The sequence below is a fragment of the Streptomyces sp. NPDC054863 genome (assembly GCF_053610825.1).
Genome location: NZ_JBSGZD010000037.1, coordinates 1 through 42,004, shown reverse-complemented (window position 1 = coordinate 42,004; position 42,004 = coordinate 1). Strand labels below are relative to the sequence as shown.

General features: G+C 71.7%; 44 protein-coding genes and 2 pseudogenes. 31 read left to right on the top strand and 15 right to left on the bottom strand.

From position 1 onward, the window contains the following. The 4 genes and pseudogenes from ACWGIG_RS10470 to ACWGIG_RS10455 all read left to right on the top strand — a co-directional run. Nucleotides 1-324 (top strand): annotated as a pseudogene (locus ACWGIG_RS10470) (hypothetical protein); the annotation flags it as partial. Nucleotides 325-333: 9 nt separating this feature from the next. Beyond that, nucleotides 334-1,008 carry an amino acid ABC transporter permease gene (locus ACWGIG_RS10465; protein ID WP_453321132.1) on the top strand — a complete coding sequence of 225 codons (675 nt, stop codon included), beginning with the start codon at nt 334-336 and terminating at the stop codon, nt 1,006-1,008. Between the two features lie 28 nt (nt 1,009-1,036). After that, nucleotides 1,037-1,882: an amino acid ABC transporter permease gene (locus tag ACWGIG_RS10460; protein ID WP_453321131.1), complete on the top strand. Its 846-nt coding sequence runs from the start codon at nt 1,037-1,039 to the stop codon at nt 1,880-1,882. A 100-nt stretch (nt 1,883-1,982) separates the two neighbouring features. Further along, complete coding sequence (locus ACWGIG_RS10455; RefSeq protein WP_453321130.1) at nt 1,983-2,693, top strand: lysophospholipid acyltransferase family protein; 711 nt, start codon at nt 1,983-1,985, stop codon at nt 2,691-2,693. Nucleotides 2,694-2,878: 185 nt separating this feature from the next. Here ACWGIG_RS10455 and ACWGIG_RS10450 read toward each other — a convergent pair whose 3' ends face one another. The 8 genes from ACWGIG_RS10450 to ACWGIG_RS10415 all read right to left on the bottom strand — a co-directional run bounded on the left by ACWGIG_RS10450 (nt 2,879) and on the right by ACWGIG_RS10415 (nt 9,957). After that, the gene (locus tag ACWGIG_RS10450; protein ID WP_453321129.1) at nt 2,879-4,504 is read right to left on the bottom strand and encodes an alpha/beta hydrolase; all 1,626 of its coding nucleotides are present in this window, start codon (nt 4,502-4,504) and stop codon (nt 2,879-2,881) included. Between the two features lie 175 nt (nt 4,505-4,679). Next, nucleotides 4,680-5,453 (bottom strand): urease accessory protein UreD, encoded by a 774-nt coding sequence (locus ACWGIG_RS10445; RefSeq protein WP_453321128.1) that lies wholly within the window; start codon nt 5,451-5,453, stop codon nt 4,680-4,682. After that, nucleotides 5,450-6,142, bottom strand: a complete 693-nt coding sequence (gene ureG, locus ACWGIG_RS10440) for an urease accessory protein UreG (protein WP_453321127.1) — start codon at nt 6,140-6,142, stop codon at nt 5,450-5,452. Before ureG ends, ACWGIG_RS10445 begins: the two co-directional genes overlap by 4 nt. Before the next feature lie 117 nt (nt 6,143-6,259). After that, on the bottom strand, nt 6,260-6,901 hold the full coding sequence (locus ACWGIG_RS10435; RefSeq protein WP_453321138.1) for an urease accessory protein UreF: 642 nt from the start codon (nt 6,899-6,901) through the stop codon (nt 6,260-6,262). A 193-nt stretch (nt 6,902-7,094) separates the two neighbouring features. Beyond that, nucleotides 7,095-8,861, bottom strand: coding sequence for an urease subunit alpha (locus tag ACWGIG_RS10430; RefSeq protein WP_453321137.1), 1,767 nt, complete (start codon nt 8,859-8,861; stop codon nt 7,095-7,097). After that, a complete protein-coding gene (locus ACWGIG_RS10425) occupies nt 8,854-9,165 on the bottom strand; it encodes an urease subunit beta (protein ID WP_453321136.1) in 312 nt (103 codons plus the stop codon). Before ACWGIG_RS10425 ends, ACWGIG_RS10430 begins: the two co-directional genes overlap by 8 nt. A gap of 32 nt (nt 9,166-9,197) precedes the next feature. Then, nucleotides 9,198-9,500, bottom strand: a complete 303-nt coding sequence (locus ACWGIG_RS10420) for an urease subunit gamma (protein WP_453321135.1) — start codon at nt 9,498-9,500, stop codon at nt 9,198-9,200. Between the two features lie 145 nt (nt 9,501-9,645). Beyond that, nucleotides 9,646-9,957 carry a type II toxin-antitoxin system Phd/YefM family antitoxin gene (locus ACWGIG_RS10415; RefSeq protein WP_453321126.1) on the bottom strand — a complete coding sequence of 104 codons (312 nt, stop codon included), beginning with the start codon at nt 9,955-9,957 and terminating at the stop codon, nt 9,646-9,648. Nucleotides 9,958-10,081: 124 nt separating this feature from the next. Here ACWGIG_RS10415 and ACWGIG_RS10410 point away from each other — a divergent pair, with 124 nt between their 5' ends. From ACWGIG_RS10410 to ACWGIG_RS10400, 3 genes are all read left to right on the top strand, one after another. Further along, complete coding sequence (locus ACWGIG_RS10410; protein ID WP_453321125.1) at nt 10,082-10,714, top strand: ATP-dependent Clp protease proteolytic subunit; 633 nt, start codon at nt 10,082-10,084, stop codon at nt 10,712-10,714. 8 nt (nt 10,715-10,722) lie between these two features. Next, entirely contained in the window at nt 10,723-11,031 is a 309-nt protein-coding gene (locus ACWGIG_RS10405) for a hypothetical protein (RefSeq protein WP_453321124.1), read from the top strand. Between the two features lie 363 nt (nt 11,032-11,394). Continuing rightward, nucleotides 11,395-11,874, top strand: coding sequence for a C40 family peptidase (locus tag ACWGIG_RS10400; RefSeq protein ID WP_453321123.1), 480 nt, complete (start codon nt 11,395-11,397; stop codon nt 11,872-11,874). A 78-nt stretch (nt 11,875-11,952) separates the two neighbouring features. Here the strand turns inward: ACWGIG_RS10400 and ACWGIG_RS10395 are convergent, their stop codons facing one another. Continuing rightward, nucleotides 11,953-12,384: an ATP-binding protein gene (locus tag ACWGIG_RS10395; protein ID WP_453321122.1), complete on the bottom strand. Its 432-nt coding sequence runs from the start codon at nt 12,382-12,384 to the stop codon at nt 11,953-11,955. Between the two features lie 239 nt (nt 12,385-12,623). On the opposite strand from ACWGIG_RS10395, the gene ACWGIG_RS10390 reads away from it, so the two are divergent. After that, nucleotides 12,624-13,472, top strand: a complete 849-nt coding sequence (locus ACWGIG_RS10390; RefSeq protein WP_453321121.1) for a helix-turn-helix domain-containing protein — start codon at nt 12,624-12,626, stop codon at nt 13,470-13,472. Nucleotides 13,473-13,523: 51 nt separating this feature from the next. After that, complete coding sequence (locus tag ACWGIG_RS10385; RefSeq protein WP_362415813.1) at nt 13,524-13,748, top strand: DUF397 domain-containing protein; 225 nt, start codon at nt 13,524-13,526, stop codon at nt 13,746-13,748. A gap of 30 nt (nt 13,749-13,778) precedes the next feature. Here ACWGIG_RS10385 and ACWGIG_RS10380 read toward each other — a convergent pair whose 3' ends face one another. Next, the gene (locus ACWGIG_RS10380; RefSeq protein ID WP_453321120.1) at nt 13,779-14,936 is read right to left on the bottom strand and encodes an 8-amino-7-oxononanoate synthase; all 1,158 of its coding nucleotides are present in this window, start codon (nt 14,934-14,936) and stop codon (nt 13,779-13,781) included. A 158-nt stretch (nt 14,937-15,094) separates the two neighbouring features. Between ACWGIG_RS10380 and bioB the strand changes: the two genes are divergently transcribed. The 14 genes from bioB (at nt 15,095) to ACWGIG_RS10310 (ending at nt 28,851) form a co-directional block, all read left to right on the top strand. Beyond that, on the top strand, nt 15,095-16,258 hold the full coding sequence (bioB, locus tag ACWGIG_RS10375; protein WP_453321119.1) for a biotin synthase BioB: 1,164 nt from the start codon (nt 15,095-15,097) through the stop codon (nt 16,256-16,258). Then, the gene (locus tag ACWGIG_RS10370) at nt 16,251-17,543 is read left to right on the top strand and encodes an adenosylmethionine--8-amino-7-oxononanoate transaminase (protein ID WP_453321118.1); all 1,293 of its coding nucleotides are present in this window, start codon (nt 16,251-16,253) and stop codon (nt 17,541-17,543) included. Before bioB ends, ACWGIG_RS10370 begins: the two co-directional genes overlap by 8 nt. A gap of 190 nt (nt 17,544-17,733) precedes the next feature. Beyond that, a complete protein-coding gene (gene bioD / locus ACWGIG_RS10365) occupies nt 17,734-18,474 on the top strand; it encodes a dethiobiotin synthase (RefSeq protein WP_453321117.1) in 741 nt (246 codons plus the stop codon). Between the two features lie 5 nt (nt 18,475-18,479). Next, nucleotides 18,480-18,827, top strand: a complete 348-nt coding sequence (locus ACWGIG_RS10360; RefSeq protein ID WP_453321116.1) for a VOC family protein — start codon at nt 18,480-18,482, stop codon at nt 18,825-18,827. Nucleotides 18,828-18,893: 66 nt separating this feature from the next. Further along, a complete protein-coding gene (locus tag ACWGIG_RS10355; RefSeq protein WP_453321115.1) occupies nt 18,894-19,577 on the top strand; it encodes a class I SAM-dependent methyltransferase in 684 nt (227 codons plus the stop codon). Between the two features lie 300 nt (nt 19,578-19,877). Next, nucleotides 19,878-20,657 (top strand): ABC transporter ATP-binding protein, encoded by a 780-nt coding sequence (locus tag ACWGIG_RS10350; protein ID WP_453321114.1) that lies wholly within the window; start codon nt 19,878-19,880, stop codon nt 20,655-20,657. A 61-nt stretch (nt 20,658-20,718) separates the two neighbouring features. Further along, the gene (locus ACWGIG_RS10345) at nt 20,719-21,600 is read left to right on the top strand and encodes an LLM class F420-dependent oxidoreductase (RefSeq protein WP_453321113.1); all 882 of its coding nucleotides are present in this window, start codon (nt 20,719-20,721) and stop codon (nt 21,598-21,600) included. 57 nt (nt 21,601-21,657) lie between these two features. After that, nucleotides 21,658-22,092, top strand: a complete 435-nt coding sequence (locus tag ACWGIG_RS10340) for a GNAT family N-acetyltransferase (RefSeq protein WP_453321112.1) — start codon at nt 21,658-21,660, stop codon at nt 22,090-22,092. A 185-nt stretch (nt 22,093-22,277) separates the two neighbouring features. Continuing rightward, nucleotides 22,278-23,624 carry a hemolysin family protein gene (locus ACWGIG_RS10335; protein ID WP_453321111.1) on the top strand — a complete coding sequence of 449 codons (1,347 nt, stop codon included), beginning with the start codon at nt 22,278-22,280 and terminating at the stop codon, nt 23,622-23,624. After that, nucleotides 23,621-24,640 (top strand): hemolysin family protein, encoded by a 1,020-nt coding sequence (locus tag ACWGIG_RS10330; RefSeq protein WP_453321110.1) that lies wholly within the window; start codon nt 23,621-23,623, stop codon nt 24,638-24,640. Before ACWGIG_RS10335 ends, ACWGIG_RS10330 begins: the two co-directional genes overlap by 4 nt. A gap of 104 nt (nt 24,641-24,744) precedes the next feature. Further along, the gene (locus tag ACWGIG_RS10325; RefSeq protein ID WP_453321109.1) at nt 24,745-25,524 is read left to right on the top strand and encodes an SGNH/GDSL hydrolase family protein; all 780 of its coding nucleotides are present in this window, start codon (nt 24,745-24,747) and stop codon (nt 25,522-25,524) included. A gap of 59 nt (nt 25,525-25,583) precedes the next feature. After that, a complete protein-coding gene (gene purB / locus ACWGIG_RS10320; RefSeq protein WP_453321108.1) occupies nt 25,584-27,017 on the top strand; it encodes an adenylosuccinate lyase in 1,434 nt (477 codons plus the stop codon). Nucleotides 27,018-27,033: 16 nt separating this feature from the next. Beyond that, the gene (mug, locus tag ACWGIG_RS10315; protein ID WP_453321134.1) at nt 27,034-27,582 is read left to right on the top strand and encodes a G/U mismatch-specific DNA glycosylase; all 549 of its coding nucleotides are present in this window, start codon (nt 27,034-27,036) and stop codon (nt 27,580-27,582) included. Nucleotides 27,583-27,684: 102 nt separating this feature from the next. Further along, the gene (locus tag ACWGIG_RS10310; protein ID WP_453321133.1) at nt 27,685-28,851 is read left to right on the top strand and encodes an ROK family protein; all 1,167 of its coding nucleotides are present in this window, start codon (nt 27,685-27,687) and stop codon (nt 28,849-28,851) included. A 9-nt stretch (nt 28,852-28,860) separates the two neighbouring features. Here ACWGIG_RS10310 and ACWGIG_RS10305 read toward each other — a convergent pair whose 3' ends face one another. Next, nucleotides 28,861-29,634 carry a GntR family transcriptional regulator gene (locus ACWGIG_RS10305; RefSeq protein ID WP_453321107.1) on the bottom strand — a complete coding sequence of 258 codons (774 nt, stop codon included), beginning with the start codon at nt 29,632-29,634 and terminating at the stop codon, nt 28,861-28,863. A gap of 198 nt (nt 29,635-29,832) precedes the next feature. Further along, the gene (locus ACWGIG_RS10300; RefSeq protein ID WP_453321106.1) at nt 29,833-30,735 is read right to left on the bottom strand and encodes an RNA polymerase sigma-70 factor; all 903 of its coding nucleotides are present in this window, start codon (nt 30,733-30,735) and stop codon (nt 29,833-29,835) included. 177 nt (nt 30,736-30,912) lie between these two features. Here ACWGIG_RS10300 and ACWGIG_RS10295 point away from each other — a divergent pair, with 177 nt between their 5' ends. The 4 genes from ACWGIG_RS10295 to ACWGIG_RS10280 all read left to right on the top strand — a co-directional run bounded on the left by ACWGIG_RS10295 (nt 30,913) and on the right by ACWGIG_RS10280 (nt 34,192). After that, a complete protein-coding gene (locus ACWGIG_RS10295) occupies nt 30,913-31,743 on the top strand; it encodes an alpha/beta fold hydrolase (RefSeq protein ID WP_453321105.1) in 831 nt (276 codons plus the stop codon). A 114-nt stretch (nt 31,744-31,857) separates the two neighbouring features. Further along, entirely contained in the window at nt 31,858-32,277 is a 420-nt protein-coding gene (locus ACWGIG_RS10290; RefSeq protein WP_453321104.1) for a hypothetical protein, read from the top strand. Next, complete coding sequence (locus tag ACWGIG_RS10285; protein WP_453321103.1) at nt 32,274-32,606, top strand: winged helix-turn-helix domain-containing protein; 333 nt, start codon at nt 32,274-32,276, stop codon at nt 32,604-32,606. The genes ACWGIG_RS10290 and ACWGIG_RS10285 overlap by 4 nt, the downstream gene beginning before the upstream one ends. 143 nt (nt 32,607-32,749) lie before the next feature. Further along, nucleotides 32,750-34,192 carry a GNAT family N-acetyltransferase gene (locus ACWGIG_RS10280; protein WP_453321102.1) on the top strand — a complete coding sequence of 481 codons (1,443 nt, stop codon included), beginning with the start codon at nt 32,750-32,752 and terminating at the stop codon, nt 34,190-34,192. A 129-nt stretch (nt 34,193-34,321) separates the two neighbouring features. Here the strand turns inward: ACWGIG_RS10280 and ACWGIG_RS10275 are convergent. Beyond that, nucleotides 34,322-35,471 (bottom strand): annotated as a pseudogene (locus ACWGIG_RS10275) (trans-sulfuration enzyme family protein); the annotation flags it as partial. Between the two features lie 60 nt (nt 35,472-35,531). Between ACWGIG_RS10275 and ACWGIG_RS10270 the strand changes: the two are divergent. From ACWGIG_RS10270 to ACWGIG_RS10260, 3 genes are all read left to right on the top strand, one after another. Continuing rightward, nucleotides 35,532-36,074, top strand: a complete 543-nt coding sequence (locus ACWGIG_RS10270; RefSeq protein ID WP_453321101.1) for an Lrp/AsnC family transcriptional regulator — start codon at nt 35,532-35,534, stop codon at nt 36,072-36,074. A 32-nt stretch (nt 36,075-36,106) separates the two neighbouring features. Next, the gene (locus ACWGIG_RS10265) at nt 36,107-37,789 is read left to right on the top strand and encodes a DUF885 domain-containing protein (protein ID WP_453321100.1); all 1,683 of its coding nucleotides are present in this window, start codon (nt 36,107-36,109) and stop codon (nt 37,787-37,789) included. A gap of 68 nt (nt 37,790-37,857) precedes the next feature. After that, nucleotides 37,858-38,754 carry an ATP-grasp domain-containing protein gene (locus ACWGIG_RS10260; protein ID WP_453321099.1) on the top strand — a complete coding sequence of 299 codons (897 nt, stop codon included), beginning with the start codon at nt 37,858-37,860 and terminating at the stop codon, nt 38,752-38,754. A 19-nt stretch (nt 38,755-38,773) separates the two neighbouring features. Here ACWGIG_RS10260 and ACWGIG_RS10255 read toward each other — a convergent pair whose 3' ends face one another. After that, complete coding sequence (locus tag ACWGIG_RS10255; protein ID WP_453321098.1) at nt 38,774-39,292, bottom strand: rhodanese-like domain-containing protein; 519 nt, start codon at nt 39,290-39,292, stop codon at nt 38,774-38,776. Nucleotides 39,293-39,385: 93 nt separating this feature from the next. Here ACWGIG_RS10255 and ACWGIG_RS10250 point away from each other — a divergent pair, with 93 nt between their 5' ends. Next, complete coding sequence (locus ACWGIG_RS10250; RefSeq protein ID WP_453321097.1) at nt 39,386-39,832, top strand: Lrp/AsnC family transcriptional regulator; 447 nt, start codon at nt 39,386-39,388, stop codon at nt 39,830-39,832. 82 nt (nt 39,833-39,914) lie between these two features. On the opposite strand, the gene ACWGIG_RS10245 is transcribed toward ACWGIG_RS10250, so the two are convergent. Beyond that, nucleotides 39,915-42,004 (bottom strand): SbcC/MukB-like Walker B domain-containing protein (locus ACWGIG_RS10245; RefSeq protein WP_453321096.1); only part of this gene is annotated, 2,090 nt, incomplete at its 5' end.

Here is a 42,004-nt window from a genome sequence, read left to right as displayed (position 1 = left end):
GGCCTGGAGAACAAGGCCGTCGACGCCTTGACCAACGACGACTCGATCCTGGCCGGATTCGCGGGCCAGGAGCAGCACCGGGGTAAATTCCGGCTCGCCGGGCTCAGGCTGAGCGACGAACGCTACGGCGTGGGGATCGCCAAGGAGGACGTCGCGCTGCGCCGCGACGTCAACCGGGCGCTCGCCGCGATGGTGTCCGACGGCTCGTGGAAGAAGGCCGTGCGCGCCCACTTCGGTCCCGGCGGTTACGTCCCCGAGAAGGCACCGAAGATCGACGAGACCGGCGATCCGGGTGATGCGGGCGGGACCGGCGGATCGGGCTGAGGTCGCGGCGTGTCCGGGTTCCTCGACCCGCAGCGCTACGACGTGCTGGGCGCGTTCGCGGTGACGGTGCGGCTCGCGCTCTGGTCCGCGGCCGGGGCGCTCGTCTGGGGCACGGTGCTGGCGGCCCTGCGGGTCAGTCCCGTACCGGTGATGCGGCTGTTCGCCGCCGGGTACGTGACGGTCGTCCGCAACACGCCCCTGACCGTCATCGTCGTGGCCGCCTCGCTGGGCCTCCACCAGACGCTGGGCGTGGCTCTGGGCGGGGCGACGGCCAAGGAGTCGGGTTTCCGGCTCGCCGTGCTCGCGCTCGCGGCGTACACGGCGACGTTCGTCTGCGAGTCGTTGCGCTCGGGCATCAACAGCGTGGACGCCGGACAGACCGAGGCCGCCCGCGCGCTCGGACTGAGCCTTCCGCAGGTCCTGGTGTGCGTGGTGTTCCCGCAGGCGTTCCGCAGTGTGGTGGTCCCGCTGGCCACCGTGCTGATGTCGCTGACCAAGAACACCACGGTGGCCGCCGCGATCGGAGTGGCCGAGGCCGCACTCCTCATGAAGGAGATGATCGAGAACGAGGCCGACGTGATGTTCGCCGTCTTCGGCGTCTTCGCCCTGGGATTCGTCTGCCTCACCCTGCCCGTGGGCCTGCTGCTGAACCTGGTGGGCCGACGGGTGGCGGTACGGCGATGAACGGGTCGCGGTCGCGGGAGGCGGGGCCGTGAGCGGGCTGCCGCCGCTGTACGACTCCCCCGGTCCGCGGGCCCGTCGTCGGCATGCGTGGTTCGCCGTCGCCTTCGTGCTCGTCCTGGTCCTGGGGCTGGCGTGGGTGACGTACAAGATGGCCGGGCGCCATCAGCTCGACGCCGACAAGTGGAGCCCCTTCGTCACGGACGTACGGGTGTGGACCCAGTTCCTGCTGCCTGGCCTGCGCACCACCGCCGAGGCTTCCGCGCTGGCCATGTCCCTGAGCCTGCCCCTGGGCGCGCTCCTCGCCGTGGCCCGGCTCTCCTCCCGCGGCTGGCTGCGCCGCACGACGGGTTCCCTGACCGACCTCCTGCGGGCCGTCCCGGTTCTGCTGCTGATGCTGCTGGCCAACGAGGCGTACGCGCGCTTCAGCGACGTCTCCCCCGACACCCGCCCCTTCTACGCGGTGGTCACCGGGCTCGTCCTCTTCAACGCAGCCGTCCTCGCCGAGATCGTCCGGGCGGGAATCCTCGCGCTGCCCTCGGGGCAGGCGGACGCCGCCAGAGCGGTCGGTATGCGCGAGTACCAGGTCATGGCCCTGGTGCTGCTCCCCCAGGCGGTCACCGCGATGCTGCCGGCCCTGGCGAGCCAGCTGGTGGTCGTGGTCAAGGACACCGCGCTGGGCAGCGAGATGCTCGGCTTCGGCGAACTGCTGCACCAGGCGAGGCTGATCGCCGCCAACTACGGGGCCAACACCATCGCCTGCCTGACCGTGGTCGCCGCCCTCTTCATCGCGCTCAACTCCCTCCTGACCACTCTGGCCGCCCGCACCGAGCGCTTCCTCCGCACCCGGCCCTCCCGCCACGACCGGGCGTACTGACGCGGGACGGGCCCTGCCCCTACACTGAGCGCCCCCGAATCAAGCCCTGACCAGCACAGGACAGCTCACGAGGCGGTCCGTCACCCTAGGGAGCAACCGGGTGTTCTACTACGTGCTCAAACACGTCGTCCTCGGACCGCTGTTGAGACTGCTGTTCCGGCCCCGGATCGAAGGGCTGCGGCACATTCCCGCGGACGGGGCGGCGATCGTCGCGGGCAATCACCTGTCGTTCTCGGACCACTTCCTGATGCCCGCCGTACTGAAGCGGAGGATCACCTTCCTTGCCAAGGCGGAGTACTTCACCGGGCCCGGCCTGAAGGGGCGGCTGACGGCCGCGTTCTTCCGCAGTGCGGGGCAGATTCCGGTGGACAGGTCGGGCAAGGAGGCCGGGAAGGCGGCCGTGCGGGAGGGGCTCGGGGTGCTCGCGAAGGACGAGTTGCTGGGGATCTACCCGGAGGGGACGCGGTCGCACGACGGGCGGCTGTACAAGGGGAAGGTCGGGGTCGCGGTGATGGCGATCAGGGCGGGGGCGCCTGTGGTGCCGTGCGCGATGGTCGGGACGTTCGAGATCCAGCCGCCGGGGCGGAAGATCCCGAAGGTCAAGCGGGTGACGATCCGGTTCGGGGAGCCGCTGGACTTCTCACGGTTCGCGGGCATGGAGAACGAGAAGGCGGCGCTGCGGGCCGTCACCGACGAGATCATGTACGCGATCCTGAACCTGTCCGGCCAGGAGTACGTCGACCGGTACGCGGCCGACGTGAAGGCCGAACAGGCCGCGCAGGGACGGAAGTTCCCCCGCCTTCGGCACTGAGCGAGCTCGCGGTACCGAGCGAGTCCGCGGCACCGAGCAAGCCCGCGGCATCAAACAGGCCATCGGCACCGAGCAGACCCTCGGCACCGGGCACGGGGACGCCGTGCAGGAGGACACCGTGCAGGGGACGGCCGGTGGGAGAGCACCGGCCGCCCCCGGTTCGGGCGGCTTTCGCCGGTCCGGAGTTAGGGCTTGGGCGTGGCGTGCGGGGCGCACGTCACGTCACTGCTGTCCAGCTTGCCACTGAGCAGGTAGGCCTCCACCCTGCCGTTGAGGCACGGGTTCTCCAGGTTGGTGATGCCGTGCGAGCCCGCGTCGCGCTCGGTGATCAGGCGCGAGCCCTTGAAGCGCTTGTGCAGTTCGACCGCACCGGCGTACGGCGTGGCCGCGTCCCGGGTGGACTGGGCGATCAGCACCGGCGGCAGACCCTTGCCGGTCCTCACCTCCGTGGCGTGCTGCTGCGGGGCTCCCCAAGTGGCGCAGGGAAGGTTCATCCAGGCGTTGGACCAGGTGAGGAACGGGTACTTCTCGTGCAGCCGGGTGTTGTCCCGGTTCCACTTGTTCCAGCTGGTCGGCCACTTGGCGTCCGCGCACTCGACCGCCGTGTAGACCGCGTTGGAGTTCTCCGAGGCGATGTTCCCCGCGGTGTCCTCCGGGTGCGGACCGGCCTTCGCCACGAGGGTCGCCGTGTCACCCGCGAGGTACTTGCTCCAGACCGAGGCGACCGGCGCCCAGGAGGAGTCGTAGTACGGCGCACCCTGGAAGTAGATGATCAGTTCCTGCGGGCCGACGAGTCCGCCGATGGGGTTCTTCTTGGCCGTGGCACGCAGCTTCTCCCACTGCTGCCGGACCTTCTCGACGGTGTCGCCGATGTGGTAGGTCGCGTCGTTCTTGGCGACCCACGCCATCCAGTCGTTCCAGCGGGTCTCGAAGGCAATGTCCTGGTCGAGGTTGACCTCGTACCAGATCTTCTTCGTGGACGGGTTCACGACGCTGTCGAGGACCATCCGGCGCACGTGCGTCGGGAAGAGCGTGCCGTAGACGGCGCCCAGGTAGGTGCCGTACGAGACGCCCAGGAAGTTGAGCTTCTTGTCACCGAGCGCGGCCCTGATGACGTCCAGGTCGCGTGCCGTGTTGGGGGTGGTCATGTGCGGCAGCATCCAGCCGCTGCGCTCCTTGCAGCCGGCCGCGTACTCGGCGGCGAGCTTGCGCTGGGCGCGCTTGTCGGCCTCGCTGTCGGGCACCGGGTCGGCCTTCGGCGCCTTGATGTACTCCTGCGGGTCGACGCAGGAGATGGGGGTCGACTTGCCGACTCCCCGCGGGTCGAAGCCCACCAGGTCGTACGCCTTGGCGGCGCCCGCCCAGATCGTGTTCTTGGTGACGACCCGGCGCGGGAACTTGAGGCCGGAGCCGCCCGGCCCGCCCGGGTTGTAGACCAGGGAGCCCTGTCGGTCCTCCTTGGAGCCGGTGTTGGCGATCTTGTCGACGGCGATCTGGATCTGTCTGCCGTACGGCTTCTTGTAGTCCAGCGGGACCGTGACGTAGCCACACTTGATGGGCTTCTCCAGCCCCCAGTCGGCCGGGCAGTCCTTCCAGGCGATGCCGTGCCTGGCTGCCCGGTCGGCCGCCACCTTCACGCCGTGGGCTTCCGAACTCCGGCCGTACTGGCTGCTGCTGGAGTCCTGCTGCTGCCCTTGTGCAGACTTTCCCTGTACGTCATCGGCGGTCGCGGCCGGTGCGGCCATCGCGCCCGCTATGAGCGTGCCCGCGAGCAGTGTGCCGGCCGAGCCGAGCACTGCGGTGCGTCGCAAGTGGACCTCCCCCTGTGAGTTTCCTCTAGTCCCCGGAAACGGGTGTGGGCGGCATCCTTCCGCCCGGAGGGATGCCGCGACCAGACCGTACTGGTGTTTCTTTGCCGAACCAATAACCGGTGCGAGATGTCCCGCTCAGCGGTACTGCGCCTGCTCGGCGCGGACTCGGCGCATTTCACGTGCTCCGGACGGCGGACGCGCGGGCGACCGCCGGTGACTCCAGCACGCCGTCCAGGATCAGGCGCAGTTGCCTGGCGTCCGGCGCCACCGCCGTCACGAGTACGGCGGGTCCGGCGAGAGGCGTCAGCACCGCGGTCCCGCCGAGCAGCCGGGGCTGCGGGTCAGGATGCGCCAACTGCTCGTCCACCACCAGGAGTTGACCGGCCGCCCGGTGGCCCCCGAGGACCGCGCCGCCGTCCCAGCCGCCCGGTGCGCCCGGACCGTAGGCGAGCTCCTGGTCGAAGAGCGGGCGTCCGCCGCGGTGGACCGTGAGGCGGGTGACGAGGGTGCCGGTGGACTCGCCGTGGCGGCCCAGCACCTGCTCCTCGCGGAGCACCAGGCGGGCGCTGGGGGCGAGTGCGACCCGGGTGGTCATCCGCAGGTCGCTGCCGCACGCGGAGATCAGCTGCTCCGGCAGCCAGCGCAGCTCCGCTTCCTGACCCACCGTCAGCCGGACGTCGTAGTGGGCGGTTTCGAGGGTGCGTCCGGGCAGGGCGACGGTGGCGGCAGCCGCGTCGACGGTCAGCCGGGCACCGTCCAGGACCTCCGCCTCGACGGCGAGACGGTCGCCGCCGAGCGGTGCGCTCATGGCGCCGACGACGGTGACCCTGCTGCTGCCGGGTCCTTCCGCGGATCTCGTACGGCGCAGGGCGAGCGGCCCGTCGCTCTCCAGGACCGGAAGCCGGCCGCCGGGAGCGGCGACGATCCGGGCGGTGGCACGCAGGCTCATGCGGTACGGGCGGGCCCGGTCCAGCCGGCGAGCTGGGCGCGCACCCAGTCCGCGATCGGCCCGACACCCTCGCCCGAGGTCAACGACGTGAAGACGACGGGGAGTTCACCGCGCTGCTCCTTCGCGTCGCGGGCCATCCGCCCCAGGTCGGAGCCGACGTACGGCGCGAGGTCCGTCTTGTTGACGACGAGGAGGTCCGCGGTGGTGACGCCGGGCCCACCCTTGCGGGGGATGTCGTCGCCGCCCGCCACGTCGATGACGAATACCTGCGCGTCGACGAGGCCCTTGGAGAAGGTGGCGGTGAGGTTGTCGCCGCCGGACTCGACGAGGATCAGATCGAGCGGGCCGACCGCGTCCTCCAGGTCCTCCACGGCTTCGAGGTTCGCGGAGATGTCGTCGCGGATCGCGGTGTGCGGGCAGGCGCCGGTCTCGACGGCCTGGATGCGCTCGGGCGGCAACACCGCGTTGCGCAACAGGAATTCGGCGTCCTCGCGGGTGTAGATGTCGTTGGTGACGACGGCGAGGGAGAAGGTGTCGCGCAGCTCGCGGCAGAGCGCGGCGACGGTCGCGGTCTTGCCGGACCCGACGGGCCCGCCGAGCCCGATGCGCAGGGCGCGCCGGGTTCCGTCGGGGCGGTGGGCGTCGGCGCTGACGGCGGTGGCGGAGGAGTGGTCGTGGTCGAGGTGCATGGTCCGGCTCCTTGATTCTTGCGTTCCCGCGTTTTCCTGCGAGTGCTGCGTTTCCTGCTGGTGCTGCGGGTGCTGCGTTTCGTACGGGAACTGCGGGTGCTGCGTTTCGTACGGGTGTTACGACGCGAAGAGGCGTACGGGCCAGGCCGCGTGTGCCTCCGCCGTGATGTCGAGCAGAGGGGCGGAGGCGGCGGGCAGGGCGTCGATGCCCTCGTACGCCGCCAGCGCCGCGCGCTCGGCGACCAGGTCCAGCTCGGGGGCGAGCCGCGCAAGTACGCCCGTGGCTTCGAACGGGTCCAGGCTCAGCAGCCGTACGACCGCGGTGGCGGCCCCGCTGACGCTCTCGTACGCGGCACAGTGCGCGGCGTCCTCGGGCCCGAGCCCGGCGGAGCGGGCCGCGAGGCCGAGGACGACGGGCTGGTGCACTCCGCGCGGCCGGGCGGCGGCGAGCGCGTCCAGCTCGGGACAGGGCCAGGTGGCGCGGGCGGCCCGCATCATCTGCCGGCCGAGCTTGCGGGCGGTGGCACGCAGGGCGGGTGAAGGGGTCCTGGCGTCGGCGGCCCCGTCGAGGTCGAGCGGGTCGAGCCCGAGCGCGGCTGCCGCGGCCAGGGCTGCGGTGGTGAGCCCCGCGGTGTGCAGCCTCCCGCGGCAGAACGCGGCGAGGTCCCGGTGGTCCCGGATCCGTCCCGCCTTCACCGCGGCCTCCGCCCCGCCGGAGTGCGCGTGTCCCCCGGCGGGGAACCGCCCGTCGGCAAGCACGAGAAGAGCGGCACGGGCCCCGGGAGCGGGCCTGCGGGGAGCTGGGGCGGGCGCGGAGTCGCCGTCCCGTACGACCTGCGCGTGCGACTCTGCGGCCACCGGGGCAGCCGTGGGCGGGGGTACGGCCGGGTCGGGGGCCGTTCGTGTCGAAGGAGGCGTGCGTACAGCCGTTCGGTCCATGTCGCGGCGCCCCTCAGAAGAGGAAGTAGCGCTGGGCCATGGGCAGTTCGGCCGCCGGGGCCGGGTCCACCGGGTCGCCGTCGATGGTCACCGTGAAGGTGTCCGCGTCGACCTCGACGCGCGGCATCGCGTCGTTCTCCCGCATGTCCGCCTTGGTGACCCCCCGGGTGCTGGTGATCGGCACGAAGGACTTGCCGACGCCGAAGCGCTCACCCATCCGCTCCGCGAGGCCGTCCTCGATCGCCGCCTCGGCGACGAAGTTGAAGGAGTTCGCGGCCGGGGCTCGCCCGATCGCGCCGAACATCGGCCGGGGCAGGACCGGTTGCGGAGTGGGGATCGACGCGTTGGCGTCGCCCATCTGCGCGTAGGCGATCTGGCCGCCCTTGAGCACGAGCAGCGGTTTGACGCCGAAGAAGGCGGGCTCCCAGAGGACGAGGTCGGCCAGCTTGCCGGTCTCGACCGAGCCGATCTCGTGGGCGAGCCCCTGGGCGACGGCCGGGTTGATCGTGTACTTGGCGACATAGCGACGTGCCCGGTGGTTGTCCGCGCGCCCGTCGCCCGGCAGGGAGCCGCGCCGCTTCTTCATCACGTGGGCGGTCTGCCAGGTCCGCAGGATCACCTCGCCGACCCGGCCCATCGCCTGCGAGTCCGAGGAGATGATCGAGATCGCGCCGAGGTCGTGCAGGATGTCCTCGGCCGCGATGGTGGAGGGCCTGATGCGGGATTCCGCGAACGCCAGGTCCTCCGGCACCGCCGGGTTGAGGTGGTGGCAGACCATCAGCATGTCGAGGTGTTCGTCGAGCGTGTTGAGGGTGTGCGGCCGGGTGGGGTTGGTCGAGCTGGGCAGGACGTACGGCTCGGAGACGACCGTGATGATGTCCGGCGCGTGTCCGCCGCCCGCACCCTCGGTGTGGTACGCGTGGATGGTGCGGCCCGCGATGGCGGCGAGGGTGTCGCCGACGAACCCGGCCTCGTTCAACGTGTCGGTGTGGATGGCCAGTTGGGCGCCCGTCTCGTCGCAGACGCTCAGGCAGGCGTCGATGACGGCGGGGGTCGCGCCCCAGTCCTCGTGGATCTTGAAACCGAGTGCGCCGCCCCGGAGCTGGGCGTGCATGGCCTCGCGGGACATGGTGTTGCCCTTGCCGAGCAGTCCGATGTTCACCGGATAGTGCTCCAGCGCGGCGAACATCCGGGACAGGTGCCAGCCACCGGGCGTCACCGTGGTCGCCTTGGAACCCTCGGCGGGTCCGGTGCCGCCACCGACGAGGGTGGTGATGCCACAGGACAGCGCCGACTCGACGACGGTCGGCGAGATGAAGTGGACGTGCGCGTCGATGGCCCCGGCGGTGACGATCCGGCCGTTGCCCGCGATGATCTCGGTCTCGGGGCCGATGACGAGGTCGGGGTGGACGCCGTCCATGGTGTCCGGATTCCCTGCTTTGCCGATGCCGGTGATGCGGCCGTCGCGGATGCCCAGGTCTGCCTTGACGATGCCCCAGTGGTCGAGGACGACGACACCGGTGACGACCGTGTCCGGGGCGCCTTCGGCACGGGTCGTACGGGCCTGGCCCATGGATTCGCGGATGACCTTGCCGCCGCCGAACACCGCCTCGTCGCCCGCGAGTCCCGGCCCGCCGGAGCGGTCCTCCTCGATCTCGACGAGCAGATCGGTGTCGGCGAGCCGGATGCGGTCGCCGGTGGTGGGGCCGAACAGGTCGGCGTACACCGCGCGGGCGATCCCGGGATGCGCGGAGCCCTCCGTGCGTACGGACTCAGACATCGAGGGCACCGCCAATCTCCCCGCGCAGTCCTGCGACGATGCGCCGGCCGCCGATGGGGACGAGTGCGACGTCGACGGGGATGCCGGGCTCGAAGCGCACGGCCGTACCGGCGGCGATGTTCAGCCGCAGGCCGCGGGCGGCGGTGCGGTCGAAGTCGAGGCCCGGGTTGGCCTCGGCGAAGTGGTAGTGGGAGCCGACCTGGACGGGCCGGTCGGCGGCGTTGAGGACGGTGAGGCGGGTGACGGGGCGGCCCTCGTTGAGGAGGACGGGCCCGTCCGCGTACAGGATCTCGCCGGGGACCATCGGCGTGCGGTCCCCGGGCGCCGGCAGCGCCGTCACTGGATGGGCTCGTGCACGGTGACGAGCTTGGTGCCGTCCGGGAAGGTCGCCTCGACCTGTACGTCGTGGATCATCTCGGGGATGCCGTCCATGACCTCGTCGCGGTGCAGCACCTTGCGGCCCGAGGACATGAGCTGGGCGACGGTGTGGCCGTCGCGCGCGCCTTCGAGGATGTGCGAGGTGATGAGGGCGACCGACTCGGGGTGATTGAGCCTCACCCCGCGCGCCCTGCGCTTCTCGGCCACGTCGGCGGCCACATGGATGAGCAGTCGTTCCTGCTCGTGCGGGGTCAGCTGCACTTGGTCCACACCTCACAGTCCTCGCGCCGGGCCGCCCGGCCCGGCTGTCGCGGTCACCACGACGGACATAGGTGTATCACCCACCTAGCAAAGCGGATGCAAAGGCCTCACCAGGACTCTTCCGTCAGGCACCGTCACAACGAGGCTAGTTGCGCGGAGTTTCGGTCGCGTTAACTCCGTCGTCGCCGTGCCCACCCCGGTATTCGGCGGCGATGCCGAACCGCCGGCGTTCGCCCGGAGCGGACGTCAGGGAGCCGATCGACGAGACCGAACTGATCACCTGCTCCTCGGCCTGCTCCGGCTCGCTCTCCAGTCGCTCCAGGTCAGCGGCGGAGACCAGTGCGACGAGCGGCTTCCCGTGACGCGTCACGACCACCCGCTCCCCGCCGTACACGACGCGGTTGATCAGGTCGGCGAGCTCTGCGCGGGCTTGCGTCACCGGAATCTCGTAGGTCATGCTCACCATCGTACTGAACGTACGTCCTGTACATTTTTTACAGAGGTGGCAGCCCTCCGCTGCCGCGGCAAGAGCAGTCCAGACCAGGCCGAGCCAGGCCGGTCACGGCCAGAGGGAGCGCGCCATGATCCAGCCGTCCGCCCGTTACGTCCTGCCCTCGTTCACCGAACGCACCTCCACGGGGACCCGCACCCTCGATCCGTACTCGAAGCTGCTCGGCGAGCGGATCGTCTTCCTCGGAACCCCCGTCGACGACGCGTCGGCGAACGACATCGCGGCACAGTTCATGTACCTGGAGCACGACGCCCCCGACCGGGACATCTCGCTCTACATCAACTCCCCCGGCGGCTCGTACACCGCGATGTCGGCGATCTACGACACCCTCCAGTTCGTGACCTGCGACGTGGAGACGATCTGCCTCGGCCAGGCCCTGGACGCCGCAGCGGTGCTCCTCGCGGCCGGCAGCCCCGGCAAGCGGCTCGCACTGCCGGGCGCCCGGATCGCGCTCAGCCAGCCCGCCCTGGACGAGCCCGCCCAGGGGCAGCCCTCCGACCTGGAGATCCAGGCGCAGGAGCTGGTGCGGCTGCGCTCGATGACGGCGGGGATGCTGGCCCGGCACACGGGCAGGACCGCCGAGCAGGTCGAGTCCGACTTCGACCGCACGCGGATCCTCGACGCCGAGGACGCCCGTGCGTACGGACTGGTGGACCGGATCGTCGAGACCCGCCGCGCCGGCCTGTCCCCCGCCCCCCGGTAGGCGGGCGGATGCTGCCGCCGGAGCTGCCGCCGCTGCCCGCGCTGACGCGGGCCGAATGCGACTTCCTGGACAGCTATCTGGAAGTCCTCGACTCACTGGGACGGATCAACCCGTCCCGCAGTACGGACACTTACGGCGCCCTGCGCGCCGCACAGGCGCTCGTCGGCCGGGCGACGGCACTGCGCGACGCACTCACCCTGATGTACGAGCGGGGCGAGACCGGTATCCACCCGGCCACGCTCGGGCGGGCGCTGCGCGTACTGGACGGGGAGCGGCGGGCCGGACGTCTCACCGTGCCGCCGGAGCAGGCGAGTTGATCATCGGGAGCCACCCCCGGACGGGCACACCCGCACCAGGACGCATCCCCCGTTCGGCCCAGTCACGTCTACCCCGTCCGCACTGATCGAGTTGCGCAGTTCGTCCGGAGCACGATCGGAATGATCTGTTCCGGTGCTGGTGCGGGCCTCCTCGCGACCCGACACCGATGATCGGATCAGCCCTTGTCCACCCGAACGGGTCAGTGGTGAGGAGCCTCACAAACACCCCTTCCCGCTCGGAAACCAGGCGTTCACCGGGTCAAGATCCGGGGGACGACAAGCCCCCGCCGTCGTGGCGGGGCGGTCCTGACCGGCGCCGTACCTCAGGCGCCGCCGGGACGTCTGGTCGACGAAGGGTTGCGCATGACCGCGCACATGCACGCACCTGTCCCGTCGCTGATCGCCAGGGCCTCCATCGCATCGGCCCTCACCCTCGCCGTGGCGGGCGCCCCGATCCTGATTCCCGGAGCCGCTCCCGAGGCCGAGGCCGCGACGCTCGCCACGAAGGCGCTCCAGATCGCCGCCTCGAAGCGTGGTGCGCCGTACAAGTACGGGGCCGCAGGACCGAACCGCTTCGACTGCTCGGGGCTGACGCTGTACTCGTTCAAGAGGGCGGGCAAGAGCCTGCCGCGCACGGCGCAGTCGCAGTACAACAAGACCCGGCACATCTCCGCCTCGGTACGCAAGCGAGGGGACCTGGTCTTCTTCCACCACGGGCGCAGCGTCTACCACGTCGGCATCTACGCGGGCAGCAACAAGATCTGGCACTCGCCGAGGCGGGGTGCGGTGGTACGACTGGAGCGCATCTGGTCGAAGAGCGTGTGGTACGGGCGGGTGAGGTGACGGTCGGTCAATTCGACTGAGTCAGCGGCGTGTTGGGGCTTTCCCCCCGGCACGCCGCCGCCTTCGCCGCCCGTACGCCTATCTCTGCACCGGTGCGCTCCAGGGGAGCGCGATCCACACCGTCTTGCCGCCCTCCGCGGTGGGCGTGACCGACAGCCGGCCCCCGCACTCCGCCGCGAGGGAGCGGATGATGACCATGCCGCGCCCGTTGTCCTGCTGGACGGCGGCGGGCAGTCGCTGGGGCCAGCGCGGATGACTGTCGGTGACGCCGATGCGCAACTGCTCGTCCCGCTCCAGCTGGACGTCCACCGTGAAGGTGGGCGACTGGCCGAAGGTGTGCTGCACGGCGTTGGTCGCCAGCTCCGAGACGATCAGCCGAATGGTGTCGGCCACCTCGGAATCCACCGGCAGGCCCCATTCGGCCAGCACTTCGGTGACGTACTTCCGGGCGGTGGAAACCGAAGCTGGATCGCTCGGCAGGGTGACGGATACTTCCTGGTGGTCAGCCATGGCGACGTTGTCCCTTTCCCACCGGGGCCGGAGATCAGAACTCGGACGCGGATCCGTGCGGGAGCGGCCCCGGACTCGTTCCGCGCCAGAGTGTCACTCATGGTGCCGCCACAAGTGGCGTTCCTCCCAGACATACATATATCTGCCACTCAATGTAGTGAACTCTGCTACGCAGGGCCGGACATGACCGGCAGAATGGCCCCGGCGGGGAGCCATGGAACGCGCGATAGGAGTCGGTCATGCGACACGGTCCCGCGGTGCGCCGGCGCAAGCTCGGGGAAGAGTTGCGCAGGCTGCGCGCCCGGGCAGGGCTCACCAGTCCGCAGGCCGCGCGTCTCGCCGGCTGGCACCAGTCGAAGGTCAGCCGGATCGAGACCGGGCACAGCGGTGTGAAGCCGGCGGACGTGGCACTGCTGCTCTCGGTGTACGACGTCCGAGAGCCCCAACTGCGGTCGCTCCTGGAGGCGTTGGCCGAGACGTCCGGGGAGTCGGGCACCCAGTGGTGGCACGCCTATCGGGGTCTGCTGCCGCCCCAGTACCGGGACTTCATCAGTCTGGAATCGCAGGCGTGCGCGGCGCGCACCCTCGAAACCTCGGTGGTTCCGGGGCTGTTGCAGACACCGGACTACGCACGGACCGTCACGAGGGCAACGTTGTCCGGGCTGCCGGTGCGGAAGATCGATTCACTGGTGGAGGTGCGCCTGGCCCGGCAGGAGGTCCTGCGGGCGGCCTCGCCGCTGGCCCTGAGTGCCGTGCTGGACGAGGCGGTACTGCGCAGGACCGTGGGCGGCGAGCGGGTGATGAAGGAGCAGATGCGGCATCTGCTGGAGATGGCGGAGCTGCCTCATGTGCAGTTACAAGTGTTGCCTTTTGAGGCGGGTGCACACACGGGTCTCACTGGGGCTTTCGTTATCTTCTCCTTTCCGAACATTGCTGATCTGGATGTGGTTGTTATTGACCACTTGGCGAGTAGCCTCTATTTGGAACGGAAAGAAGACCTCGCCCAGTACGCAACCGCTTTCCAGCGGATCCAGGCCCAGGCTCTTGCACACAAGGACTCGCTGGATCTGATCGCGGGCGTCCGCTGACCCGCGATTCACCCACAACCCCATACCGGTAACGCCGCGCAGGGAGGAACCATGTCCCCACACCTCGCGAACGTACCTTCCAGCCTGCAGTTGCACGGCGCAGCGTGGCGCCGCAGCAGCCGCAGCACAGGCATGAACAACTGCGTCGAGACGGCGACGGCCCTCGGTGGCCTGCTGGCCGTCCGTGACTCGAAGCGCGTGAGCCGCCCCGCCCTTCTCTTCAGCGCCGACGCCTGGTCCCGCTTCGTCGGCGCGGTGCGCACGGAAGCACTGTGACGCACCACGACACGGTGAACCGACGGCTCGTCAGGACGCGGGTGCGGTACGGACGATGGTGTCCACCGCAGCCGCGATCTGCGCGTCCGTGAGATCGGCCCTGGCCGTCAGCCGCAGCCGGGAGATGCCGTCCGGGACGGAAGGCGGCCGGAAGCAGCCGACGCCGAGGCCTTCGGTGCGGCAGTCGGCCGCCCACCGGAGAGCTGCCTGCGCCGACGGGGCACGGACGGAGACCACGGCCGCGTCCGGGCGTACCGCGGCGAGCCCCGCGGCGGTCAACTGCCGGTGCAGTGCGGCCGACACGTCGCGCGCACGGGCGGCCCGGCCGGGCTCGCGGCGCAGCAGTCGCAGGCTCGCGAGGGCCGCTCCGGCGGCGGCGGGGGCGAGTCCGGTGTCGAAGATGAACGTACGGGCCGCGTTGACCAGGTGGTCGATGACGTGCGCCGGGCCGAGGACCGCGCCGCCCTGGCTGCCGAGGGACTTCGACAGGGTGACGGTCGCGACGACGTCCGGTGCGCCCGCGAGGCCCGCTGCGTACAGGGCGCCGCGCCCGCCTGCGCCGAGCACACCGAGCCCGTGTGCGTCGTCGACGAGCAGGGCTGCACCGAACTCCCTTGCCACGACCGCGAGTTCGGCGAGCGGGGCGGCATCTCCGTCCACCGAGAAGACGGAGTCCGTGACCACGAGCGCCCGTCCTTCGTGCCCGTCGAGGGACTTTCGTACCGCCTGCGGATCGGCGTGCGGGACCACGGCGGTCTCGGCGCGGGACAGCCGGCAGCCGTCGACGATCGAAGCGTGGTTGCCCGCGTCGGAGACGATCAGGGATCCGCGGCCGGTCAGTGCGGTGAGCGCGGCCAGATTGGCCGCGTAGCCGGAGGAGAGCACGAGGGCGGCCTCGAAGCCGGTGAACCCGGCGAGTTCCCGCTCCAGTTCGGCGTGCAGGTCGGTGCTGCCGGTGACGAGCCGCGACCCGGTGGCACCCGCGCCCCAGCGCTCCGCCGCGTCGGCGGCGGCCCCGACCGTCTCCGGGTGGCGGGTCAGTCCGAGGTAGTCGTTGCTCGCGAGGTCGAGGACGGGGCTGTCCGCGGGGCGCGGGCGCAGCGTCCTGACGAGACCTGCTCCGGCACGGCGGGCGGCCTCCTCCTCGATCCAGTCGAAGGGGTTCGCGGGCACGGGGCGATCGGGCATGGTGGGGACCCTCCGATGGGGCAGCACTTTGTAGGCAGCCCACAGACACTAGCCGGACCGGATCCCCGTCAGGGTGTGGCAATACCCACACCTCCAACCCGTGCTCTTGTCCGGATCCTCCTTGGCCCGGAGCCGTGCCGTAGGTCAGGATCATGCTCATGGACCTGCTGAACACACTGGTGGAGAAGGGGCTTCGGCGCGAGCTGCCGACCCGCGAAGAAGCGCTCGCCGTCCTGGCGACGACCGACGACGAACTGCTCGACGTGGTGGCCGCGGCCGGCAAGGTGCGCCGCCAGTGGTTCGGGCGGCGGGTGAAGCTCAACTACCTCGTCAACCTCAAGTCGGGGCTCTGCCCCGAGGACTGCTCGTACTGCTCGCAGCGGCTCGGCTCCAAGGCCGAGATCCTGAAGTACACCTGGCTGAAGGCGGACGAGGCGTCGCAGGCCGCGGCGGCCGGTGTCGCGGGCGGCGCGAAGCGGGTCTGCCTGGTGGCGAGCGGGCGCGGCCCCACGGACAAGGACGTGGACCGGGTCTCGAAGACCATCGAGGCGATCAAGGAGGCCAACGAGGGCGTCGAGGTCTGCGCCTGTCTCGGCCTGCTGTCGGACGGCCAGGCGGAGCGGCTGCGGTCCGCGGGCGCCGACGCGTACAACCACAACCTCAACACGTCGGAGTCGACGTACGGCGACATCACCACCACGCACACCTACGCGGACCGCGTCGAGACCGTCCAGCAGGCGCAGGCGGCGGGCCTGTCCGCGTGCTCGGGCCTGATCGCGGGCATGGGCGAGTCCGACGCGGACCTGGTCGACGTCGTCTACGCGCTGCGCGAGCTGGACCCGGACTCGGTGCCGGTCAACTTCCTCATCCCGTTCGAGGGGACGCCGCTCGCCAAGGAGTGGAACCTCACCCCGCAGCGGGCGCTGCGCATCCTGGCGATGGTCCGGTTCGTCTGCCCCGACGTGGAGGTACGGCTCGCCGGCGGTCGCGAGGTGCATCTGCGGACGATGCAGCCGCTCGCCCTGCACCTGGTCAACTCCATCTTCCTGGGCGACTACCTGACCAGCGAGGGCCAGGCGGGCCAGGCGGACCTGGAGATGATCGCGGACGCGGGCTTCGAGGTGGAGGGCACGGACACGACGACGCTGCCGGAGCACCGGGGCGGCGGCGGCTGCGGTTCCGTGTGCGGCGATTCCGTGTGCGACGACGAGGGAGCACCGGTTCCCGCCGCGCGCGAGCCCGATGCCGTGGCCGGGGCCCGTACGGATCTCGTGTCGGTACGTCGCCGGGGTGCGGGCACCGACGTGGCGCCCAATGCCTGAGCACCTCTCCCCCGCCGAGCTCCTGCGTCTGGACCGGGAGCACGTCTGGCATCCGTACGGTCCGATGCCGGGCCGCGCCGAACCGCTCGTCGTGGAGTCCGCGTCGGGGGTCCGGCTGCGGCTCGCCGGTCCCGCCCACGGCCGGACCGAGCTGATCGACGGCATGTCGTCGTGGTGGTCGGCGGTGCACGGCTACAACCACCCCGTCCTCAACGAGGCGGCGGCGGAGCAGCTGGGGCGGATGAGCCACGTGATGTTCGGCGGACTCACCCACGAACCCGCGGTGCGGCTGGCCGCCAGGCTCGTGGAGATCACCCCGGAGCCGCTGCGGCACGTGTTCCTGTCGGACTCGGGGTCGGTGTCCGTCGAGGTCGCGGTGAAGATGTGCCTCCAGTACTGGCGCTCGGTGGGCCGCCCGGCCAAGCAGCGGCTGCTGACCTGGCGCGGCGGCTACCACGGCGACACCTGGCAGCCGATGGCGGTGTGCGACCCCGAGGGCGGCATGCACCAGCTGTGGCAGGGCGTCCTGCCGCGCCAGCTCTTCGTGCCCGAGCCTCCGGTGGAGTACGAGGAGGGGTACGCGGACGAGCTGCGGGCCGCCGTCGCCCGGCACGCCGACGAGCTGGCCGCGGTGATCGTCGAGCCGGTGGTGCAGGGCGCGGGCGGCATGCGCTTCCACTCTCCCGAGTACCTGCGGGTGCTGCGTGAGGCGTGCGACGCCCACGACGTACTGCTGGTCTTCGACGAGATCGCGACCGGATTCGGCCGCACCGGCACCCTCTTCGCGGCCGACCAGGCCTTTGTCTCCCCCGACGTGATGTGCCTCGGCAAGGCGCTGACCGGCGGCTATCTGACGATGGCGGCCACGCTGTGTACGTCGCGGGTGGCGGACGGCATCTCGCAGGGCGAGGTCCCGGTGCTCGCCCACGGCCCGACCTTCATGGCCAACCCCCTGGCCGCCGCGGTCGCCTGCGCGTCGATCGACCTGCTGCTCGGCCAGGACTGGCAGCAGGAGGTGAAGCGGCTGGAGGCGGGCCTGCGGGACGGCCTCGCGGAGGCCGGGTCGCTGCCCGGCGTGCGGGAGGTACGTGTCCTCGGCGGCATCGGAGTCGTACAGCTCGACCACGCGGTCGACATGGCTGCCGCGACGGAGGCGGCGGTACGGGAGGGCGTGTGGCTGCGACCGTTCCGGGACCTCGTGTACACGATGCCGCCGTACATCACGACCGACGAGGACCTGGCACGGATCTGCCGGGCGGTGACAGCAGCAGCGGCAGCGGGCTGAGGCGCCCGGGCGGCCGGGGGGGGCGGCACGGCTCGCGCCAGTGGGTGCGGGCGTCCCGGGCTCCGCCCGGTGCACGGCTGCGCCGCGCGTCCTCAAACGCCGGACGGGCTGAAGATGCCTGCTTTCAGGGGCGCGGGGAACTGCGCGACCAGCCACAACGAACCCGCACGCAACAAGGAGCAGCACACGCATGAGCACCATCGTCGTCACCGGCACGAACACCGACATCGGCAAGACCGTCGTCACGGCCGCCCTCGCCTCCCTCGCCCGCGCCAAGGGGCAGCGCGTCGTCGTCCTGAAGCCCGCGCAGACCGGCGTCGGCCCCGCCGAGGACGGGGACGCCCAGGTGGCGGCCAAGCTCGCCGGTGACGGCGTCGGTGTCGTCGAACTCGCCCGGTTCCCGGAACCGCTCGCCCCTGCGACCGCCGCCCGCCGGGCAGGCATGGCCCCGGTGACGCCTCAGGACGTGGCCGATGCCGCACGCAAGCTGGCGACCGAGTACGACCTCGTGCTGATCGAGGGGGCGGGCGGGCTCCTCGTCCGGCTGGACGGGAACGGCGGCACCCTCGCCGACGCGGCCCGCCTGCTCGGTGCTCCCGTGCTCGTCGTCGCCGCTCCCGCCCTCGGCACGCTGAATTGCGTGCAGCTGACCTCGGAGGCCCTGCGGGCGAGGGAGCTGGAGACGCTGGGCGTGGTCATCGGCTGCTGGCCCGACGCGCCGGGACTGGCCGAGCGGTGCAATGTCGGCGAGCTGGCCGAGATGGCGGGAGCTCCGCTGCTGGGGGCCGTGCCCGAGGGTTCCGGCGCACTGGATCCCGTACGGTTCCGGGCGCGGGCGGGCCGGTGGCTCGCCCCGGAACTGGGCGGGCACTGGGACGCGACCGCGTTCGAGTCCCGGGTCGCCGCGTCCGCCGCACCGTCCGTAGGGTGAGCGCCATGCGCGCACGAATTGACGAGATCGTTTTCGACTGTGCCGATCCGGCGGCCCTGGTGCGGTTCTGGGCCGGCCTGGTGGGCGGCGAACCGGTGGACCGGAGCCCGGACTGGTCGTACGTCGACGTGCCGGACTTCACCCGGCTGGCGTTCCAGCGGGTGCCGGAGGGCAAGGCCGCCAAGAACCGGCTGCACATCGATCTGGTCGCCGAGGACATCCCGGCCTTCAGCGCGGAGGCGGTGACGCTCGGGGCGACCCTCAGCGGGGGGATCGTGACGCAGGAACCCGGGTCGTTCCAGGTGCTGCTCGATCCCGAGGGCAACGAGTTCTGCTTCGTTTCCGGCGCGTGACTGGCCGACTCCTCTCCGCAGCGGGCACACTCGCGGTATCCGCCCGTACCACGGAGGAGATTCGAGATGGCCCGTTCCCGGTCGCAGCGCGGCAGGATCCCGCACGACGCCGTGCACCATCCGCTGTTCGCCCGGGTGTATGCGCGGGTCAGCGTCTCGGCGGACCGGAGTGGGGGGATCGCCGCGTACCGGGCCGAGCTGCTGACCGGTCTGTCCGGCCGGGTCCTTGAGGTCGGCGCGGGCAACGGGCTGAACTTCGCCCACTACCCGGCCGCCGTCTCCGAGGTCGTGGCCATCGAACCCGAGCGTTCCCTGCGGGAGTTGGCGCTGCGCGCGGCGATCAGGGCGGAGGTCCCGGTGGACGTGGTGCCGGGTGCGGCGGAGGCGCTGCCGGTGAAGAGCGAGGCGTACGACGCGGTGGTGTTCTCCCTGGTGCTGTGCAGCGTACGGAACGTGGAGCGGGCCCTCTCGGAGGCCAGGCGGGTCCTGCGGCCAGGCGGTGAGCTGCGGTTCTTCGAGCACGGGCGGGACGAGGGGCGGTGGATGGCCAGGACCCAGCGGGCGCTGGACCGTACCGTGTGGCCGCTCCTGTTCGGCAACTGCCACACCTCGCGGGACCCCCTCGCCGCACTCACGGCCGCCGGGTTCGAGCTCGGCCCCCACCGGCGGCTGAACGTACCGGAGAAGGGGATCCGGCTGCCGTCGTCGGCGTGCGTACTGGGGACGGCGCGGCGGCCCGGCACCGCCTGAGCACCTGAGCGACCCTCCGGCCCCGCCCCGGTCCGGCCACCGCCTCACTCCGTCCGCCCTGCCGTCCTTCACGGGTCGCGCCAGGTCCCGCGCCTGCTCGGCCGACGACTCGCCTTCAATCCGCAGGCGGCGAGGTAGCCGTACGCCACGGAGGAGCCAGGCGAGGTCAACCGGACATTTCGGATGCCCCTTACAGGTACTCTGCGCACCCGACCTCCGGGGGATGTGCGCGCCCGGCAGACACCTCTACTCTCTTTGTTTCCAAGGGAGTTGGGGCGACCGCAACCCGGGGAGGCCGTCGTGTCCACGCCTGCTGCCGAATCCGCCGCCACACCTGCCGCCGCCGCCCGTGCCCGCAGCCTGACCAAGGCGTACGGGAGCGGCGAGACCGCCGTCCTCGCCCTGGACGCGGTCGACATCGACATCGGGCGCGGGCGGTTCACCGCGGTGATGGGCCCTTCCGGCTCCGGGAAGTCGACGCTGATGCACTGTCTGGCCGGGCTCGACACGGTCTCGGCGGGACAGGTGTGGCTGGGCACGACCGAGATCACGGGGCTGCGCGAGCGGGAGCTGACACAGCTGCGGCGGGACCGGATCGGTTTCATGTTCCAGTCGTTCAACCTGCTGCCCACCCTGTCCGCGGCCGAGAACATCACGCTGCCGATGGACATCGCGGGGCGCCGCCCCGACCAGGAGTGGCTGGACCGGGTGATCAACACGCTGGGGCTGCGCGACCGGCTCACGCACCGCCCCTCCCAGCTCTCCGGCGGACAGCAGCAACGGGTGGCCTGCGCAAGGGCGTTGGCCTCCCGGCCGGAACTGATCTTCGCGGACGAGCCGACCGGGAACCTCGACTCGCGGGCGGGCGCCGAGTTGCTCTCGTTCCTGCGCGAGGCCGTCGACGCGCTGGAGCAGACGGTGGTGATGGTCACTCACGACCCCGGCGCAGCGGGCCACTCCGACCTGGTGGTCTTCCTGGCGGACGGCCGGATCGTGGACACCATGTCCGGGCCGACGGCCGAGAGCGTGCTGGAGCGGATGAAGCGTTTCGACGGCATCGCCCGCCTCCGCAAGGGCTGACGGACGGTTGCGCAAGAATGGCCGTCCGTACGAACAGCCAGCTGAGCAGAGGGAGTTGCACATGGTCAGGCCGTTCCGCTTCTCGGTGAACATGATGACGCCCGCCGACGGCGAGGAGTGGGCCCGCAAGTGCCGTCGCGCCGAGGAGCTGGGATACGACGTGATCCAGGTACCCGACCACCTCGGGATGCCTGCCCCGTTCCCGGCGATGGTCGCCGCGGCCGCCGCCACCGAACGTCCCCGCATCGGCACGTTCGTCCTCAACGCGGCCTTCTGGAACCCGGCGCTGCTGGCCCGCGAGGTCGCGACCGTGGACGCCCTGATCGGCGGGCGGCTGGAGCTGGGCATCGGCGCGGGGTACGTCAAGGAGGAACACGAGACGGCCGGTGTCGCATACCGGTCGCCCGGCGGCCGGGTCGATCATCTGGCCCGTACCGTCGAGGAGTTGGACCGGTTCCTGCGGGACGAGGCACATCTGCCGAAGCCGGTGCAGCGGCCCCGCCCGCCGCTGCTGATCGCCGGCGGCGGCGACCGGGTGCTGAAGCTGGCGGCCGAGCGTGCGGATGTGGTGGCGTTCGCGGGCGGGCTCCAGGTCAACCCGGGAGAGCTGCGGGTGCTCAGCGCCGAAGGGCTGGACGAACGGGTCACCCTCTACCGGAAGTTCGCGGCCGGGCGGACGACGGAGGCGGAGCTGAACCTGCTGATCCAGATGGTCGTGATCACCGACGACCGCAGGGCCGCGTTGCAGGACTACATGTCATTCGTGCCGTACCTGACGGAGGAGGAGGTACTGGGGCTGCCCGTCCACGCGGTCGGCACGGTCGAACAGATCGCGGACCAGTTCCGGGCCACCCGGGAACGCTACGGCTTCTCCTACTTCAGCATCCTCGAACCCTATACGGAGGCCTTCGCCCCGGTCATCGAGGAGCTGCGCGGCACCTGATACGCACGAGGGGAAACCCGGTCGACGCCGGTCGCGGCCCGGTGGTCGGATGGATCCATGAGCGCATCTGAAGACATCCGGCTCCGCGCCGCGACCCCGGCCGATCTCGACACCGTGCTCGCCTTCTGGAAGACGGCCGCCGAGGGCACCAGCATCAGCGACGACCGGGACGGCGTCGAGAGCCTGGTCGCCCGCGACCCGCACGCGCTGATCCTGGCGGAGCGGGACGGGGCGCTGGTCGGCACCGTCATCGCCGGTTTCGACGGCTGGCGCTGCTCGCTCTACCGATTGGCGGTACACCCGGACCACCGGCGGCAGGGGGTCTCCGGCGCGCTGCTCGCCGCCGCCGAGGACCGTTTCGTCACTCTCGGCGGGCGGCGCGGGGACGCCATGGTGCTGGACGAGAACTCCCTCGCCCACCCCGCCTGGCGGTCCGCGGGGTACGCGCCCCAGCCGCGGTGGAGCCGGTGGATCAAGCCACTCGGGCAGTGACCGGGACCGGCCCGTACCGGACGCCTTTGCCTGTCCTTTACCATGGGTGCTTCATTCTGGGACTTCCAGGATTTTCCGACATCCCGACTTGAAAGGTGTGAGCGTCCGCCCATGGGCGAGCCTCCCAGTAGCCGACATCGCGCATTCCTCCTGACCCTGATCGACCATGGGACGGAGGTGAACCGATGATTGAAGTGCTTCTGCTCCTCGTGGCCGTGCTGCTCTCGCTGATCTGCGGTGCCTTCGTCGCAGCCGAGTTCTCGCTCACGACCATCGAGCGCGGAGACCTCGAACGGGCCGTCGAGCGGGGTGAGCGCGGCGCGGACAGCGCCCTGAAGGCCGTCCGCAGCCTCACCTTCCAGCTGTCGGGCGCCCAGCTCGGCATCACCGTCACCAACCTCCTCGTCGGCATGCTCGCCGAGCCTTCGGTCTCCAAGCTGCTCCGGGGCCCAGCAGAAGCGGTCGGCCTGCCCCCCACCGTGGCCTCGTCGGTGGCCCTCGTCATCGGTACGGCGCTGTCGACCGTCGTCCTGATGGTCGTCGGCGAGCTGGTCCCCAAGAACTGGGCGATCTCCTCGCCGCTGGCCGTCGCGAAGGTGGTGGCCACGCCGCAGCGGATGTTCACGGCCGCGTTCAAGCCGCTGATCAGCCACCTCAACAACACGGCCAACCGCATCCTGCGCCGCTTCGGCATGGAACCGGCCGAGGAGCTGGCGTCCGCGCGCAGCCCGCAAGAGCTGGTCGCGCTGGCCCGGCACTCCGCCAAGGAGGGCGCGCTGGAGGCCGACACGGCCGAGCTGTTCGTCCGTACCCTCAACCTCGCCAAGCTCACCGCGGAGAACGTGATGACGCCGCGCGTGCAGGTCACCGCACTGGACGTGCAGGCCACCGCCGAGGACGTCGCGAACGCCACCCGGGCCACCGGCCTGTCCCGCTTCCCCGTGTACCGGGGCAGCCTGGACTCGGTCGTCGGCCTGGTCCACATCAAGGACGTGCTGGCGGTGCCCGCCGGGCGCAGGCCCCGGCACCCGGTGACCGAGCTGGTCCGCGAGCCGCTGCTGGTCCCCGAGACGCTGACCGTGGACAAGCTCCTGGACCGGCTGTCCGGCAAGCGGACGATGGCCGTCGTCATCGACGAGTACGGCGGCACGGCCGGTGTGGTCACCCTGGAGGACATCGTCGAGGAGGTCGTCGGCGAGGTCCGCGACGAGCACGACCCGCACGAGACCCCCGACCTCGCCCGCGTGGGCGAGGACACCGACGGCCGCGACCTGTGGTCGGCGGACGGGGCCGCCCGCACCGACCAGCTGGAGCGGATCGGACTGCGGGTGCCGGACGGCCCGTACGAGACCCTGGCCGGACTCATCGCCAACGAACTGGGACGGATCCCCGAGGTGGGCGACTGCGTGGAACTGTCGGGCTGGAAGCTGGACGTGGTGGACGCGAGCGGACGACGGGCGGCAAGGGTGCTGATGCACGCACCGCTGACGTCCGGACACGTCTCCGCCGAAGAGGCGGGGGCCGGACGATGATCGCGATACAGCTCCTCATCGGCCTGCTCACGCTGGTCGTCAACGCCTTCTTCGTCGGCGCGGAATTCGCGCTGATCTCGGTGCGCCGCTCGCAGATCGAGCCGGAGGCCGAGGCCGGGAACCGCAGGGCGCGCAGCGTCATCTGGGGCCTGGAGCACGTCTCGGCGCTGCTGGCCGCCGCCCAGCTGGGCATCACGCTGTGCACCCTGGTGCTCGGCATCGTCGCCGAGCCCGCCATCGCGCACCTGCTGGAGCCCCTGTTCCACGCGGTGGGCGTGCCGGACGCCCTGACGCACCCGATCTCGTTCGTCATCGCGCTGGCCCTGGCCACGTACCTGCACATGCTGCTGGGCGAGATGGTGCCGAAGAACATCGCGCTGGCCGAGCCGACGAAGACCGCGCTGCTGCTCGGTCCGCCGCTGGTGGCGCTGGCCCGCGCGCTGCGCCCGGTGATCTTCACGATCAACTCCTTCGCCAACATGCTGCTGAAACTGCTGAAGGTGGAGGTCAAGGACGAGGTGTCGGCGACGTTCTCGGACGACGAGCTGGCACGTCTGGTGAAGGACGCCGGCGACGCCGGGCTCCTGGACGACCGGGCCGCCGAGCGGCTGCGGGACGCCCTGGAGCTGGGCCGCCGCCCCGTGCGGGACGTCGTGATGCCGGTCGAGCGCGTGGTGTACGCGCAGGTCGGGACCACTCCGGAGGAGCTGGAACGGCTGGCCGCCGAGTCCGGGTTCTCACGCTTCCCTGTCCTCGACTCGACGCGGCGGATCCTGGGCTACCTCCATGTGAAGGACGCCCTGGACGCGACGCCGCGCGATCTGCCGTTCCCGGTCTCCGCGATGCGGCCGATCGCCCGGGTGCGGGCGGAAACGCCGCTGGACGACGTGCTGACGGCGATGCGCCGCAGCCGTACGCACCTGGCCGCCGTGACCGACGCGGACGGCCGCCCCGCGGGGCTCGTCACCATGGAGGACGTGCTGCGGGAACTGGTCGGACCGCCGCAGCAGGTCTGACGGCCGTCGTGCACACTGCCGGGCCCCTCTCGTGCGAGGGGGCCCGGCAGTTGTCGTTTCCCGACCGTCCACGTCCGGACCCGACCGAGTAGGATCGCTCCGCCATGGAGATGAATGCCACCTACACCAGCTTTGTCGCGGTCGGCGACTCCTTCACCGAGGGAATGTCCGACGCCCTGCCCGACGGCTCGTACCGCGGCTGGGCCGATCTGCTCGCGGCCCGCCTCGCCGCCCGTACGCCCGGATTCCGGTACGCCAACCTCGCCGTGCGCGGCAAGCTCATCGGCCAGATCGCCGACGAGCAGGCACCCCTCGCCGCTGCGATGAAGGCGGACGTGGTGACGCTGGTGGGCGGCCTCAACGACACCCTGCGCCCCAAGGTCGACATGGGCCGCGTGCGCGCCAAACTGACCGAGGCGGTCGAGCGACTGGCGCCGTCCTGCAAGCAGTTGGTGCTGATGCGCAGCCCCGGCCGGCACGGTCCGGTCTTCGAGCGGTTCCGGCCGCGCGTGGAGGAGCTCTTCGAGGTCGTCGAGGAACTGGCGGCGAAGCACGACGCGGTGGTCGTCGACCTGTACGGGGCGGCCGTCCTCGGCGACCAGCGGATGTGGGACGTGGACCGGCTGCACCTGACCGCCGAGGGGCACCGCCGGGTGGCCGAGGCGGTCTGGCAGGCGCTCGGCCTGGCCGCCGAGGACGACTGGCTGTCCCCGCTGCCGGCCGCGATGCCGCCGGGCTGGGGCGCGCGCAGGACCAGTGACCTGCGGTTCGCGCGCGAACACCTGGTGCCGTGGATCGGGCGCAGGATCACGGGACGCTCCTCGGGCGACGGCCGACCGGCGAAGAGGCCCGAGCTCCTCCCGTACGACGCGCCGCTCTCGTAGCAACGCACGAACCGCCCTGCGTCTCTGGCCTGCATGAATGCCCAGTAGAATCTGGTCGTGTGACTGCCAAGCCCCGCATCCCCAATGTCCTGGCCGGCCGCTACGCCTCCGCGGAGCTTGCCGTCCTGTGGTCCCCCGAGCAGAAGGTCAAGCTGGAGCGCCAGCTGTGGCTGGCCGTGCTGCGTGCGCAGAAGGACCTCGGCATCGAGGTTCCGGACGCGGCGCTCGCCGACTACGAGCGCGTGCTCGACCAGGTCGACCTGGCCTCCATCGCCGAGCGCGAGAAGGTCACGCGCCACGACGTGAAGGCGCGGATCGAGGAGTTCAACGCCCTCGCCGGGCACGAGCAGGTCCACAAGGGCATGACGTCCCGCGACCTCACCGAGAACGTCGAGCAGCTCCAGATCCGGCTCTCCCTGGAGCTGATGCGCGACCGTACGGTCTCCGTCCTGGCGCGGCTGGGCAAGCTGTCGGGCGAGTACGCCGAGCTGGTCATGGCGGGCCGCTCGCACAACGTGGCCGCGCAGGCCACCACCCTCGGCAAGCGCTTCGCGACCGCCGCCGACGAGCTGCTCGTCGCGTACGGCCGGCTTGAGGAGCTGCTCGGCCGCTACCCGCTGCGCGGCATCAAGGGCCCGGTCGGCACCGCCCAGGACATGCTCGACCTGCTCGGCGGCGACGCCGAGAAGCTGGCGGACCTCGAACAGCGCATCGCGGGCCACCTCGGCTTCGCGCACGCCTTCACCTCGGTCGGCCAGGTCTACCCGCGCTCCCTCGACTACGAGGTGGTGACCGCGCTGGTGCAGCTGGCCGGCGCGCCGTCCTCGGTCGCGAAGACGATCCGTCTGATGGCGGGCCACGAGCTGGTCACCGAGGGCTTCAAGCCCGGCCAGGTCGGCTCGTCCGCGATGCCGCACAAGATGAACACCCGCTCCTGCGAGCGCGTGAACGGCCTGATGGTCATCCTGCGCGGATACGCGTCGATGACCGGCGAGCTGGCGGGCGACCAGTGGAACGAGGGCGACGTGTCCTGCTCCGTGGTCCGCCGGGTGGCGCTGCCGGACGCGTTCTTCGCGTTCGACGGCCTGCTGGAGACCTTCCTGACCGTGCTGGACGAGTTCGGCGCGTTCCCGGCGGTCGTCGCCCGTGAGCTGGACCGGTACCTGCCGTTCCTCGCCACGACGAAGGTGCTGATGGCGGCCGTACGGGCGGGGGTCGGCCGGGAGGCCGCGCACGAGGTCATCAAGGAGCACGCGGTGGCCTCCGCGCTGGCCATGCGCGAGCTGGGCGCCGAGCGCAACGAGCTGCTCGACAAGCTCGCCGCCGACGACCGGATGCCGCTGGACCGCGCGCAGCTCGACGCGCTGATGGCGGACAAGCTGTCCTTCACGGGCGCCGCGGGTCAGCAGGTGGCCGCGCTGGTCGCCCGTATCGAAGAGATCACCAAGCAGCACCCCGAGGCGGCGGCGTACACCCCCGGCTCGATCCTCTGAGGACCGTCACCGCGTGCTGACTCCCGAGGAACTTCAGGCCGCCCGTGACCACGTCATCCCCGACGTGATCGCGGGCGGTCTGCGTGTGCTGTTCTGCGGCATCAATCCGAGCCTGATGTCGGGCGCGACCGGCCACCACTTCGCCCGCCCCGGCAACCGCTTCTGGCCGGTGCTGCACAGGTCGGGCTTCACCCCGCGGCAGCTCAAGCCGTACGAGCAGGACGAGTTGCTGTCGTACGGGCTCGGCATCACCAACGTGGTGGCGCGGGCCACCGCACGCGCCGACGAGCTGGACGCGGAGGAGTTCCGGGAGGGCGGACGGCTGCTCACCGAGAAGGTGGCACGGCTGCGTCCGCAGTGGCTGGCGGTGGTCGGCGTGACCGCGTACCGCACTGCCTTCGGCGAGCGGAAGGCGCGGATCGGTCCGCAGGAGCGGACGATCGGCGGCGCCCGGGTCTGGGCGCTGCCCAACCCCAGCGGGCTCAACGCGCACTGGAGCGTGCAGGCGATGGCGGAGGAGTACGGGCGGCTGCGCGTGGCGGCCGACGACGCCGCCGGAAGGTAGCGGCCTGCAACGATCCGGTTCCGCTTGGTACGGCCCGACTCGCCCTGGCAGGTCGCCTGCTAGTACGATCCGGCAGACATGCGTACGAGCTGGGAGGACACGTTGGGGCGGCTGACCGGCGGGGACCCCTCTCTGTTGCGGCGGATCAACTCCGCGGTGGTGCTGCACGCCCTGCGCGGTGCGGACTCCGCGGACTCCCCCACCCTCACCGACCTGACCCGGGTCACCGGCCTGTCCAGGCCCACCGTCGAGGGCGTCGTCGAGGGGCTCATCGAGACCGGTCTGGTCGTCGAGACGGCGGCCGAAGAGGGCGGTACGAAGCGCCAGGGGCGGCCCGCGCGGCGGTTCCGGTTCCGGGCCGAGGCGGGACACCTGCTGGGTATCGAGATCGGCCCGCACCGCGTCTCCGCACTGCTGTCGGGGCTTGACGGGCGGATCGTCGGCGCCGGGTCCCGGGAGGTCGACGAGTCGGCCGGTGCGGACGACCGTCTGGAGCGGGTGCGTCAGGTGGTCGCCGACGTGCTGCGCCGGGCCTCGGTGCCGCGCAGCTCGCTGTGGGCGGTCGGCGTCGGCAGCCCCGGCATCGTCGAGGCCGACGGGACGGTGCGGCTCGGAACGGCGCTGCCCGGCTGGACGGGACTGCGGCTGGGCGAGCGGCTGCGCCGGTCGTTCCGGTGCCCGGTACTGGTGGAGAACGACGCCAACACCGCTGCGGTGGCCGAGCACTGGAAGGGCGTCGGGCAGGACACCGACGACCTCGTGTTCGTGCTCGCGGGGCTCAGTCCCGGCGCGGGTTCGCTGATCGGCGGGCGGCTGCACCGGGGGTACGGCGGTGCGGCGGGCGAGATCGGCGCGCTGCATCTGCTGGGGCGCGAGGCCCGGCCCGAGAAGCTCCTCTCCACCACCGACGAACCGCTGCACCCGCTGGACGAGCATGCGGTGGCAGCGGTGTTCGCCGAGGCCAAGCGCGGTGACGTACAGGCGCAGGCGGCGGTGGAACGGTTCATTCAGCGGCTCGTGCACGACGTGGCGGCGCTGGTCCTGGCGCTCGACCCGGAGCTGGTCGTGGTCGGCGGATGGGCGGCGGGCATCGACGGCGTGCTGGATCCGCTGCGCGGCGAGCTGGAGCGGTACTGCCTGCGTCCGCCGCGGGTGGCGCTGTCACTGCTCGGCGAGGCGTCGGTGGCGACGGGCGCGCTGCGCCTCGCACTGGACCACGTGGAGGAGCAGCTGTTCGCGGTGGAGACCACGGTGACGGCCCGCCGCTAGAAGCCGAGGTCAGGACGCGTGGGCGGCCTGGCCGTGGTGGCTGATCTCCAGGTCGCCCGAGTCGCCGAAGGTCAACCGGCAGGTGTCCGCCCGGTACGTCGCGACGGAGACGGCGGCGGTGCGGCCCCCGGCGAAGTAGCGGGTGGTGACGACCAGAACGGGCGCGCCCGGCAGCCGGTCGAGCTCCTTGGCGTCGTCGGCGCGGGCGGAGCCCAGTTCGACGGCGCGGTCCTGGCCGTCCAGGCCCAGGCGCTGGAGTTCGCGCAGCACGCTACGGGCGCGGACCGGGCCCGACGTGGCGTCCGTGGCCGGGAGTTCGGGCACCGAGGACGCCGGGACGTACAGCAGCTCGGCGGCGACCGGCTGGCCGTGCGTCATGCGGGTGCGGCGCACGGTGTGCAGTTCGTCGTCGGTGGCAGCGGCGAACATCCGGCTCACCGCGGCCGGGGCGGCGGCGAGGGTCGCGGTCGTGCAGTCCGCGCTCTGCCAGACGTCGTCGGCCGTGCCGGGCCAGGTGTGCTGCGAGGTGGAGACGTCGACGCCCATCCGGGGAGGGGCGACCGTGGTGCCCACTCCGCGGCGGCGGTGCAGGCGGCCCTCCAGCTCCAGCTGTTCGAGCGCCTGGCGGAGCGTGGCGCGGGCGACGCCGAAGCGGGCCGCCAGATCACGCTCGTTGGGGAGGATCTCGCCGACCGAGAAGTCGGTGTCGAGCGCCTCGCTGAGCACGGTCTTGAGGTGCCAGTACTTCGGCTCCGGCACCGTTTCGAGCTGCGTGGTCCCCACCCTGATCCTCCGCAATCGCCGCGTCCGTCGCGAGATTCCGCGTTCCGCGCCTTTGTTTATTAAAGGTCCTTGCACTAACCCTGCGACCATAGGACGGCACCTCTACTTGGTCAAGACCAATTCATCACGGAACGGCAAAATGCCCCGCACCCGGGGGACGGATGCGGGGCAGCTGCGGACAGCGGGGCTCGGGGCGCTCTACTCCGGTACGAGCGTGGTGAGTTTGTCGGGGTTACGGACGATGTATACGCACTGAATGAGGCCGTCGGCGACGTCCAGCTGGAAGACGGTGTCCGGCCTGCCCTCGGACAGGACCAGCACCGCGGGCCCGCCGTTGAGCTCGGTGAACCGGACCTCCATGCCCGGAACCGGCTTCACGGCCACCGCCAGCAGGAACCGTGCGACCTTGTCCCCGCTCTCCACGATCCGCAGCGGCGCCTTCGACTTGCCGCCGCTGTCGCCGACCAGCCTGGCCTCGGGGGCCAGCAGCGACAGCAGTTCGCCGAGGTCGCCGCCGGTGGCCGCGGCGAGGAAGCGTTCGGTGAGGTCGCGCTGCTGCACCGGGTCCACGTCGTAGCGCGGCTTGCGCTCGTCGACGTGCTTGCGCGCCCGGCCGGCGAGCTGGCGCACCGCAGCGTCCGACTTGTCGAGGGCGGTGGCGATCTCCCCGTACGGGAAGCCGAACGCCTCGCGCAGGACGAACACGGCGCGCTCCAGCGGCGAGAGCGATTCGAGGACGACCAGGACGGCGAGGGACACCGACTCGGCGAGGACGGCCTGTTCCGCGGTGTCGGGGACGCTCACTCCGAAGTCCGTCTCGAAGGGCTCGGGCAGCCACGGCCCGACGTACGCCTCGCGGCGCGACTGCACGTGCCGCAGCCGGTCGATGGCGAGTCGGGTGGTGATCCGTACGAGATACGCACGCGGGGCGCGGACGTCCTCGCGGCCCTCGGCCGACCAGCGCAGCCAGGCGTCCTGCACGACGTCCTCCGCGTCGGCCACGCGGCCGAGCATGCGGTAGGCGACTCCGGTCAGGACGGGGCGGTGCTCTTCGAAGAGGGCGGACAGGTCACTCGGGTCGGTCACGGTATCGGCAGTCACCGGTCCATCCCAGCTCACGGGCTCGGCGCTGTCCACCCTCGGCCGCACTCTTGAACTCCTTCCTACCGGAGAGTAGTTGTTACGGGTAGTTGTTGCTGACAGACCGTCTAAGGCCGTAGCCCGGGGACTTCGCGCCCCAGGGATTGCGCGACCCAGGTATTGAGGGAGCTGCACACCATGACCGCCGGCATCGAGTTCACCGTCGAGTCCCCCGGGGGCCCGCGCACCGCCTCCGTCACGTACGAGCGGGTGGGGCGGGGCGAGCCACTGCTTCTGCTGCACGGCATCGGGCACCACTGGCAGGCCTGGGAGCCCGTACTGTCCGCGCTGTCGGCGGAGCGCGACGTGATCGCCGTCGACCTGCCGGGGTTCGGGGCCTCGCCCGCCCTGCCCGAGGGCATGACGTACGACCTGGGTGCGGTGGTGCCCGTGCTGGCCGCGCTGTGCGAGGAGCTCGGCATCGACCGTCCGCACGTGGCGGGGAACTCGCTCGGCGGGCTGCTCGCCCTGGAACTGGGCCGCGAGAAGCTCGTACGGTCGGTGACGGCGCTGTCCCCCGCCGGGTTCTGGACGCAGGCCGAGCGGCGGTACGCGTTCGGGACGCTGCGCGGGATGCGGGCGGCGGCGAGCGCCATGCCGCTGCCGCTGATCGAGCGGCTGTCGAGGAGCGGGGCCGGGCGGTCCCTGCTGACCAGCACCATCTACGCGAAGCCGGGACGGCGTACGCCCGAGGCCGTCGTCGCGGAGACCCTCGCACTGCGCGAGGCCACCGGATTCGGGCCGACGCTGACCGCCGGGCTCTCCGTGCAGTTCCGGGACGACGTGCCGGACATCCCGGTGACGGTGGCGTGGGGCACCCGGGACCGGCTGCTGCTGCGGCGGCAGGGCGTCCGGGCCAAGGACGTCATTCCGGGGGCACGGCTGGTCCGGCTGCCGGGCTGCGGTCACGTGCCGATGAACGACGATCCGGCGGCGGTGGCGCGGGTCATTCTGGACACCAGCCGCTGACGGCCCGATACGGCGCACTCACCCCTACGAGTACTTGCCATGTTGGAAAGTAAATGCCAATCTGGAAAGCAAGAGCAGTGCACGCAGCTGCACGAACCGCTCCGAGGGGGAGAAATGTCTGAACACACCTGTGCCGCTGAGGCGTTGAGGCAGGCCGACAGGGTGGAGAGCGCGGCCTGGCGGGGCAGCAACTGGTATCTGCGCTTCCTGCTGGTGTTCGGGCTGGCCCAGTTCGCGATCGCGCCCGTACTGGTCCTCCGGCAGGGCCCGGCGAGCACCTTCGTCGCCGTCGGGGTCAACACTGTGGTGGTGATCACCATGAGCGTGTACGCGGCACGCCAGCGCACCGTCCGCCGGGGCTTCGGGATACGGCACGGCGCGGTGATCGGCGGCTGGGGAGTGGCCTTCGGACTCACGGCCGCTCTCGGGACCACCGTCCTTCACGGCAGCGCACTGTTCGCGACGGTGGCCACCCTGGCCTGCATCCTGCCCTTCGCCGTCGGGGCCTGGTTCGAGATACGGAGGCCGGCATGACCGGCAAGCAGCCCGGGTCGCACCCCCGGCACGCACTCGCCCCCTTGCTCACCTCACCGGTGCGACTGTCGGTGGTGGCGGCGCTCTCCCCCCTGGACAAGGCCGAGTTCAGCTTCGTACGGGATCTGGTGGAGGTGTCCGACTCCGTACTGTCCAAGCAGGTGGCCGCACTGGAGGAGGTGGGCTGGGTCACCGTGCAGAAGGGGCGCATCGAGCGCAGGCCCCGGACCTGGCTGACCCTCACCGCCGAAGGGCGTGCCTCGTACCGGCAGCACCTGGACGCACTGCGAGCAATCGCCGGAGGCCAGGAGCTTGACACCCCGACCTGACCGGGCGAACGTATCCCGCCACGGGAGCAGTCGGGTCCGGTCACCTGTCGCCGAAAATCGCAGCGAATCGACCCGAAGCACACTTAACCCATCAGTCACAAACCGTTCGTGATCACGCAACACCGCTGAGCAAGAGTGCTGGCATGACGGACACGAACTGCCGCACGGCAACCACCCCCACGGCCTCCAAGACCCGGCACCGCCACCACTGGCGCCGCGACCTCGTCGAGCTCGCCGCACTCTTCACGGCGGTGGCGGTCGCCGACTCGATCGCGAACATGATCGTGCACGGTCCCGAGGGGCCCGTACTGCTCATCGCCTCGGCGGTGGCGCTCGCCGCCACCGCCGGGTTCCACACCTGGTGGGCGCGGAAGCACAGTCACGCTCCGCCTCCGCCGCCGACCGATCCGGGGGCGGCCGTCGACACCGTGGCCGCCCAGGACTCCGGCCCCGGCGAGGCCCGGGAGACCTCGCTGTGGCGGATGCGGACCACCGTGCAGGACGAGCCCGGTTCGCTGGCCGCACTGTGCACCGTGCTCGCCCGGCTGCGCGTCGACATCCTGACCCTCCAGACACACCCGCTGGGCGACGGCACGGTGGACGAACTCCTGCTCCGCAGCCCCGCCGACCTCCAGGCGAGGGACCTCTCCCGCGAGGTCGCGGCGATCGGCGCCCGGGACACCTGGCTGGAGCGGGCCGACGCGCACGACCTGGTGGACGCCCCGACCCGGGTGCTCGGCCTGGCCACCCGGACCGCACTCGACGCCGCCGAACTGCCGCTCGCGCTCCGGCAGTTGCTCGGCCGGTGCACGATTCACTCGCTGCCCGCCACCACCCTGACCGGGCGGCCGACCGGGCAGAGCGCGCCGGTGGAAGGCGTGCTGGAAGGGACCGTGATGCGGCTGCGGGATCCGTCGGGCGGGGCGATCACCGTGGAGCGGCCGTACCTGCCGTTCACACCGACCGAGTTCGCGCGGGCGCGGGCGCTGGTGGAGCTGGACGCCCGGCTCGGGCCCCGGTTGCCGCGCAGCCAGGACGTGCTCACGCTCCCCGAGGGCAACGCGATCACCGTGCGCCGGGCCGGGCCCGACGACATCGAGGCGGCGCTCGCCATGCACGAGCGCTGCTCCGAGCGGACCCTCAACCTCCGCTACCACGGGCCGGTCGGCGACGCCGACCGCTACCTCAACCATCTGCTGAGCCCGCGCTACGGCCGCACCCTCGCCGTACAGACCGCGTCCGGCCGGCTCGTCGCCCTCGGCCACCTGCTGTGGGACGGCGACGAGACCGAGGTCGCACTGCTCGTGGAGGACGCCTGGCAGCGGCGCGGCATCGGCTCCGAGCTGCTGTCGCGGCTGGTTGCGTTGGCGGTGGAGGCCGACTGCGGCAGCGTGTACGCGGTGACCCAGGCGTCCAACACCGGGATGGTCGCCGCGATGCGCGGCCTTGAGCTGCCTCTCGACTACCAGATCGAGGAGGGCACGCTCGTCGTCACGGCCCGGCTCAACGCGCAGCAGGCTCCGGTACGGCCCCCTGTTCCGCTGCACGAGGCGACCCCGCACGGACAGCAGGCCGACCGGAACTGACCGGACCGACGGATTCGGCGGGGTCGCCGGGGCCGACGGGACCGACCGGGCCGGGCGAACCGGCGGAGTCGGCACAGGAGTTGACCCGCCCGGCCGAACCGGCAGAGGCGGCCGAGGAGTTGACCCGTCCGGCTGCGTCGAGGGCCTCGCACAGGTCGCGCCACAGGTCCTCGACGTCCTCCAGACCGACCGACATCCGCAGCAGCCGGTCGCTGACACCCGCCGCCCGGCGGTCTCCCTCGGCCACGATGCGGTGGCTGAGGGAGGCCGGGTGCTGGAGGAGCGTGTCGACGCTGCCGAGGCTGACGGCCGGGGTGATGAGCCGCACGCCGCCGATGACGGCGTGCGGGTCTCCGTACACCTCGAAGGCGACCATCGCACCGCCGAGGCTCGGGTAGTGGACCCGGGCCACGCGCGGGTCGGCGATCAGGCGGCGGGCCAGTTCGGCGGCGTTGGCCGAGGCGGCGCGCATGCGTACCGGCAGGGTGGAGAGGCCGCGCAGCAGCAGGTATCCGGCCAGTGGGTGGAGCACGCCGCCGGTCGCGAACCGCACTTGGCGCAGCCTGCCCGCGAACTCCTCGTCGCAGGCCACCACCCCGGCCAGTACGTCGCCGTGCCCGCCCAGGTATTTGGTCGCGCTGTGCAGCACCAGCCGCGCGCCGTGTTCGGCGGGCCGTTGGAGGACCGGTGTCGCGAAGGTGCTGTCGACGAGCAGCGGCACCGATCCGCAGGCGTCCGCGACGGCGGCGATGTCGACCTCCGCGAGGGTGGGGTTGGCCGGGGTCTCGACCATGACGAGCCCGGTGTCGGGGCGTATCGCCGCCGAGATGCCCGCCGGGTCGCTCCGGTCGACCCAGGTGACCTCGGTGCCGAGCAGCCCGGCGCCCAGCAGGTGGTCGCTGCACCCGTAGAGCGGGCGCACCGCGACCACGTGCCGCAGGCCCATGGAAGACCGTACGAGAAGAACAGCGGTCAGGGCCGCCATGCCGCTGGCGAACGCGACCGCGCTGTCGGTGCCTTCGAGCTGTGCGAGGGCGTCCTCGAAGCGGGCGGTGGTGGGGTTGTCGAGGCGCGCGTACACGGGCGGGCCGTCCGGGCGGGCGCCGGTGGTGGCGAACGCGTCGATGCGCAGCGCCTCGGCGCGGCTGTCGTGGGAGGGGTAGGTCGTCGACAGGTCCAGGGGGACCGCGTGCACGCCCAGCGCGGCGAGGTCTTCGCGGCCTGCGTGCACGGCGTGGGTGGCGAGGGCCCGGGGTGCGGGCACGGCTTCGGTGGTCATGAGGGGGAGTCTGAACATTCGGCGGGCCATCCGGGTGAACTGCCGTGCTACGTTCGGCAGATGGCTGAATCCGTCGCACTCGACACGGTCGACCTGCACATTCTGCGGCTGCTGCAGAACGACGCCCGGACGACGTACCGCGAGCTGGCCGCCGAGGTCGGTGTCGCACCCTCCACCTGTCTGGACCGGGTGGGCAGACTGCGCCGCTCCGGGGTGATCCTCGGCCACCAGCTGCGGCTCGACCCGGCGAAGCTCGGACGCGGCCTTGAGGCTCTGCTGTCCGTACAGGTACGGCCGCACCGGCGGGAGCTGATCGGCCCGTTCGTGGAGCGGATCACGGCGCTGCCGGAGTCGCGGGCGCTGTTCCACCTCACCGGCCCCGACGACTACCTGGTGCAGGTGGCGGTGGCGGACACCGCCGACCTCCAGCGGCTCGTACTGGACGAGTTCACGTCGCGGCGGGAGGTGGCCCGGGTGGAGACCCGGCTGATCTTCCAGCAGTGGGACTGCGGGCCACTGCTGCCGGCCGCCGTGCCACCGGGGATCGACCGTCAGGTGTCCGGACCGGTCGGCCGTCAGGTGTCCGGGCAGGAACGCCCGTGACGCGGGCGGCCTTTCCGTACGAGGATGACCGCATGTCAGACATCAGCATCCCCTCGCCCCGCCAGGTCGCCGACGCGTACGTCGACGCACTCGTCGCCCTCGACCCCATCCTCGGCACCACCCTCGGCGTGAAGGAGAGCGCCCGTACGCTCCCCGACTACTCCCCCGAGGGCCGGCAGGCCGTCGCCGAACTCGCCCGCCACACCCTCGCCGTACTGGACGAGGCGGAGCGCCGGCCGGGCGCGGACGCCGATGCCGAGCGGCGCTGCGGACGACTGCTGCGCGAGCGGCTGACCGCCGCTCTCGCGGTGCACGCGGCGCAGGAGGACCTGCGCACCGTCAGCAACATGCACTCCCCCGCGCACCAGGTGCGCAAGGTCTTCGCGCTCGCCCCGACGGAGACGGTCGAGGACTGGGCGGACGTCGCGGAGCGGCTGCGCGCCGTCCCCGCCTCCTTCGACGGCTATCGCAAGTCGCTCGAACTCGGCCTGGAGAAGGGCCTGTTGGGGAGCCCCCGGCCGACCGCGACGTTCATCGCCCAGCTCACCGAGTGGGCGGGCGGGAAGCAGGGCTGGTTCGAGGAGTTCGCGGCGGACGGCCCGGACGTGCTGCGCGGGGAGCTGGACGCGGCGGGCCGTGCGGCCACCGGGGCGGTCGTCGCGCTGCGCGACTGGATGCGCGACGTGTACGCCCCTGCCGTCCAGGGCGCGCCCGACGCCGTGGGCCGCGAGCGGTACGCGCTGTGGTCGCGGGCCTACAACGGCACCGACCTCGACCTCGACGAGGCGTACGCGTACGGCTGGGCGGAGTACCACCGGCTGCTCGGCGAGATGAAGGCGGAGGCCGAGAAGATCCTGCCCGGGGCGGCCACCCCGTGGGAGGCGCTGTCCTGGCTCGACGAGCACGGCACCCACATCGAGGGGGTCGAAGAGGTCCGCGTCTGGCTCCAGTCCGTCATGGACGAGGCGATCGCGGCCCTCGACGGCACCCATTTCGACCTCGCCGAGCGGGTCCGCAGGGTGGAGTCCCGCATCGCCCCTCCCGGCGGCGCGGCGGCTCCGTACTACACGAGCCCTTCCGAGGACTTCTCCCGTCCCGGCATCACCTGGCTGCCGACGATGGGCGAGACCCGTTTCCCGGTGTACGACCTGCTGTCGACCTGGTACCACGAGGGCGTGCCCGGCCACCACCTGCAGCTCGCGCAGTGGCGGCACGTCGCCGACCGGCTGTCGCGCTACCAGGCGTCTGTGGGCATGGTCAGCGCCAACGCGGAGGGCTGGGCGCTGTACGCGGAGCGCCTGATGGACGAACTGGGCTTCCTGCCGGACGCCGAGCGGCGGATCGGCTACCTGGACGCGCAGATGATGCGTTCGACGCGGATCATCGTCGACATCGGCATGCACCTGGGTCTGGAGATCCCGGCGGACTCCCCCTTCCACCCGGGCGAGCGGTGGACGGTGGAGCTGGCGCAGGAGTTCTTCGGCATGCACAGCGGCCGTCCGGCGGACTTCGTGGAGAGCGAGCTCACCCGCTACGTGTCCATGCCGGGCCAGGCGATCGGCTACAAACTGGGCGAGCGGGCGTGGCTGCTGGGCCGGGAGAACGCGCGCAGGGCGCACGGTGACTCCTTCGACCTGAAGGCGTGGCACATGGCGGCGCTCTCGCAGGGCTCGCTGGGCCTCGACGACCTGGTGGACGAGCTGTCGAAGCTCTGACCTGCGGGCCCCCGGGGAAACGGCCGGAGCCCGTCCCCTTTCATCTCATCCACCTCAACGGGGAGAACATGAACGCGAGTTGGCTGCTGTGCTCGGATCCGCTGCACGCCCGCCGCCCCGATCCGGCGTTCGCCCAGGACGCGGCGGCCGTGCGCGGTGCGGGCACAGCGGTGGCGCTCCTCGATCACGACGCCCTGCTCGCCGGTGACGTCCCGGCGGCGCTGGCACGGGTGCCGCGCGGCTCGGGACCTTACTGGTACCGGGGGTGGATGATCCCCGTGTCCCGGTACGAGGATCTGGCGCGCGGTATGCGCGAGCGCGGCTGCGCCCTGCTGACCGGCCCGGACGCGTACCGCAGGGCGCATGAACTCCCCGGCTGGTACGAGGCGTTCGCCGCGCTCACCCCGCGCAGCGTCTGGCGGGAGCTGCCGCCCGGGAGCCCGCCCACCGCTGCCGCACTGGCCTCGCTCGTCGCCCCGCTGGGGTCGGGGCCCGCCGTGGTGAAGGACTTCGTCAAGTCCCGCAAGCACGAGTGGCACGAAGCGTGCTTCGTACCCGAAATCGGCGAAGTGGAAGCCCTGTCGGCCGTGGTGGGCCGCTTCTTCGCGCTCCAGGAGGACACTCTCGCGGGCGGGCTCGTGGTGCGGACGTTCGAGCGCTTCGTCCCCGGCGGCGAAGCCCGGGTGTGGTGGGTGGACGGGGCGGCCGTACTGGTCACCGCGCACCCGGACGCCCCGGGGCAGTTGCCGGAGCCCGACCTCTCGGCGGTGGGCCCCGCCGTGCGGGAGCTGGGCTGCCGGTGGGTGACGACCGATCTCGCACTGCGCGACGACGGGGTGTGGCGGGTCGTCGAGGTGGGCGACGGGCAGGTCAGCGGGCTGCCGGAGGGAGCGGACGCCGGGCCTCTCTTCGCGTCGCTGGCCCGTGCGGCCGACCCCGGCGAAGTCCGTACTCCGCTTCGGTGACCCGGCCCGAACGCCCCTGTCAGCAGCCGCAGTTCTCCGCGCCGACCGGTGCCGTCAGCGGGTCCGCCTCGCGCGTCTCGCGGGCCTCCCAGGTCTCGAACTCGAAGCCTTCCCTGATCCAGTACTCCATCCCGCCGAGCATCTCCTTGACCTGGTAGCCGAGTTGGGCCAGGGCGAGGGCGGCGCGGGTGGCGCCGTTGCAGCCGGGGCCCCAGCAGTACGTGACGACCGGGACGTTCCTGTCGAGGAGGCGTTCGGCCTGCTCGGGGATGAGGGCGGTCGGCAGGTGGAGGGCGCCGGGGACGTGGCCCTGGTCCCAGGACTCGGTGGAGCGGGAGTCGATCACCACGAAGCCGGGGTCCTCGCCGGAGGCCCGTGAGGCGGCGAGCGCGGCGGCGACGTCCGAGACGTCCGCGTGGAAGGCGAGGCTGGCACCGAAGTACGCGGCGGCGGCTGCGGGGGACGCGGGAGGGATCCGCAGGACGGCGTTGACCGCTTCGGCGGCGGGGACCTGGGGGTGTGCCGTGGTGTTCGTCATGGCCTGAAATCTACGTCCGATGATCATCCGACTGAAGTGGATTCCCCTTGAACTTCTCTTGATCTGCCGGTGATTCCCCTGTTGTCTGTCCCCATGACCGGATATTCACCGGACGCCACGGACTGGCGCATCCTGGAAGCCCTGCAGCGTGAAGGGCGGGCCACGTTCGCCGACCTGGCGCGGACCGTCTCGATGTCGTCGAGCGCGGTGACCGAGCGGGTCCGCAGGCTGGAGGAGGCGGGCGTGATCTCGGGGTACTCCGCCGTGGTCGAGCCGGAGCGGCTCGGCATTCCCATTCTGGCGTTCGTACGGCTGCGGTATCCGCACGGCAACTACAAGCCGTTCCACGACCTGCTCGATGCGACGCCCGAGGTCCTGGAGGCGCACCACGTGACGGGCGACGACTGCTTCGTGCTGAAGGTCGCCGCGCGGTCGATGCAGCACCTGGAGGAGGTGGCAGGGCGGATCGGGGCGCTCGGGTCGGTGACGACCAGCGTCGTGTATTCGTCGCCGCTGCCGCGCCGCGCGATCGGCCACTGAGCACGCGGGCCGCCGGGCCCCGCCTTCAGCAGCGCCCGCGTGCAGAGGTACCCGTGTAGAGAGATGGTGGCGGACCGGTCAGTCAGAGGTGGTGGCGGACCGCCGATCCGTTGCGCTGTTTGACGACCTCCAGCCGGGTGCCGATGCGTTGCCGCAGGTCACCGACGTGGCTGACGATGCCGACGTTGCGGTTCCGCTCGCGCAGGGCGTCGAGGACGTCGATGACCTCGTCGAGGGTCGACTCGTCGAGGCTGCCGAAGCCCTCGTCGATGAAGAGGGTGTCGAGACGGACCCCGCCCGCTTCGTCGGTGACCACGTCCGCGAGGCCCAGCGCCAGCGCCAGGGACGCGAAGAAGGTCTCGCCGCCGGACAGGGTGGACGTGTCGCGCTCGCGGCCGGTCCAGGAGTCGACGACGTGCAGGCCGAGTCCGGCCCGGCGGCTGCCGGTGCCGGTCGTCCGCTCGTCGGAGTGGACGAGGGTGTAGCGGCCGTCGGACATCCGGTGGAGCCGGGCGGTCGCGGCGGCGGCGACCTGTTCGAGCCGAGCGGCGAGGACGTACGACTCCAGGCGCATCTTGCGTTCGTTGTCGGCGGAGGTGCCCGCCGTGAGTCCGGCGAGGCGGGCCACCCGTTCGTACTCCGTGCGCAGCGGGCCGAGCCGGTGTGCTTCGGCCTCGGCCTGCCGGGCGAGGCGGGCCAGCGCCGCGCACCGTTCGACGGCCGCGTCGTACGACGAGGTGGCGTCCCGCTGCGCGCGCTCGGCGGCGGACAGTGCGGCCTGGGCCGCCTGCGGGTCGGCGGCCGTCCGCTGCGCGGCGTCGGCGGCCTCGCTCTCGCGCAACCGCTCGGCGACCGCAGCCCGTTCGGCCTGCCAGGCGTCGATACGGTGCTGGAGCTCGCGCTGTCTTACGTCGTCGAGGAGCGCTTCGCCCGCTTCCTGCGGTGTCGCGAACCCGGCCTTGAACGCGGCGTCCGCGAGAGCGCCGTCGGCTTCCTTGAGCCGCTCCGCCGTCGCCTCGTAGGTCCTTACGGCCTCGGCCGCTCCGGCGAGCAGCTCGGCCCGGTGCCGCAGCAGCCCGAACTGCTCCTGCACGCTGTCCGCCCCGCCGCGCGCACGCGTCAACTCCTCTTCCAGCGAAGCCAGTTCACGGTCGAGGGCTTCGCGGTGCGAGGTCCGGGCGGCACCCCGGCGCTCGGCCTTCTCCCGGGTGTCGACGCGGCGGGTGTGCTCCCGCTCGGCCCGGTCGAGGGCCTCCCTGGCGGCGTGCATGTCGCCCGCGCCTTCGTGCGCCGCCGTGTATGCGCGCTGCAGTTCATGGGCCTGCGCGGCGAGTTCGGCGACGCTCGCGCCGCCCGCCTCGGCCTGTGCGGCGGCCAGGGTCTCGCGCAGCCCGGCCAGGGCGCTCTCGGCCCGTGTCCTGGCCTCTTCGGCCGCGGTGTATGCCGTCTCGGCCTGCTGCTCGGCGGCCCGGTCGACGTGTCCGGCCCCGGCCTGGGCGGGGGCGGGGTGCTCGGTGGCACCGCAGACCTTGCAGGCTTCGCCGTCGCGCAGTCCGGCGGCCAGCTCCGCGGCGATTCCGCTCAGCCTGCGCTCGCGCAGGTCGAGCCATCTCTCGCGGGCGTCCCCCGCGGCGTCGCGGTCGGCCTGCAACCGGTGCTCGGCCTCGCCCGCCTGCTGACCGAGTGCGTCGCGGCGGCGGGCGGCGTCGAGCCGGGTGCGGGCCGGTTCCAACTGCGACTCCAGGTGTCCGGCGCGGGTCGCGGCCTCCTGCGCCGCCTCGATGCGCTCCTGGTGCCCGCGCCGCACGGTGTCCCATGCGGCGAGCCACTCGTCGGCGTCCTGGCGGAGTTCGTCGTCGGCGCGGGCCTCGCGGTCGAGGGCGGCCCGCTCGGCGGTGATGTCGGCGCTGCGGTGCTCGGCCCGGCGGGCGGCGTCGAGGCCGCCCAGTTCCTGTCGTATCCGTCCTTCCCGCTCGGCGAGCTGGTCGGCTCCGGCGTCCGCGAGGGTGGCCGGGAGCCGGCCGCGGGCCTCCTCGTAGCTCCTGCTCGCCGTCCGGTGTTCGCGGTCGGCGGCGCCGCGCAGGGCCAGGGCGGGCGCCACCCGGTCGGCCGCCCTGGCCAGGTCCTGCCGGGCACAGAGCCGCTCGAACTCCTCGCGGCGGGCGTCCAGGG

Bases quoted from the DNA above. Each gene is read 5' to 3' on its own strand.
- ACWGIG_RS10385 (WP_362415813.1), top strand. From the start codon at position 13,524: ATGTCCCCACACCTCGCGAACGTACCTTCCAGCCTGCAGTTGCACGGC.
- ACWGIG_RS10260 (WP_453321099.1), top strand. From the start codon at position 37,858: ATGAACGCGAGTTGGCTGCTGTGCTCGGATCCGCTGCACGCCCGCCGC.
- ACWGIG_RS10380 (WP_453321120.1), bottom strand. From the start codon at position 14,936: ATGCCCGATCGCCCCGTGCCCGCGAACCCCTTCGACTGGATCGAGGAG.
- ACWGIG_RS10400 (WP_453321123.1), top strand. From the start codon at position 11,395: ATGACCGCGCACATGCACGCACCTGTCCCGTCGCTGATCGCCAGGGCC.
- ACWGIG_RS10340 (WP_453321112.1), top strand. From the start codon at position 21,658: ATGAGCGCATCTGAAGACATCCGGCTCCGCGCCGCGACCCCGGCCGAT.
- ACWGIG_RS10370 (WP_453321118.1), top strand. From the start codon at position 16,251: ATGCCTGAGCACCTCTCCCCCGCCGAGCTCCTGCGTCTGGACCGGGAG.
- ACWGIG_RS10255 (WP_453321098.1), bottom strand. From the start codon at position 39,292: ATGACGAACACCACGGCACACCCCCAGGTCCCCGCCGCCGAAGCGGTC.
- ACWGIG_RS10250 (WP_453321097.1), top strand. From the start codon at position 39,386: ATGACCGGATATTCACCGGACGCCACGGACTGGCGCATCCTGGAAGCC.
- ACWGIG_RS10395 (WP_453321122.1), bottom strand. From the start codon at position 12,384: ATGGCTGACCACCAGGAAGTATCCGTCACCCTGCCGAGCGATCCAGCT.
- ACWGIG_RS10430 (WP_453321137.1), bottom strand. From the start codon at position 8,861: ATGTCTGAGTCCGTACGCACGGAGGGCTCCGCGCATCCCGGGATCGCC.
- ACWGIG_RS10330 (WP_453321110.1), top strand. From the start codon at position 23,621: ATGATCGCGATACAGCTCCTCATCGGCCTGCTCACGCTGGTCGTCAAC.
- ACWGIG_RS10295 (WP_453321105.1), top strand. From the start codon at position 30,913: ATGACCGCCGGCATCGAGTTCACCGTCGAGTCCCCCGGGGGCCCGCGC.
- ACWGIG_RS10355 (WP_453321115.1), top strand. From the start codon at position 18,894: ATGGCCCGTTCCCGGTCGCAGCGCGGCAGGATCCCGCACGACGCCGTG.
- ACWGIG_RS10415 (WP_453321126.1), bottom strand. From the start codon at position 9,957: ATGACCTACGAGATTCCGGTGACGCAAGCCCGCGCAGAGCTCGCCGAC.
- bioD (WP_453321117.1), top strand. From the start codon at position 17,734: ATGAGCACCATCGTCGTCACCGGCACGAACACCGACATCGGCAAGACC.
- ACWGIG_RS10405 (WP_453321124.1), top strand. From the start codon at position 10,723: ATGCTGCCGCCGGAGCTGCCGCCGCTGCCCGCGCTGACGCGGGCCGAA.
- ACWGIG_RS10345 (WP_453321113.1), top strand. From the start codon at position 20,719: ATGGTCAGGCCGTTCCGCTTCTCGGTGAACATGATGACGCCCGCCGAC.
- ACWGIG_RS10285 (WP_453321103.1), top strand. From the start codon at position 32,274: ATGACCGGCAAGCAGCCCGGGTCGCACCCCCGGCACGCACTCGCCCCC.
- ureG (WP_453321127.1), bottom strand. From the start codon at position 6,142: ATGCACCTCGACCACGACCACTCCTCCGCCACCGCCGTCAGCGCCGAC.
- ACWGIG_RS10410 (WP_453321125.1), top strand. From the start codon at position 10,082: ATGATCCAGCCGTCCGCCCGTTACGTCCTGCCCTCGTTCACCGAACGC.
- ACWGIG_RS10390 (WP_453321121.1), top strand. From the start codon at position 12,624: ATGCGACACGGTCCCGCGGTGCGCCGGCGCAAGCTCGGGGAAGAGTTG.
- ACWGIG_RS10265 (WP_453321100.1), top strand. From the start codon at position 36,107: ATGTCAGACATCAGCATCCCCTCGCCCCGCCAGGTCGCCGACGCGTAC.
- ACWGIG_RS10270 (WP_453321101.1), top strand. From the start codon at position 35,532: ATGGCTGAATCCGTCGCACTCGACACGGTCGACCTGCACATTCTGCGG.
- ACWGIG_RS10425 (WP_453321136.1), bottom strand. From the start codon at position 9,165: ATGGTCCCCGGCGAGATCCTGTACGCGGACGGGCCCGTCCTCCTCAAC.
- ACWGIG_RS10445 (WP_453321128.1), bottom strand. From the start codon at position 5,453: ATGAGCCTGCGTGCCACCGCCCGGATCGTCGCCGCTCCCGGCGGCCGG.
- ACWGIG_RS10360 (WP_453321116.1), top strand. From the start codon at position 18,480: ATGCGCGCACGAATTGACGAGATCGTTTTCGACTGTGCCGATCCGGCG.
- ACWGIG_RS10290 (WP_453321104.1), top strand. From the start codon at position 31,858: ATGTCTGAACACACCTGTGCCGCTGAGGCGTTGAGGCAGGCCGACAGG.
- bioB (WP_453321119.1), top strand. From the start codon at position 15,095: ATGGACCTGCTGAACACACTGGTGGAGAAGGGGCTTCGGCGCGAGCTG.
- ACWGIG_RS10280 (WP_453321102.1), top strand. From the start codon at position 32,750: ATGACGGACACGAACTGCCGCACGGCAACCACCCCCACGGCCTCCAAG.
- ACWGIG_RS10335 (WP_453321111.1), top strand. From the start codon at position 22,278: ATGATTGAAGTGCTTCTGCTCCTCGTGGCCGTGCTGCTCTCGCTGATC.
- ACWGIG_RS10325 (WP_453321109.1), top strand. From the start codon at position 24,745: ATGGAGATGAATGCCACCTACACCAGCTTTGTCGCGGTCGGCGACTCC.